The sequence below is a fragment of the Achromobacter sp. Bel genome (assembly GCF_012928505.1).
Taxonomy (GTDB): domain Bacteria; phylum Pseudomonadota; class Gammaproteobacteria; order Burkholderiales; family Burkholderiaceae_B; genus Achromobacter.
In genome coordinates this window covers 1-57,671 of record NZ_JABBJN010000003.1, presented here as the reverse complement: position 1 = coordinate 57,671, position 57,671 = coordinate 1, and the positions used below count along the sequence as shown (strand labels likewise).

Genomic DNA, 57,671 nt, shown 5'->3' with positions numbered 1-57,671 from the left:
CGCCCAGGAAGTTGTCGTCCGGACGGGCCAACGCGATCTTCTCGGTGGTCTCGCCCATGCCGAAGCCGATCTCCAGCACCGTCGGCGCCTGCCGGCCAAAAGCGGCGGCGGGGTCCAGCCGGCGGGGGGCATACGGAATGGACCACTGGCCCATCAGGCGCTCCAGCGCGGCCAACTGGCCCTGGGTGATGTGGCCGCGGCGATGCACGAAGCTGCGGATGTGCGTGGCGCCCGGGCTGTTCGGGGCGTGGGCGGTGCTGGCCAGCGCGGCCTGGGTTTCCGGGGAAACGGGGGCTTGCGCAGCGGCGGGCGCGGCGGAGTCGGCAGTCGTGTCGGGGGTGTTCACGGGGGGCGTCGCGGGCTTGTCCGCGGGGTTGTTCGTATTCATAGCCCCGAATTGTAGTGGCAGGTGTGACGGGGCGGAGTCGGCCGGATGGACTAAATTGGGGACGCATTTATCCCGCCGCCATCGGAAGGATCCGCGACGGGGGGCGAAAATCCCTCTGGAATCCAAAAAAAGGCGCGCTATAATCGTCGGCTCTGCTGCGGCCCCTGCGCCGCGGCACGACACCCGAGCGGGTGTAGTTCAATGGTAGAACGGCAGCTTCCCAAGCTTCATACGAGGGTTCGATTCCCTTCACCCGCTCCACTTCGATTCTTCTGCCCACCGTTAATTGGTGGGCTTTTTGTTGTCCGGCGATCCTGCTCGCGCTGTGATGGCGTTGCGCTTGCCAGACGGCTTCCGTTGCCGCCGCCGACGTACTACCCACGCATGGAACTTATGCCCTCCGACCCCGGCTAGCCCATGCCCGGCTGAGTACAATCCGCTCCCTATGCGCTATTCCGACTTCGATCATCGCCTTGCCGCACTTGGCGCCCAGCCCGTCCATCGCGGCCGGCTCATGCGCGTCTGGCTGAACGGACAGGCGCTCGACACCGGCACGCGGCGGCGCCGCGCAGAGGACTTCTTGCCGCTGGCGCTGCGCAATGCGCTGCCCGCCGTGACGGCGGAACTGGACGGCCTTGCCCGTATCCGCTCGGAACATGCCGGCACCGACGGCTCGCGCTTGCTTGTCGACCTTGCCGATGGGCAGATGGTGGAAAGCGTGCTGCTGCCGCGCGACGGCCTTTGCGTTTCTACGCAGGTGGGCTGCGCGGTGGGCTGCCGTTTCTGCATGACCGGCAAGAGCGGCTTGATCCGCCAGGTCTCCAGCATGGAAATCCTTGCCCAGGTCGTGCTGGCACGGCGTCTGCGCTCGGTGAAGAAAGTGGTCTTCATGGGCATGGGCGAACCGGCGCACAACCTGGAAAACGTGCTCGAAGCGATTGATTTGCTGGGCACCGAAGGCAATATCGGCCATAAGAACCTGGTGCTATCGACCGTCGGCGATCTGCGTGTGTTCGAGGCCCTGCCGCAGCAACGCGTCAAACCCGCGCTGGCGCTGTCGCTGCACACGACCAAGCATGAACTGCGTGAGCACCTGCTGCCGCGCGCGGCGAAGATTTCGCCGGCAGAGCTTGTTGAACTGGGTGAAAAGTACGCCCGCGACACCGGGTACCCGATCCAATACCAGTGGACGTTGCTCAAGGGCGTCAACGACGGCGACGACGAGCTCGACGCCGTGCTGCACCTGCTCAAGGGCAAGTACTGCGTGCTGAACGTCATTCCTTTCAATAGTCTGGAAGGGGACGACTATCAACGCCCCGATCCCGAACGCATCCGCGAGATCGTTCACTACCTTCACCGGCGCGGGTTGTTGACCAAGGTGAGGAACAGCGCCGGGCAGGATGTAGACGGCGGCTGCGGCCAGTTGCGCGCCCGCGCTGTCGGCGCAGAGCAGATCGTCATACTGCGCCGGCAGCGCACGCCAAGGCGGGAAGCCGCCTAGAACGTCCTGGGCCCCGGGGGCGGCGCGCTATCCGCTGCTGAGCTATGCTCGCCCAAGTGTGTGAGGTACGAAGCGGGCTTTCTGTCCGCCGGCATCGGCCGCACACCATCCAAGACAATTCGATGTTACGGAAGGCCAGGTCGCCCAAGATGAATACGCCCGAGAATTCCCCGCCCACCGCAGCGCCCTACGGGCTGAGAACCGCCGAGCCGCAGAAGAAGGTCACCGTCCAGACCTTCGCGGACATGTGCGCCCGCGGCGAGAAGATCGCCATGCTGACCGCCTACGACGCGACGTTTGCGGCGGTGGCGGACGCGGCCGGCGTTGACACGCTGCTGGTGGGCGATTCGCTGGGTATGGTGTGCCAGGGCGGAAATGGCACTGTCGGGGTGTCGCTTGAGGACATGGCCTATCACACCCGATGCGTGGCGCAAGGCGTCCGGCGCACCCAAGGCCGGTCCCTGATCGTGGCGGATCTGCCCTTTGGCAGCTATCAGGTGTCCAAAGAGCAGGCGATCTCCTCGGCCGTCGCGCTGATGAGCGCCGGCGCGCAGATGGTCAAGCTTGAGGGCGGAGGATGGGTCGCGGAAACGGCGCGGTTCCTGGTGGAACGCGGCGTTCCGGTATGCGGCCACCTTGGGCTGACGCCCCAGACGGTGTCGTCGCTGGGAGGGTTTCGCGTGCAGGGCCGTACGGATGAAGCCGCCGCGCGCTTGCGGGAAGATAGCGCGGCGCTTGAAGCCGCCGGCGCCACCATGCTGGTCTTGGAAATGGTGCCAGCGGCGCTTGCGGCCTCGATCACGGCGGATCTGGCCACCTGCGCCACGATTGGCATTGGCGCGGGCCGCGGCACTGCCGGGCAGGTGCTTGTCCTGCACGACATGCTGGGCATCAACCTGGGCCGGATGGCGAAATTCGTCCACAACTTCATGGACGGCAGCGATAGCGTCAAGGACGCGATCGCGCGTTATGTACACGCGGTGAAGAGCGGGTCATTTCCCGATGACGCCAAGCATGCTTGGTAATTTCCCCAGCGTGAAAAGGGGGCTGCGTCGATGTCAATAAACGAGCTCATCCAGATTTGTGCCGACCGACAACTGGATGGTAAGGAGACAGATACATGCTGCAGAGCAGTGGCAGTGAACGTATTAGTTCCAGATAAGCCGGTTTGCACATTTACCGTGGACGCCACGCACAAGCTGTTGCACATGATGAAGGCCGCTGATTCGGCGCACATCTACGTAGACGGAGGGGTCTGCCATTTCAATGCACTCTACTCCGTAACAGACCGGTTTCCTGCTGCCCGCATCTACTTCATTAAGAGCCCCTACCTCGACGAAATCGCGAAGATCGGCGTGTTCCTGGAAGAGCATGGCATTAAGCTGCCTATCGTTCGATCGTCAGAATTTGAAAAAATGATCGATGCTCAAGGCTATCCGGTGAGGTATAAAGCGTGGCTTGAAAGCTGGCAGGCGCGATCCTCAAGGTTCAAAGGCTTGGTAGATGGGCGCGTTAAAAATACGGTAGTCGAAAAGGGTATCTGGCTGTCGACCGATGGATGCCTTATCTGTGGCTCCGATCAAAGCTACCTTTCCACGGCGACCCTCGTTGACGGCTCCGGAGTAATCATTGGCATGCGTCTGTGCGGGGAGCACGTTGATGAAGCCAGCGAACATAAGACTCTGATCAATTTCGTTGCAGAGAAAATGGGAGTGCCCGCGCCATTCCTATCGGATATGAGGTTGATCAGGGATCCTGACTCGCTGCGCGAAATGTCGCACTCCGCGTTAAAGCAGGAACTTCATTGCGAAATTGAGAAAGTGCAGGGTAATACGATAACCGCTATCCGGCCTTCAGGATTTCGTGTAATCCTGCGGCAGGATGCGGTGGACAATTATGCCTATGTCGTTCAGGATCCTAACCGAAAGGAGGTTTCACGTATCGACTCGGCTGACCACCATGATGTTGATTATGGTCCAGCTCACTTGCACCGTGACCTGAGCAAATCAAAAAAGAACCAGGTCGAGCCAAGTTTCACTTATGGGCTTGCAATGATGGACGTCAAGGGGATCCGTGCGTTGCTGGAGCGAGCCGAAGCAAACTGGAAATCCAGTTGAGTGTTGCGTGACCCGAGCAGCGTCTTGCAACTTGCGGAAGAGCCGTTCGATTAAAAGGATATGGCCCACATAGCGTTGCCCTGCCAGCGGCGATTCGTGGTCCGCTCGGGCTTATTCAACCCTCACGCCCCTTCATCGCGTGCGCCATATATTCGGCTTTGGTGACGCGCCCGTCGCTGTCAATATCCATGGCGGCCAGTTGCTCGGGCGTCACTTCCTGGAATAACACACCGTTGCTTAGGAAGCCGTCGGCGTTGACGTCCTGCTTGGCGAACGCGCGCTCCATCAGGGCTCGATAGTCCGCTTGGGCTTGTACATCGGCCGGCTGCGGGGCAGGGGGCGCGCCTTCTGTGGCAGCGTTGCCCGCGTAAGCGGCCAGCATCAGCGTCGGGGCCAGCATGGCGGCCAGATTGAACCGTTTTTTCATGAGTGCTCCTGATCGAGTTTTGCATGGCGGTACAGCGCGGCGCGATCCAGAACCGTCAGTCCGCCGTAGTGCGTCTGCAGAACGCCGGCCCGGGCCAGTGTCACCAACGCGGTGTTGCAGCGCTGCCGCGACACGCCGCACAGGCTGGCGATCTCTTCCTGCGATATCTTCAAGCGGCCGTTGGTGCCGGAATGCGCTTCGGCGTCCAGTTGCGCCGCGACGGCGCGCGCAACCGTGGTGTCGACATCCAGCAGCACATTGCCTGTGTAAGAGGCCATCAGCCAGTTGACCCGATGGGCCAGGTGTGTCATCAGCGCCTTGGTGAACTCGATATTGTTGTTCCACAGGCGTTCGCACGTGTCGCGCGGCAAGATCACGACCCGGCTGGGCCGTAGCGCCACCACTTCATATTCGAAGCGTTCCCGGCGGATCATGGTGGCTTCGCCAAACCAGCTTCCCGTGCTGAAACCGGCCAGCGACAAGGAGCGGCCGTCTGTGCCGCGCGACGACCATTTCACCAAGCCATCCACGACGCCATACCAGCCAAGCGATTTTGATCCTTCGCGGAACAGGTATTCGCCCGTGCGCAGCGACATGATCCGCAGCTCGGCGCGGACCACTTCACGTTCCGGTTGAGGCAAGCCGTTGTACCAGGGGACGACGTCCAGCATTTTGTCGACAGGGCATGGCGCCGGCCGGCGCTTGGCCCCGGGCGATTCGTTGCCGGTACCGGTGGGCGGTCCGCGCATAGTGCTCCCTATTCAGCAGTGGTGACCCCGCACAGGTAAACCCTAGGGCGCATTGTCAACTTGATGACTGTCCGCCCGCAGGGTCCAGTCCCAGAATAGTCGAGGCCCTAAGAGCCGAAAACCATAAGAGGAGACAGGTATGTTGTCAATGCCACGTAGATTGTCCGGTGCCGCAATTGCTTGCGGCGTGGCCGTTACGCTCAGCGCGGGTGTTGCGCATGCGCAGATTTCCGACGACGTCATTCGAATCGGCTTTATCACCGACATGTCCGGCGTGTATTCCGGCCCTGACGGCCCCGGCGGGGCAGAAGCCATCAAGATGGCCATCGAGGAAATGGGCGGCGAGATCAACGGCAAGAAGATCGAATTGCTGACGGCCGACCACCAGAACAAGGCGGACATCGCGTCGGCGAAGGCGCGCGAGTGGTTCGACCAGAAGGGCCTGGACATGCTGATCGGCGGGACCAATTCCAGCACGGCGCTTGCCATGTCGAAGGTGGCGGCCGACAAAAAGAAGCCGATCATCGTGGTGGGCGCGGGCGCGCCGGCGCTGACGAACGAGCAGTGCACGCCCTATACCCTGAACTATGCCTACGATACGGTGGCGCAGGCGCGCGGCACGGGCGCCGCAGTGGTCAAGGCGGGCGGCAAGACCTGGTACTTCCTGACGGCGGACTACGCCTTCGGCAATGCGTTGCAGGCCGACACCACGAAAGTGGTCGAGGCGGGCGGTGGCAAGGTGGTGGGGTCGGTGAAGCATCCACTGGCCTCCAGCGATTTCTCGTCCTTCTTGCTGCAGGCGCAAAGCAGCAAGGCGGAAATCCTGGCCTTGGCGAATGCCGGCGCCGACGCGACCAACGCGATCAAGGCCGCCAACGAATTCGGCATTACGAAGACGATGCGGCTGGCCGGGCTGATCATGTTCATCAACGACATCCATGCCATGGGGCTGGATGCGGCGCAGGGGCTGTACCTGACCGACAGCTGGTACTGGAACACGTCGGACGAGACGCGCGCCTGGAGCCAGAAATTCTTCGAACGGCGCAAGGCCATGCCGTCGTCGCTGCAGGCGGCGGACTATTCGGCGGCGTTGCAGTATTTGCGCGCAGTCAAGGCCACCGGCACCGACGACGCCGACCGTGTGTTGGCGCATATGCGCGAAAACAAGCTGAACGACCTGTACATCAAGGACGGCGTGGTCCGCCCCGACGGCCGGGTGGTGCACGACATGTACCTGTTGCAGGTCAAGACCCCTGCGCAGTCGAAAGCGCCCTGGGACTACTTCAATGTGGTGCAGACCATCGACGGCAACGAAGCCTTCACGACCAAGGCGGAAAGCCGCTGCGCGCTGTGGAAGTAAGGAGAACCCATGTCTAAACGCAAAGTGATCGTGACCATCGCCCCGACGGGAGGCATGGCGCTGAAAAGCCAGAACCCGCATTTGCCCACGCAGCCCGCGGAGATCGCCGAAGACGTCTACCGCTGCTACAACGCCGGGGCCAGTGTGGTGGCCCTGCACGCGCGCCGGCCCGACGACCTGGCCACCTGCAACGCCGATATCTATCGCGACATGAACCGGCGCATCCGCGACCGGTGCGACATCGTCCTGAACAATTCCACGGGCGGAGGCGTGCATGGCGATATGGTCAAGGAAACGTCGCCGGGCACCTGGGAGATCCTGTGGGAAGAGCGGCTCAAGGGCATGGACGCGGGCGCCGAGATGTGCACGCTTGACGCGACCACGCTGAACCTGGCCTTCGGCGACCGCGAATACCTGATGAACACGCCGCTGACAAAGGCGCGCGAGATGGCCGCCGCCTTGCAGGCGCGCGGCATCAAGCCGGAGTGGGAGGTGTTCAGCCCGACGCACATCCTGCAGGACGCGACGACGCTCATCAACGAGGGCCTGGACGAAGCGCCGCATTTCATCAACCTGGTGATGAACGTGCACCGGAACTTTCAAAATGCCATGCCGTTTTCGCCGCGGCATCTGCAGATGATGGTGGACCTGTTGCCGAAGAACAGCATTTTCTGCGTCAGTGGCATCGGGCCGGCGCAGCTGGAAGCCAACATCAGCGCCTTGCTGCTGGGCGGGCATGCCCGCGTGGGCCTGGAAGACAATCTGTACTACCGCCATGGGGAATTGGCCACCAACGTCCAACTGACCGAACGCATCGTGCGCGTGATCCGGGAAATGGACATGGAACCGGCCACGCCTGCCGAGGCGCGAGAAATGCTGGGCCTGCCCCTGCGTAGCGGCATCCGGCCGGCGTTCGCGCTGTGACCGGCCACCAACACTCCACCGACCAAGCAACATGATCGACTCATTGAAAGGCAAGCGTGTCCTCGTCACCGCAGGGGCGCACGGCATCGGCCTGGCCATTGCCCGCAAGTTCCTGCAGTCTGGCGCCGACGTGCATATCTGTGATGTGAACGCACAAGCTTGCGAGGCTGCCCGTGCCGCGCATCCGGCCTTGAGCGCGAGCGTCACGGACGTTTCTGACGAAGCCCAGGTGCTTGCCATGTTCGAAGACCTGTCCGGCCGATGGGGCAAGCTGGATGCGCTGATCAACAATGCGGGCGTGTCCGGCCCGACAAGCCGGCTGGAAGACACCGCGCTGGACGCGTGGCGGAACACGCTGGAAGTGAATCTGACCGGCACCTTCCTTTGCTCTCGCAGCGCCGTGCCTTTGCTGCGGGCGGCGGGGGGCGGGTCCATTGTCAATATCTCGTCCGTGGCGGGACGCCTGGGCTTTTCGTTGCGTACGCCTTACAGCGCCAGCAAGTTCGGCTTGGCCGGCTTGACGCAGACCTGGGCGATGGAACTGGGCCCCGACGGCATCCGGGTGAATTCCGTGTTGCCCGGCGTGGTGGCGGGTGACCGCGTGGAACGTGTGATCGCCGCCCGCGCTACGGCGGGCGGGGTCAGCAACGATGACATGCGCATGCAGCTGGTGGAGAAAGTCTCGCTGCGCCGCATGACCCAGCCGGAAGATGTGGCCAACCAAGTGGCGTTCCTGTGTTCGGACGAGGGCGCGATGATCAGCGGGCAAAGCATCTCCGTGTGCGGCAACGTGGAGCACCTGGGATAAGCCAGGGGTCGGCCGCCGGATAGAATGGCCTGCTTTCATGGCAACAATTCTTCTGGTGAGCAGACCGCATGACCCGGGCATTCGAACTTGAAACGCTGAAAATCCGCATGAACGATGCGGATTTTCAGCGATTGGATCTGCATCAGCGAATTCAGCGGGCGTTGCGCGCCCTGATCCTGGACGGCGCGCTCGACCCGGGCGTGAAGCTGCCCGCGACGCGCGCCATGGCAGCCTCGCTGGGGGTGGCGCGCGACACGGTCGAAAACGCCTACGTCCAGTTGCACCGCGACGGCTACATCGTGCGGCGCGCGGGGTCGGGCAGTTACGTGTCCGATACCGTGGGCGCCGAACTGCGCGGGGCTGCAGGACGCCGCATCAAGCTGGCCGACGACAAGCGAGAGGCGGCGACGCCCGGCGCGGGCCTGAGCCGCCGGGGCAGGATGATCTTCGACAGCGGCGGCGTGACGGATCAGCAGGCGGTCCGGGCGTTTGCCACGGGGCTGCCCGAGACCCGGACGTTTCCAACCGACATCTGGGAACGCTTGCAGCGCCAGGCAATGAAGGAATACCGCGGCCAGGTGTTGCTGCATGGTGACCCGCAAGGCGCCGCGCCGCTACGCAAGGCGATCGCGTCCTATCTGAACCTGGAGCGGGGCGCCAACGTGTCGGCGGACCAGATTCTGGTGCTGAGCAGCACGCGGCAAGCCTTGTTCCTGTGTGCGCAATTGCTGGTGGATGCCGGCAAGCCGATCCTGTTGGAGAACCCGGGCTACTTCGGCGCGAAGAAGGCCTTCGAATCGGCCGAGGCCAGGATCGTGCCCATCGACGTCGACGAGCAGGGCATCCGCACGGACCTGCTGCGCGCGGACCGCAGCGGCGCCAACTGCGTCTACGTGACGCCCTCGCATCAATACCCCACAGGGGCGACATTGTCGCTGGCGCGCCGGCTCGAGCTGACCCGCTGGGCGGCAGAGAACGGCAAGTGGATCATCGAAGACGATTACGACAGCGAGTTCCACTACGAAGGCTTGCCGACGGCCTGCGTGCAGGGCCTGGACAAGTATCAGCGCACGCTGTACATCGGCACTTTCAGCAAGACGCTCTATCCAGGCCTGCGAATGGGGTACATGGCGCTGCCCCCTGAGCTGGTCAGCGCCTTTGCCTACGCGCGCAGCATCCTGGACGGGCATACGCCGCAGATCCTGCAGCTGACCCTGGCCCGGTTCATGGAAGACGGGCATTACAACGCCCATATCCGCGCCATGCGCAAGCTGTACGCATCGCGTCGCGACGCCATGCTGCAAGCGCTGGACAAGCATATGGACGGCATTGCGACGGCGTTGCGGCCGGAAGGCGGGTTGCAGATCCCGTGCCTGCTTGCCCGCGGCTGGTCCGAGGAAAAGACCATCCGGCAGGCGGCAGGCGCCGGCCTGCTGTTGCCGGGGCTAAGTCGCCTGTATGCCGGCACGGACAAGCGGCAAGGTTGGATCCTGGGATATTCGTCGTTGACCGCGCACGAGATCGATACCGCCATGCGGCGCTTGTCGGCCGCGCTCAGGAAGCGGTAGGCGAGGCTACGGCTTGGCCGGGGTGGCCGAGTTGGCCGGGCTGGCGATCAGCGCGCGGCTGCCGCCGTGCATCAGCAGGTGCGCTGTCAGGCCGGCGACAAGCCCCCAGAAGGCGCCGCCCACGCCCAGCAGCGTGACGTTGGCGGCCGTGGCCAGGAAGGTGATCAGCGCGGTTTCCCGGGTGCGGGCGTCGGCCATGGCGTTGGCCAGGCTGCCGCCGATGGCGCCCAACAGGGCAAGCCCGGCCAGCGTGGTGATAAAGGCCTTGGGCAACACCATGAACAATGTGGCCAGGGTCACGCCGAAGGTGCCCACCAGGATGTAGAACGCGCCGCAGGCCAGCCCCGCGATGTAGCGCTTGCGCGCATCCGGGTGCGCGTCCGGTCCCGTGCAGATGGCTGCGGTGATGGCCGCCACGTTGAAGGCGTGGGCGCCGAACGGGGCCATGATCAGCGAACCCAAGCCGGTCACCGTCAGGATGGGATTCGCGCTGGTTTTGAACCCGTCGTTGCGCAGCACCAGCATGCCGGGCATGTATTGGCCCGTCAGGGTGATGATGAATAGAGGCAGTGCGACGCCCAGCAGCGCCTGCACTGAAAAGCGGGGCATTTCGAAGACGGGTGCGGCCAGGCGCAGGTGGATGGCCGAGAAGTCGATCCGATGTTGCGCGATCAACATCGCCACGCCGATCACGAGGATGCCGACCACCGCAAAGCGCGAGGTATAGCGCTTGAGCAGCGCGTACGAGATAACCAGCACGCTGACCAGCAGCGGATCGACGCTGGCCCCGCCGAATGCGTTGACGCCGAACTGCAGCAGGATCCCGGCCAGCAGGCCGGCCGCGATGCCGCCGGGGATCATGCGCACCAGTTTTTCAAACGCGCCGGACAGGCCCAGCAGAATGAAGCCCAACGCCGAGATCACGTAGGCGCCGATCACTTCGCCATAGGGCGTGAACGGCATCACGGTGGCCAGGAAGGCCACGCCCGGCGTCGACCAGGCCGTGATGATGGGTTCCTTGTAGCGAAAGCTGAGCAGGGCCCCGGTGACGCCGACGCCGATGGATACGGCCCACACCCAGGACGCCGTCTGGGCGGGCGTCAGCCGGGCCAGTTCCGCCGCCTGGAACACCAGCACGAAGGTCCCGCCGTAGTTCACCAGTACCGAGATCAGGGCGGCGACGGTGGGCGAAAAGAAGTCGGCGGGTCGAAGGCGAGCCGGCGATGTCGTCATGAATCACTCCAGATTGCGAAAGGGGCCGCAAGGCGCGCGGCCGGAACAAGGCGCAAAGTGTAGGAGTGATGTGGACTGGCATTTCATGCCACATCGGGATGCTTCAACAGACCGCTTTTGGCGCTATGCCTGCACCTTCGCAGGTTGATAGAAGCAATAGCCGCTATTGCGCAGCGTCTTGACCGGCAGCGTCTGTCCGCTGACGTCTTCCACGCGACGCCGCAACCGGCGCATTTGCGTATCCAGGCGGCGCTGGTCGTAGTCCAGGTAATCGAAGCCCAGTGCTTCGATGATTTGCCGGCGGCTGATGTTTTCGCCGGGTTGGCTCATCAGGCAGCGCAACACCAACAGGTCTTGCTGCGACAGCGGCACGGCCGACGCGCCGGGAATGAGCAGCCGGCGAGGCCCCACTTCCAGGGTCCAGTTGGACGCTGCCGGTTGGACCGGGGGCGGCGGGAGCCGCTGCAGGCCCAGGCGGCGCTCCAGGGCGGCCAGCACCGCGGCCAGTTCATCCAGGTCGCAGCCTTTGCCCAGGTAGTGGTCGGCCCCGAGTCCCAGTCCTGAAATCCGGTCTGCGCTGGTCTGGCGCGCGCTGAACACCACGATGCCGACCTGCTGGCCTTCCTGTCGCAGGCGTTGGATCAGGTCCAGGCCACAGCCGTCGGGCAAGCCGATGTCGATCACCGCCAGGCGATGGCGGCCGGCGTCGAAATGCCGGTCGAACTCTTGCAGGCTGGACACGCAGCTGGGCGCGTAGCCAAGCTCTTCCAGAAACTCGCCCAGCTCTTGGCGCAAGACGGGTTCGTCTTCCAGCAGGATGACCTCAGGCATGGGACGCGCCTGCGTGGGAACCGCTGGAGGGGTGGTGTAATCTGCGTGGCTGCACGGGATTGCGACTCGATGAAACGGAAATATTACCCCACGGTGTGGGCGGGATTGATGCTGTTGGCGCTGGCGTTGGCCGCCGCATTGGCGGGCGCCGGGCAGGCGCGCGCAGAGCCGCTGCATCTGAACGCGCAGTCGGGGCTGGCGGACGCCGCGGGGCATCTGCAGCGCCTGGACGACCCCGCCGGTACGTTGACGGTAGACGAAGCGGCCGATGCTCCGGGATGGGCCGATCTGCCCGCCGGCCTGAGCGCGGGTTTCACCCCGTCCACCGTCTGGCTGCACCTACCGGTGCAGGTAGATGATCTGGCGCGCGGGGGCTGGATGCTGCGGCTGAGCAACGCGCTGCTGGACGATGTGCGCCTGTACGTCCACCAGGATGGCGACTGGAGGCCGTTGGGGTACAGCGGCGAAGATGTGCGGCGGCGCGATTGGCCGGTGGACTATCGCACCCCGGTGATTCAATTTGATCCGCCCACGCCGGGGTCCTATGTGATTCTGGCGCGGCTGCAAAGCAAGAATGCCCTGGCGACGCGCCTGGAAGTCTGGCAGCGGTTGGCGTTCGATAACCAGTCGCGGCGCGAAGGCCTGCTGTTCGGGCTGTATTTCGGCTTTTATCTGCTGCTGATCTGCGTGCACGCCGTATTCTGGTGGGCCACGCGGGCACCCATGAGCGGCTTGTTCCTGGCCTACATCGGCAATTGCGTGTTCAACGAAGTGATGTCGCTGGGGCTGGTGCAGCAGTTGACGGGCTTGCCGGTGGGCTGGAGCGACCGGATGCTCGGGGTGGGCATTGCAGTGAGCTTGCCGGTGGCGTTGCGGATCGCCTTTGCCCAGCTGAATCTGGGTGCGCTGTATCCGCGTGCGGTGCGCTGGCTGGAGCGGCTGTTCTGGGGTATCGCTGCCGTGTGCTCGGCGCTGGTGGTGTCGGGACACTACGGGTGGGGCATGCAACCGGTTCAGTTGCTGGCCTTGGCGCTGATCGTGGGGTTTACGACGCTGGCCGCCTATCTGTTGAAAAAGGGCTGGCGTCCGGCGCGCTTTTTCGCACTGGCCTTCGGGGTGTTCTATATCGGCGTGCTGATTGCCTTCTTGCGCAATCTGGGCGTGCTGCCGGTCAACGTGTTCACGGAATACGTCTCTACGCTGGGCACGATGCTGCACATGCTGCTGCTTAGCCTGATCATCGTGGGACGCTATGAACGCCAGCGCCGCGACATGGAGCACCAGCAGGCCAATCTGGCGGCCGACATGGCGCGCCAGCACAGCCATCGGCTGGAGCAGGAAGTGGCGCTGCGCACCGCCGAAATGCAGGGCGAGATCCAGCGTCGGGTCGAACTTGAGGATGAACTGCGCGCCTCGCTGGAACAGGAACGCCGCGTGTTCGCCGAGCAACGCGAATTCGTGGCGATGGTGTCCCATGAATTCCGTACGCCGCTTGCCATCATCACCACGTCGGCGCAGCAACTGGGCCGCAATCTGGCCGCGCCCGTCGAGAAAAGCCTGGCGCGCTGCGGCAATATCCGCGATGCGGCCATGCGCCTCTTGGCGCTGGTCGACGAATACCTGACTCATGACCGCATGCGCGAACCCAGCGCCGAATTGCGCCTGACGCAATGCGACCTGCTGGCGCTGCTGGCGGATCTGGACCGCGAGTTTCCTGCGGGCCGCATCCAGTGCGTCTACGGCGCGGGCGATCACCTCTTGCTGTGCGACGCGGGCATGCTGCGCATCGCGTTGCGCAACTTGCTGGCCAACGCGGACCGGCATTGCGCGCCGGGCAGGGCGGTTCGGGTGACGCTGCGCGAAGAGGGCGACTGCTTGCATATCGACGTGGCCAACTCCGGCGACCGCATTGCGCCCGCCGAGCAGGAGCGCCTGTTCCAGAAGTACTACCGAGGCCCGAACGCCTTGCGTCATCCAGGCGCCGGCCTGGGGCTGTACCTGGTCAGGACGATCGCCGAGCGCCTGGGCGGCTCGGTGTTCCTGAAGAGCGCAGGCGGGGCTGAGCCTGTGTGTTTCTGCCTGAGCCTGCCGCGCCGGCTGAAAGGCGCCACCAATCTTGTCGACACCCGACAATCTGTTGCATAAAAGCATCGATATGTTTCTGTCCTGACCGGCGTCGGAAGGGTTAACTGCGTCTAATTGCCCGCTACGTCGGGCTTTTATGGCCCGTTACAGGCCAAGTCGTCGGCTATTTTTGACTTGCTTAGATTTGCTCAGATTTAAAAACGCAATCATCGGTATATTTCAGCAGCGAAATTTACAAATTGTGACGCTGTCCGATTCAGGAATATCCGATGAAAAAGCCTTCCCTTAACCACATCTTCCGCCTGGTCTGGAATGACGCCCTGGGCGTGTATGTGCCGGTTGCCGAACACGCCAGCGCGCGTCGCAAGCGCAGCAGCGGGTCTGCCGTGGCGTTGTCCGCGGCAATGTTGCTGTCCGGGCCGGCATGGGCCGCGGATCTGCCCACCGGGGGGAACGTCGTGGCGGGGGCGGGGTCGATCAGCCAGAACGGCACGGCGATGACCATCAACCAGCAGACGGGCAAGATGGCCGTGGACTGGCAGAGCTTTTCCATCGGCAAGGGCAACAGCGTCACGTTCAAGCAGCCTGGACGGGATTCGGTCGCGCTGAACCGGGTGCTGGGGCCCGACGTGTCGGTGATCCAGGGCGCGCTGAATGCCAATGGCCAGGTGTTCCTGGTCAACCCGAATGGCGTGGTGTTCACGCCGACGGCGCAGGTGAACGTGGGCGGCATCGTCGCCAGTACGCTCAACATCAGCACCCAGGATTTCCTGGCGGGCAACTACAGGTTTGAAGGCGCCAGCAGCAACGCCATCATCAACCAGGGCAACATCACGGCGGCCCCGGGTGGCAGCATCGCGCTGATCGCGGCCAAGATCACCAACATCGGCAACCTGGCCGCTGACAAGGGCAACGTCCTTCTGGGCGCCGGCAGCCGCGTCAAGCTGGACCTGGGCGGCCCCGTCAAGATCGAAGTGGAACAAGGCGCGATCGATGCGCTGATCGAACAAGGCGGCGCCATCCGCGCCGACGGCGGCATGGTCTACCTGACGGCCAAGGCCGCGGGCGACTTGGCCAGCACTGTCATCAACCACACCGGCATCACGCAAGCCAAGACGCTGGCCACCGGCGAGAACGGCAAGATCGTGCTGCTGGGCGACATGGTCAATGACCGCATTGCCGTGGCCGGCAAGCTTGACGCCAGCGCGCCTGACGGCGGCAAGGGCGGCTTCGTGGAAACGTCGGCGGCGAAGGTGACGGTGGCGGCAGGCGCGGTGATCACCACCAAGGCGGTCAGCGGCCAGCATGGTTCGTGGCTGATCGATCCGACGGACTTCACGGTCAGCGCGGGCACCAATGGTCAGACCGACAGCGGCATCGGCGCCGATACGCTGGCGGCCAACCTGAACAACGGCAACGTTGAGTTGCAGACGGTCGCCTCAGGCGCCCAAGCGGGCAACATCAACGTGAATGCCGGCGTAACGTGGAGCGCGGATACCAAGCTGACGCTTAGCGCTCACGGCAACATTTTGCTCAATGCGCCGATTACTGCGACGGGCACAAATGCGGGCCTGGCGCTGAACCACGGCGGCTATAAGCAGGACGGCAGCGTTGCGGCAGGCACGGACTACCGCGTGAATTCGCCCGTCACGCTAAGCGGGGCGAATTCTACCTTTGCCGTGAACGGAAATGCGTACACGCTCATTCGTAGCGTGGCGCAATTGAGCACGGTCAACGACGTCCTGACGGGCCGCTATGCGCTGGCGCAGGATCTGGATGCGGCAGGCCAGACGTTCTCGCAATCGTTGATCGGGACGAGTTCGGAGTTTCGCGGCGCATTCGACGGTCTTGGGCATACCATTTCCAATCTGAAAGGCATCCAAAGCTATTCGGGCCTATTCGCCTTCGTTGAAGCCACCGGCGATATCCGCAATCTGGGAATTGTGAACACCGATGTGGCAGGCTTCACCTATGCAGGTGGGTTGGTCGGATACAACCGCGGGAAGCTGGATAACGTCTACGTTACCGGCAAGGTGACTGGCGGAGACAATGGCCTAGGCAGCGGCGGACTGGTCGGGGTCAACTTTGGGACCATTTCCAACGCCTATTCCTCGGGAACGCTCGAAGCATCGCAATTTCCTATGCCGACGGGACAGCGGGGCGGCTTGGTGGGCGTTAATTATGGCGCCATCACTAATTCGTACAGCACGATGTTGGTGAAAGAACCCATGTTCCCGGTTATGCAAAGCGGCGCACTGGTGGGCGCCAACTACGGCACGATTACGGGTAGTTTCGCCGCCAGCACGGATGCGGCGGGCACTTTCTACACCGGCGCGTCGATGACCAAGCTGGTCGGCGGATCGCAGGGCGTGATCAGCCCGACGAGCGGCATGAAAACCTATCAACAGCTGACGCAGCTGGCGACGTTCAAGGACGCAGGCTGGGATATTGACGCGGCAGGGGGCACGGGCGCAACCTGGCGCATCTACGAAGGCAAGGGCGGCCCGCTGTTGCGCGGCTTGCTCAAGCAGGTCACGGTCAGCCTGGCCGACAAAGTCTACGACGGCCGTGTAAGTGGGGGCGTCGGCTATGTGGCGTCGCAGCCGGGCGCGCAGCTGGACGGTAGCCTTAACTACACCACCAACTCGAAGAACGCGGGCGTCTACCGTCTGGCCGATGGGACGCTGACCGTCGATGGCGGCCTGTATTCGAATCAGCAAGGCTACGACATCGTCTATGCCGACGGCCTGGCTTTGAACGTTCTGAAAAAGGGCGTATCGGTAGGCTTCACCGCCAGCGACAAGACGTATGACGGCACGCAGCACGCCGACGTCAACGGCATGGTCGGGGCCGACATGATTGCGGGCGACATTCTTGGCGTCGGCGGCACGGGCAGCTTCTCCGACAAGAACGCGGGCGCGGGCAAGACCGTGAACATCGGCGGGGTTGCACTGTCAGGCTTCGACGCCGACAACTATTTCATCACCACGGGTTCCACCGCGACGGCCACTGCCTCGATTACGCCCCGCGAAGTCACGGGGTCGGTGACGTTAAGCGACAAGGTCTACGACGGCAATACCGTCGTCTCGGCCAATGGATCCTTGACAGGCTTGCTCGCGACGGACAGCTACAGCTTTTATCTCCAGTTCGTCGACAAGAACGTGGGAACGAACAAGCAGGTCCGCTTCGTGCTCAGCGGCCTGGATGCCAACAACTACGTTGTGGGTGCCGGCCTGAATCTGTTGACGGCCAGCATCACGCCCAAGGCATTGACCGCCGCCTTGACCGCCAGCAACAAGATCTATGACGGATCGACCAGCGCCGCGGTATCTGGTGGCCTGACCGGCGTCCTCGTCGGCGACCAAGTGTCGCTGGCGAGCAGCGGGAACTTCCTGGACAAGAACGTCGGTATCGGCAAGAGCGTGCTGCTTGCCGGCTCGTTGACGGGTCTGGATGCGCTGAACTACACGCTGGCTTTCAATGCGGTGACCACCGCCACGATCTCGCCCAAGGCCTTGACCGGCGCGATCACCGCCGCGGGTAAGACCTATGACGGCACGCGTGATGCCGTGACGTCGGGCCAACTGACGGGCGTCGTCCAGGGCGACGCCGTCGCGCTGGACAGTTCGGGCCTGTTCGCCGACAAGAATGCGGGCGTGGGCAAATCCGTGGCGGTGAACGGTTTGCTGTCGGGCGCCGATGCGGCCAACTATACGTTGTCGTTCAATGCCGCCACGGTAGCCACCATCACGCCCAAGGCCTTGACCGGTGCGATCACGGCCGCAGGCAAGACCTATGACGGCACGTTGACTGCCAGCACGGACGGGACGCTGGCCGGCAAGCTTGCGGGCGACTCGGTAAGCCTGTCGACAACCGGCGTCTTCGCGGACAAGAACGCGGGCGTGGGCAAGCAGGTGAACGTTACCGGCGTCTTGACGGGCGTCGACGCGCAGAACTACACGGTTGCCTACAACCCCACGGCCTTCGCCGACATCGCAGTCCGTCAGTTGACGGGGGCGCTGGGCGCGCTGGACAAGGTGTATGACGGCACTTCGCTGGCTTCGGTCACGGGCGTGAACAGCCTGAATGTCGTGTCGGGCGACCTGTTGAATGTCAGCGGCAGCTTTGGTGACAAGAACGTGGCCAACGGCAAGGCCGTGACGTACGTGCTTGGCGGGGTGGATGCCGGCAACTACGCACTGGGCGGCGGCGTGTCCCAGGGTACGGCCAGCATTTCCCGCAAGACCATCACTGGCGCGATTTCCGCGTCGGGCAAGGTCTATGACGGCGGCGTGCTCGCTACCACCAGCGGCGGCCTCAGCGGCGTTGTCGTGGGCGATTCGGTGGCCTTGAACAGCTCGGGTTCGTTCTTGGACAAGAACGTCGGCAACGGCAAGACGGTGAACGTCTCCGGATCGCTGAACGGCCTGGACGCAAGCAACTACACGCTGGTGGCCAACTCCACCGCCACGGCCAACATCACGCCCAAGGCGATCACCGGCGCGCTGACGGCCGCCGGCAAGGTGTATGACGGGTCGCGCGATGCCGCCACCACCGGCACGCTGAACGGTGTGGTGCAGGGCGATAACGTCGCCGTCAATGCCACGGGCCTGTTTGGCGACAAGAACGTCGGCAACGGCAAGCTGGTGGCGGTGAACGGTGTCCTGACTGGGGTCGATGCGGGCAATTACCTGCTGAGCACCAACGCCACGACGCTGGCCGACATCACGCCCAAAGCCTTGACGGGTGCCATCACGGCTGCCGGCAAGACGTATGACGGCACGACCGCCGCCGCGACGTCCGGCACGCTGAACGGCGTGGTCGTGGGCGATGCGGTCGCGCTGTCGACCACCGGCGCCTTCGCCGATAAGAATGCTGGCGTGGGCAAGCGCGTTGATGTCAACGGCACGTTGACCGGCGTTGATGCCGGCAACTATACGGTTGCCTCCAACGCGACTACCGCCGCCACCATCACGCCGAAGGCGATCACCGGCGCCATCACGGCCACGGGCAAGACGTATGACGGCACGAATGCCGCCAGCACGTCGGGCAGCCTGGCCGGCCAGATTCTGACCGATGCCGTGGCGCTGTCGACCACGGGCGCATTCACGGACAAGAATGTCGGCAACGGCAAGACCGTGAACGTCGGCGGATCGCTGACGGGCCTGGACGCGGGCAACTACATCCTTGCCGCCAATGCGACTACCACGGCCAACATCACGCCCAAGGCGATCACCGGCGCGCTGACGGCCGCCGGCAAGGTGTATGACGGGTCGCGCGATGCCGCCGCCACCGGCACGCTGAACGGCGTGGTGCAGGGCGACAACGTTGCCGTCAATGCCACGGGCCTGTTTGGCGACAAGAACGTCGGCAACGGCAAGCTGGTGGCGGTGAACGGTGTCCTGACTGGGGTCGATGCGAGCAATTACCTGCTGAGCACCAACGCCACGACGCAGGCCAACATCACGCCCAAAGCCTTGACGGGCGCCATCACGGCTGCCGGCAAGACCTATGACGGCACCACTGCTGCCGACACGTCGGGTTCGCTCAACGGCGTGGTGCAGGGCGACACGGTTGCGCTGTCGACGACCGGCGCCTTCGCCGACAAGAATGCCGCCATCGGCAAGCTGGTCAATGTCAGCGGTTCGTTGACGGGCGCCGACGCCGGCAACTACACGGTCAGCGCCAATGGAACGACGGTCGCCACCATTACGCCGAAGACGATCACCGGCGCCATCACGGCCGCGGGCAAGGTCTACGATGGTTCCGTCTTGGCCAGCACCTCGGGAAGCTTGGCGGGTCAGATCCTGGGCGATGTCGTTGGCCTGTCGACCGCGGGTTCGTTCTCGGACAAGAACGTCGGCAATGGCAAGACGGTGAACGTCGGCGGATCGCTGACGGGCCTGGACGCTGGCAACTACATCCTTGCCGCCAATACGACCACCACGGCCAACATCACGCCCAAGGCGATCACGGGAGCGCTGACCGCCGCCGGCAAGGTGTATGACGGGTCGCGCGATGCCGCCACCACCGGCACGCTGAACGGCGTGGTGCAGGGCGACAACGTCGCCGTCAATGCCACGGGCCTGTTCGGCGACAAGAACGTCGGCAACGGCAAGCTGGTGGCGGTGAACGGTGTCCTGACTGGAGGCGATGCGGGCAACTACCTGCTGAGCACCAACGCCACGACGCTGGCCAACATCACGCCCAAAGCCTTGACGGGCGCCATCACGGCAGCCGGCAAGACCTATGACGGCACCACGGCCGCCGGCACGTCGGGTTCGCTCAACGGCGTGGTCCAGGGCGACACGGTTGCGCTGTCGACGACCGGCGCCTTCGCCGACAAGAATGCCGCCATCGGCAAGCTGGTCAATGTCAGCGGTTCGCTGACGGGCGCGGACGCCGGCAACTACACGGTCAGCGCCAACGGCACGACCACGGCGACGATCGCGGCACGCCAGTTGAACGGCGCGCTGGGTGCGCTGGACAAGGTCTACGACGGCAACACCGTGGCAACGGTCACCGGCGCGGATGCCATTGCCGGCATCATCGCGGGCGATTCGCTGGGGGTCGCGGGCAGCTTCGCCGATAAGAACGCGGGCGAAGGCAAGACGGTCGCCTTTGGCTTGACTGGCGGCGACGCAGGCAACTATGTGTTGAACGCCGCCGATGCGCGTGCCGCCATCGCGCGTCGCGTGCTGGGTGTCGACGGCACCACGGTTGCCGGCAAGGTCTACGACGGGAGCACCGCCGCCCAGGCATCCGCAGGATCGTTGACCAACCTGGTCGAAGGTGAATCGCTGGGCGTGGGAACCACGGCCACGTTCGACACCGCCAACGCCGGCAACCGCAACGCCAACGTGCGTTACGCCTTGGCCGACGGCGACAACGGCTTGGCCAGCAACTATGTGCTGGCCGACACGCAGCACCAGGCTGTCATCGATCGCCGCGCCATCACGGTCGCGGCCGACGACAAGACCAAGCGTGCGGGCGATGTGGACCCGGCGCTGACGTGGCGCGTCACGCAGGGCAACCTGGTCGGCAATGACACGCTGGCCGGCCTGTTGAACCGCGCGGCGGGCGAGACGGCCGGCAACTACGTGATTGGCGCCGGCGGCCTGTCCAACAGCAACTACCTGGTTGCCGCGCAGGACGGCACGCTGGTCATCAGCAATGCCGTGCAGCCCGATAGCCGTCGCGAGGCGGCGCTGTCGGCAGCGCAATGGCTGCAGGCCGCAGTGGGGACCGCCAACACGACGCCACCGACCCTGCCGGGGGAACTGAACTTCGTGCCGGTCGATTCCGGCAACCCAGGCCAGACCGGCAACGCGAAGCCGGTGCCGAACGCGGGGCAGGGCGCGCGCAGCATGCAGGGTCCCGCTCAGGTCCTGGTGATCGACGGCGGTATCCGCCTGCCGGAGGGCGTTGTCCAGGGCGGTATCTGATCCCGGCCCTGATACGGCGAACTCCACGACTTATCCGCTTGCCGGCTGCCCATTGCCCTACGGGGGCGTGGGCAGCCGCTCCGAACACCCGATTCTCACAAGATCATGACGCAAGTTTCATTTTTCGCACGTCCGCACTATCTGATCCTGGCGCTTGCCGCGTGGCTGCCTGCGGCGGCTTCCGCCCAGCAGATCCCCAATGCGGGCCGCATCCTTCAGGAGCAGGCGACCGAGCCGCAGCCGCCAGCGCCGTCGCCCGAGTTGAATCTGAGCAGCCCCGTTCCCGGCACCGTTGCGCCGGGCGGGCCGCAAGCCAGCGTGACCCGTATCGATCTGACGGGCAACCAGGCTTTCTCAAACGGCCAATTGCTGGCGCGGTTGGGCGACTACCAGGGCAAGTCCTACGACCTGGCCGGCATGCAAGAATTGGCCAATCAACTCACCCGCTATTACCGCGATGCCGGCTATCCGTTCGCACGCGTCTACCTGCCGGCGCAGGGCCTGGAAAGCGGCGTGCTGCGCCTGCAAGTCGTCGAAGGTCGTTATGGCGAGGTCAAGACCGAAGGCGATGCCGCCCTGGCCGCGCGAGCCCAGTCCTACCTGAATCCGCTGAAACCCGGCGACATCATCGAAAGCGCTTCGCTGGAGCGCGCGGCGCTGCTGTTGTCAGACCTGCCCGGCGTGACCGTCAGCCCGATCATCCGCCCGGGCCAGCAACTGGGCACGGGTGACCTGGCAGTACAGGTGGAGCGCGGCGATCGCGTGAACGGCAGCGTCGGCCTGGACAATCAGGGCAACCGTTATACGGGCCAGTACCGCGCCAATGCGGCCTTGTCGATCAACAGCCCCTTCATGCTGGGCGACCAGATCACGCTGCGCGCGCAGCGCACCAGCGAAGACCTGAACTACGGCGACGTGGGATACAGCGCGCCGCTGGGCAGTTCGGGCCTGCGCGGCCGCGTGGGCTACGGCTATACCGGCTATGAGCTGGGCAAGGAATTCAGCGACCTGGACGCGCATGGCAGCGCCAAGGTCGCCAGCGTGGGCCTGAGCTATCCGCTGATCCGTTCGCAAAGCCGCAATCTGACCATTGGCATCGATTTCATGCACAAGAAGTTGCGCGACGACTATCGCGCCGCCGAGATCGAGCAGAACAAGTTCAGCAACAGCGTGCCCATCGCCGCGCAATTCGACGTGCGCGACAGCCTGGGCGGCGGCGGGCTGACGTACGGCGCACTGAGCTGGACGCCGGGCACCTTGAAACTGGACGGCAACCTTGCCACTGCCGATAGCCTGAGCGCGAATTCGGCAGGCCATTACAGCAAGCTGAATCTTGACATCGCCCGCCTGCAATCCGTGTCGTCGCGCTGGAGCCTGTTCGGCCGATTCAGCGGCCAGTGGACCAACGACAACCTGGATTCGTCCGAAGACTTCGGCCTGGGCGGCCCGGCCGGCGTGCGCGCCTACCCCGTGGGCGAAGGCTACGGCGACCGCGGCTGGCTGGCCCAGCTGGAAGTCCGCTATGCGGCGGGCGCCGTCACCCCGTTCGCGTTCTACGATGCGGGCCGAGTCGAAATTTCCTCCCACCCCTGGCAGGCCGGCGAGAATTTCCGCCGAATCGCCGGGGCTGGCGTCGGCGCCCGCGTTGCCGTGGGCGGCTGGCGTGGCGAAGCCACGGTGGCCTGGCGCACCGACGGCGGTGCGCCGCAGTCCGATAGCCAGGATCACAAACCCTTGTTCTGGGTAAGCGCGCAGTACTTGTTCTAAGCCAGCGCGCCGGCTTGGGCCCCCGCCTTCTTCCGGAGGCAGGGGCTTTTTTTTGCGCTGCGACATCGCGTAAGGGAATATTCAGCCAACACGGCTCTTGTTACGCATTCGCGGGCTATCGGTGTAATACCCGGTTCTCGGGCTTGGGGGTTTTCCATAAACTACCGGACCGTCCCCGTATCGCCTCCCGATAACGACACCATAACGAGAACGCCATGCGACAGTTTCTTCCCACCCTGGGCGCCGCCCTGCTCTTGTCGCTGGGCACGCACGCCGCGTTGGCCCAGCAAGCGACTGCCGCCGCGCCTGCGGCGGCCACCACCGCCGTGCCCCGGGACCCTTTCTTCTGGCTGGGGGAAATCAACAAAGCCACCGCCGTCATCAACACAGACGAAGGTCTGCTGGACAAATCCATCGCGCCGCGCCTGGCGGCCGGTGTGGCCAAGGTGATCAGCGACGGCAACCAGCCGGGCGCGAAACGGCCGGCCAGCGTGATCACCTTTGAACCCCTGCTGATCAAGGCGGCGGGCGAAGACGTGACATTGCTGCATGCGGGCCGGTCCAGCCAGGACATGCACGCGACCTACCGCAGCGCGATCCTGCGCGACAAGCTGCTGGACTTGGCCGATCAGTTGAACAAGACGTCCACCACGCTCGTCGAGCTGGCCGGCAAGCACGCCGGCACCATCGTGCCGAACTACACCAATGGCGTCGCCGCGCAGCCCAACAGCTACGGGCACTATCTGCTGGGCCAGGCCGCGGGCCTTGCGCGCGACGCGCAACGTATCCGCGAGGCCTACGTCCGCATCGACCGTTCTCCCATGGGCACGACGGTGCTGAACGGCACCAGCTGGCCGCTGGACCGCAAGCGCATGGCGCAATACCTGGGTTTCGAGGCGCTGGTCGACAATGCCTATGACGCTTCGCAGATCTCGTCCATGGACCAGCCGGTGGAAGTGGCGTCGATCGTGACCAGCATTGCGCTTCGCACCGGCAACTTCGTCGAAGACGTCATGACGCAGTATGCGCAGTCGCGGCCGTGGATCCTGCTGGAAGAGGGCGGCGGCAACACCTACGTGTCCAGCGCCATGCCGCAAAAGCGCAACCCCGGCCTGCTGAACGACACCCGCAGCGACGCGTCGACTGCGCTGACGCTGGCGATGGGCCCGGCGATCCAGACGCACAACATCACGCCGGGCATGAGCGACCCGAAGGACGTGAAGCAGAATTCCGCCATGGTCGACAGCGGCATCTCGGCGCTCAAGCGCTGGGACCGCGTGCTCAAAGCCATGGTTATCAGCCCCGAGCGCGCGTTGGAAGAGTTGAACAGCGACTGGACTGCGTCGCAGGAACTGGCTGATGTGCTGATGCGCAAGTACAAGCTGCCGTTCCGTGACGGCCACCACTTCGCCTCCGAGGTGGTGACCTACGCCAAGACCCACAATATCAAGCCGCTGGACTTCCCCTACGAGCAGGCCCGCCGCATCTATGCGGACGCCATGAAGGATTCGAAGTACGGCAACGAGCTGCCGATGAGCGAGGCTGAATTCCGTTCGACGCTGGACCCGGTGGCCATCGTGAAGAATCGCGCCACCAGCGGCGGCCCCCAGCCGGCGGAAATGGACCGCATGCTGAAAGAGGCGCGCGACCAACTGGCGTCGCAGGGCAAGTGGATCAAGGAACGCCGCGAACACATCGACAAGTCGCTGGCTGACTTGGACAAGACGTTCGATACGCTGGCGGCCAGTGCACCGAAAGGGAAGTAAGCGCGCGCGGACGCCGTCAGCCGACAGCGTCCAGCACGCAGCCGCGCAGCCACCGATGGGCGGCGTCGCCGTCCATGCGCGGATGCCACAGCATCGACACGGTGAACGCCGGCATCGTGAAGGGCAGCGGAAAGGTGTGCATGCCTGCGCGCAGGCTGCCGGTGTGCCGTTCGGGAACGGTGGCGATCAGGTCGGACCCGCGCGCCAGGGCGATCGCCGTCGAGAATCCGCCGGCGATCGCGGCGATTGCGCGTTCGCGCCCGTGCGTGGCCAGCGCATCGTCCACCGGCCCTTTGTCCAGGTTGCGGCGAGAGACGAGGATGTGGCGCGCCGACGCATAGCGGGCAAGCGTGACCTTGCCTTGGCTGAGCGGGTGGGCCACGCGCATGACGCCCACGAAGCGGTCCTGGAACAGCGCCCGCGTGCGCAGTTCGGGGCTGGCCGCGTCGCCGACGATGCCGGTTTCCAGATCCACCGTGCCTTCGCGCAGCGGCGCGCTGTCCTTGTCGGTCTTTTGCACGAAGCGTAGCCGTACGCTGGGTGCATCGGCGCTGGCGCGGGCCAGCAGGGCCGGTCCAAAATTTTCGGCAAAGCCGTCGCTGGTGCGCAGCGTGAAGGTGCGGGCCAGCTGCGCCAGGTCAAGCTGCGCAGCCGGGCGCAGCACCGCTTCCACATCTTGCACCAGCACGCGGACGCGGTCGCGCAACGCCAGCGCGCGCGGGGTGGGCACCAGGCCGCGGCCGGCGCGCACCAGCAAGGGGTCGCCGGTCGTTTCGCGCAGCCGGGCCAGCGCCCGGCTCATGGCGGACGGACTTAGGTGCAAGCGGCGGGCGGCGCGCGCGACGCTGCCTTCGGCCAGCAGGACGTCCAGGGTGGTCAAGAGGTTGAGGTCGGGGGGCGCCATGCTGCAAACGTAGCACGGTTGGCGCGGCCTGGCCCGTTTTGATAGCGCGTCTGGTGCAGGTATTCAGTGCAAATGCTGCGCCTTCCGCCAGGTCAGCGCAACGCCTAGGATGGCTGCATGGCGTCACGTCGGCGTCTTGACATCCTTGCAGGCGAGCCATGCGCACCTCCGTTCCGTCAATCTCCCCCTCCCGTCCCTCTGTGGCCCTGTTGGCCTGTCTATCGATGTCGATGCTGCTGCCCGCCTTGGGCACCAGCATCGCCAACGTCGCGCTGCCGGCGTTGGCGCAGGCCTTTGACGCGTCCTTCCAGGCGGTGCAATGGATTGTGCTGGCGTATCTGCTTGCGATCACCACGTTGATCGTCAGCGTGGGCCGGCTAGGCGATCTGGCCGGCCGCCGGCGGCTGATGCTGGCGGGGATTGGTTTGTTCACGGCAGGGTCGGCACTGTGCGGTGCCGCGCCCTGGCTGGGGGGATTGATCGCCGCGCGTAGCGTGCAAGGGCTGGGCGCGGCGATCATGATGGCGTTGACGCTGGCGTTCGCCAGCGAGGCCGCGCCGAAAGAAAAGGCCGGCAGCGTGATGGGCCTGATGGGGACGATGTCGGCCATTGGCACGGCGCTGGGGCCCGCGCTGGGCGGCTTGCTGATCGCCGGGCCGGGCTGGCCGTCGATCTTCCTGATCAATCTGCCGTTGGGCGGGCTGGCGTTCGGGTTGGCGTGGTTTCACCTTCCGCCGGATTCGCCGCCGTCGGCAACGCCACGTGCGCGCTTCGATTCGCTGGGGTCGCTGCTGTTGGCCGCGGGCATTGCCGCGTATGCGCTGGCGATGACCCGGGCGGGAAGCGGCTTTGGCTGGATGAGCGGCGTGTTGCTGACCATCGCCGTGACATTAGGCGCGGCATTTGTGCGGCTGCAGGCCCGTTCGGCATCGCCGCTGATCGGGCTGGCGCTGTTTCGCCGGCCGGTGCTGAGCGCGGCCGTGGCGGCGAACGGCCTGGTCTCCACCGTCATGATGACCACGCTGGTTGTCGGACCGTTCTACCTGGCTGGCGGGTTGGGGTTGGATGCCGCGCAGGTGGGGCTTGCGATGTCTTGCGGCCCGGTTGTGGCCGCGCTGGTGGGCGTGCCGGCGGGCCGGGGCGTGGACCGCTACGGCGCGCAGCGCGTCATGGGGGCCGGGTTGATCGCCATGGCGGCCGGGGCGACCGGTATGGCGCTGGCGCCCGCGGCGTTCGGCGCGATCGGCTACGTGGCGCCGTTGGTGGTGATCACGGCTGGCTACGCCCTGTTCCAGGCCGCGAACAGCAGCGCCGTCATGGCCGAAGCCGGCGCCTCGCAGCGTGGCGCGCTCTCGGGTCTGCTGAACTTGTCGCGTAATCTGGGATTCATAACCGGGGCGTCGCTGATGGGGGCGGTATTCGCCTGGGCGTCGGGAGCGGGCGACTTGCGGGTTGCGCCACCCGCCGCGCTGGCGGCGGGCATGCGCTGGACCTATGGCCTGGCGGCGGTGTTGCTCTTGCTGGCGTTGGCGATCGCTGCGGCAGGGCGGACGCGAAGCGGGCCCGCGACGGCCTGACCGGGTGCCCGCCTTGGGCGGTGACGCCCATCGCCCGCTACTCTGCCTTCAGGCCCGCCTGGACGATCAATGGCTGCCATTTCAGCCGTTCGCTGCGCGAGAACGCGGTCAGTTCCGCTGGCGTGCCGCCGCCGGGTTCATGACCCAGTTCCAACAGGCGCTGGCGCACCTCGGGACGCGCCAGGATCTGCGTGAGTTCGGCGTTCAGCCGCTGTATGACGGCGGGTGGCGTGCCCTTGGGCGCGTACAGACCATTCCACGCGATGACCTGAAATCCGGGCAAGCCCTGCTCGGCGACGGATTTCACGCCCGGCAGCAACGCGGATTCCTTCAACGAGGTCACGGCTAGCGCGCGAAGCTTGCCGCTGGTGATGAACGAGCGGGCGGCGCTGACGGTATCGATGCCGATCTGCACTTGTCCGCCCATCAAGTCGGTGGTGGCGGTGGCCGACCCCTTGTAAGGAATACCGCGCAGGCTGTTGACGCCTTGTTGCTTGAGCAGTTCGAAGACGAGCCGCGCCGTGGTGCTGGGCATGCCGACGTTGATGCTGTCGGTTTTCGCCTTTTTCGGGTCCCGCAGGTCGGCCAGGTTGGCGTACGGAGACCCTGGCGGCGTCAGCAGCACCATGGGGAATGCACTGACCAGCATGACGGGTTCGAAGTCGCGGTCTGGGTCGAAGGCCGTGGAGGAATACATGTATTGGTTCAGCACGTGCGTGCCGTTGGTGCCCATCAACAGCGTGTAGCCGTCGGGCGCCGCGCGCGCGGCTTCCGAGGCGCCGATGTTGCCGCCCGCCCCGGGGCGGTTTTCCACGATGAAGGGCTGCCCAAGGGCCCGGGCCAGATACTCGGCCAGATAGCGGCCGGCCACATCGGTGCCCTGGCCGGCTTGATAGGGGACGATCAGTTTGACGGGTTTGGAGGGATAGGCGTCGGCCGCCGCGGCGGGTTGCGTGAACAGCAGGGATGCCGCTAGCGCGGCCATCAGGCGTATGGTCTTCATGGTGGTCTCCTGGATTTTCTTATTGGGTAGCGGTCGGTGTGGCTACGGCGTCGAAGGAGGCCACCGCGGCAAGACGCCTTGTTCCCGTAGCGCCGCGATATGGGTGTCGTCGAGGCCGGCCTCCCGGAGGACCTCGTCGGTGTGCTGCGCATAGGACGGGGGAAGCCGGCGCACGCGCACGGGCGCGTCGGACAGCCGCGTGGCGGCGCCGATGCCGTGGTAACCGTCGCGGTCGATGCGCATGCCGCGATGCATCGCATGCGCCTGTTCGAAGGCTTCGGGCACGCTGTGGACCGGCCCCGTCGGCACGCCCAGCCGCATCAGGTCGCGGCAGACGGCATCGCGCATTCGGGTGGATAGCGCGGTTTCAATGGCGGTCCGCAGGGCGTCGCGGTGCTCAAGCCGCTGGCGGTTGGTCGCGAAGCGTGCGTCTTCCAACAACGGTGTCAGGCCGGTGTACTCGCAGAACTTGCGGAATTGGCGGTCGTTCACGACGCCCAGGAAGATCTCGCCGTCGCGGCAGGCGAAGCGGTCGTACGGCGCGATGTTGGGGTGCGCGCTGCCCAGCAGCCCCGGCGCGCGTTGCGTGTGCATCCAGTTGGCGGCGTGTGGCACCAGCAGGCTGAGCGCGGTGTCGAACAGCGTGGCTTCCACACGCTGGCCCCGCCCGGTGCGCCCGCGGTGGTACAGCGCCAGCAGAATGCCCGCTTGTGCGGTGTAACCCGTGAGGTGGTCGACGATGGGAATGCCGATGCGGGTGGGGCCGCTGGCCGGGTCGCCGTTCACGCTCATCAGGCCGCACATGGCCTGCAGGATGGCGTCGTAGCCGGGCAGGCCACCCAAGGGGCCCTCTGCGCCGAACCCCGAGATGGCGCAGTAGATCAGTTGCGGAAAGCGCGGCCTGAGGTCCGCCTCGAAGTCCAGACCCCACTTGGCCATTGTGCCCGGGATGAAGTTCTCGACCAGGATGTCGGCATCTTCAAGCAGCCGCAACAGCACGTCCCGGCCCGCGGCCAGGGAGAGGTCCAGCCCGATCGCGCGCTTGCCCCGGTTGACGGCGGTGTAATAGGCCGCGTCGCCCTCCGGGTTCACGGGCGGACCGAGCGTGCGGGTCTCGTCGCCAGCGGGCGGCTCGACTTTGATCACGTCCGCGCCCTGGTCGGCCAGCATCTGCGTACACAGTGGCCCCGCCAGCACCCTGGACAGATCGATGACCCGGACGCCCGCCAGCGCGCCGGCGGCGCGGGCGTGGGGAGCATCCGGGGCATGTGCAGCATGCTCCGATGAACCAGACATCATTGACCTCGACTTGGTCGTGTCCGACGCGTTATCCGCGGGTGGGCAATTCAACCAGGCCAGAACCCAGTACGGACAGCTCGTCGTCCTGGTTGCGGGCTTCTTGCTCGATCTCCACCAGATGGCGGCCGTCTTCGACGTACTTGCGCGTGACGCGGCCCTTGAAGAACAGCATGTCGCCCTCGGGGTTGTGGCGGCGGATCTTGCAGGTGGACTTGCGCAAGAAGCCCGCGTCGCCCATCCAATTGGTCAGGTGGTGCGTCAGCCACGAGTTGCGCTCGGGGCCGTAGTCATACGCGCCCGGCGCACCAACTTCCAGCGCGAATTCTTCTTCCCAGTGCACGCGTTCGGGCACATCGGGGATGCCGAAGCGGTTGGTGATGCCGACGCCGGGATGGGCATCGATCAATTGCCATGCCAGCTTGTTGGCGCGGATATACAGGCCGCCCCAGCCTTGCGCATAGGCGATGAAGCCCGTCACTGTCATCGGGCCCTTGAACATCACGGGTAGTTCCTCGCCTTCCTTCACGTCTTCCCAATAGCGGGGCGTGGCGCCGCGCACCGCTTCCTGCGCGTACAGCTTGTAGGCTTCCTTGATTTCCTCGGGGCTGTAGCGGCGGGGTTCGCGGGCGCGCACTTCCTTGTACTTGCTGCCCTGTTCGCGGGCATGGTCGCGTTCCGTGCGGAAGCACCAACTGTCAGCTTCGGCAACCTTGTCGCCGTCCTGGTTGAAGAAGTCCACGTGATAGATCTGCTGCACCGCGCGGCCCGCGAAGCGGGTTTGATGCTCGATCAGGTTCTTCAGATGCGCTTCGGTCGAGATGACGTCGTTGCGCTTGACGGCCTTGTGCCAGGTCCAATCTGCGCCCGACCACATGGCGTGCACGCCCGGCAAGCCGCCTACGTAACCCGACACGATGCGGCTGGTCGAAAACAGGAAACTTGGCAGCGCGATAATGCCGCCGTGCTGCGTCTTGGCGGCATACTCGGGGTCGCACCACAGGGGGTTGTCGTCACCGATGCCGTGGGCGTAGTGGCGGATGTTGTCGCGCGTGGCCTCGTAGCACCACGGTTCGGCGGTGACGCCGATCTTGACGCCGATCCGCGCGCGGAGTTCGTCCAGGCCGCGTTCGGTGATGGTCGGGAAGCTTCTTTCGGTCTTGGTCTTGGTCAGCATGATGTCTCCTGGGGGGGATGGGTCAGACGTGCGCGGCGGGCGCGGCGTTTACGGTTGAGGCCTGGGTGGCCGCAAGCTCTTGCTCGCGCAGCTTGCGGCGATGGATCTTTCCTGCAGGTGTCTTGGGTAGTTCGGGCACGAACACCACCTGGCGCGGATACTCGTGCTGTGCCAGTTGGCTGCGCACGGTGTTCTGGATCTCTTCGATGAAGGCGTCGTCGCCCGGCCTGGCCGATACCACGAAGGCTTTGACGACCTGGCCGCGCAACGCGTCAGGTACGCCGATGGCGGCGGCCTCGGTCACGTCGCGGTGCTTCAGGATGGCGTCTTCGATCTCGACGGCGCTCATGGTCCAGCCGGCCGAGATGATGACGTCGTCGGCGCGGCCGCCGTGCCAGAAGTACCCGTCTTCGTCCACGCGCCCCAGGTCTTTAGTGGCGACCCAGGCGTCGCGCCGCCAGAGTTTGAGTTCGCCCGTCACGCCGGGCGGGCAGGGCGCGCCGTTGGCGTCCTGCACTTCGACGCGCAGGCCGGGCACGGGCTTGCCCAGCGAACCGGGCTTGACCGTGAAGTCTGAGGCACCGGGATAGTTCACCAGGCAGACCCCGATTTCCGTGGTGCCGTACATGCTGCAGACCGGCCGCCCGAACGTGGCTTGCACGAAGGCGGACGTCTCACTGTCGATGGGTTCTCCGGTGAACGACACCTTTTCCAACTGGTAGCGGTACTGCTTTGCCACGCCCGAGTTGCGCATCATGCGGTAGTGCGTGGCGGCAGCCGAGATGTTGTTGAAACCGTGATCCTGCAGGGCTTGCAGCAAACGTTCGGCATTGAACTTGCCGGCGTAGGCGCCGATCGTGACGCCAAGGGCAAGCGGGGCCAGCGTGCCGTGCCACAGGCCGTGGCCCCAGGCGGGGGATGACGGGCACATGAAGCGGTCGCCCGGGCGCACGCCGGTGCCGTACAGGGCGGCCATCATCAAGGTGACCAGCGCGCGGTGGGTGTGCTTGACCGCGTCCGGCAGCTCGCGAGTGGTGCCCGACGTGTATTGGAAGATGGCCAGGTCGTCAGCCTGCGTTCGGCACTCGTATCGCGGGGGGAAAGCGTCCAGCGCGCCGATGAAATCAGCGTCCGCGATGACGACGCGCATGTCGTCGCACCCGCCGACCAGCGGGGCTTTCTCGGCATTGGTCACCATCAGGCGGGGCTTGCAGTCCTGCACACGCAGCCGGATGCCGTCGGGGCCGAACAGCGTGAAGAGCGGCACCGCGATCGCGCCCAGCTTCATCGCTCCGAACATCGCCACGTAAAAGGCCAACGACGGCTCCAGCATCACGGCGACCCGGTCGCCGGGCTGGACGCCCTGGGCGGCCAGGTAGTGCGCGAAGCGCGACGAGGCATCGGATATCTGCTGGAAGCCATAGGACTCGCCGCCGCCGGCCGCGCGCACCAGGATGACCGCTGGCTCGTCTTTGCCGGCATGGCGGTCGATGCACTCGTGGGCGATGTTCATCTGCCCGCGGTCGCCGTCGAACAACTCCCAAAGCTTATCCGGGGTGCAGAGCGCTTGGGCGTCCGCGTAAGAAGTGGCCTGTGTCAGCGTCGTCATGTCGTCGTGCCTGTGAGGGGTCCGCAATCTGTTGAAGCGATAATGCGCGCCGATTTTAAAATTGTCAATTACGTCCATTGATTGTATATAGACAATTAAATGGTGGAAAATCAGGGCGGCATCGACGGCGCGAAGGCCCGTGCGCAAGGTATGCTTGCCGCAGTAAAAACGGAGAGTCAGATGAGTCAGTCCAGTTCCCAGGAACCTTCCGCGACAGCGGGGCCGCGTGTCCGTCCGGTGCCGGCCGTCACGCGTTCGATCGCCATCCTGCGCTTGCTGGGCCGTGGCGGCGCGCCGATGACCTTGAAGGCGATTTCGCAGGAATTGGAGATGGTGACCAGCACCTGCCTGCACATTCTTCGGGTATTGGTGGAGGAGGGGCTGGTGAAGGTGGATACCGGCACCAAGCGTTACAGCCTGGGCGTGGGCATGCTGACGCTGGCGCGCAGCGTGATCGAAAGCAGTCCTTTCCCGACGTTGGTGCAGCCCGTGTTGGACAAGCTGTCCAGCGCGGCCAATGTCACGGCGATTGGCGTGGAAGTGGCAGGCGGCGACCACATGGTGGTGCTGGCCTTGTCGCGTTCCACGGCGCCTTTCCGCTTGCATGTGGATGTGGGTAGCCGCTTTCCCGCGCTGATCAGCGCGACGGGCCGGTTGGTGGCCGCGTTCTCGGACCTGACGGACAAGGAGCTGGAACGCCGCTTCAAGGCGCTGCGCTGGGATCAGGCGCCCGAATTCGCAGCGTGGAAAGCCGACGTGGATGCGGTCCGCCGGGACGGCTACAGCATGGACCGGAACAACTACATCAATGGCGTTGTCGTGATCGCCGTGCCGGTGCTGAATGGCCAGAACCGCATGACGCATTCGCTGGTCGCCGCAGGGTTGGCCGAACAGCTTGACGATGTCCGCGCCCACGCCTTGGCCAAGGATCTGCAGGCCGAAGCGCAGACGCTGTCGCAACTGCTGTCCGCGCGGAGCTGAATCGATGCGCGCGGCACCCACGATTGAATCGTTGATTGCCGAGGGCTGGCGGCAAAAGTCGCTGCAAGGCTTCGCCGGCCTGATCGGGCCTTTGTGGGCGCGCAAGGAAGGCGACGGGTGGGCCTATGGCCTGTTGGCGGGTGCTGCGCATCTGAACCCCGCCGGCGTGGTGCATGGCGGATTGCTGACGGCATTGCTGGACCACGGTTTAAGCGCCATCGCGTGGGAGGCCATGGCGCGCCGCGCTTGCGTGACGGTGCAATTGGACACGCACTTTCTGATGGCGGCGCGCGCAGGCCAGTTTCTGGAGGTGCGCGGGCGCGTGCTGCGGGCGACCTCCTGCCTGGTGTTCATGGAAGGGGACGTGGGCGTCGCCGGAGCGGCCGTGGCGACGGGCGTCGCCGTGCTGAAAGTGATCGGACCGCCGGCGGACGGCGGGCAATCCTCCCCTTCCACGTAATCGACTCGTCTGTCTGGCGGACTCGAGGTCTGCCTGCGGCTACACCATTGACTGCCCGTTTTGTTTCGCCGTGCGGACGTCTTTCCACAGCGTGACGCACAAGAGTGCGAGGATGGCGGCGGATATCGCCGGCCAGATCAGAAAATAAGCGGTCAACCACATATCGCACTCCTGGTGTTGATAGTCATGGATCAGCGCGCGGCGCTGTCGGCGGCAAGTCGGTCGGACGGCGCGTCTTGCGCCACCGCGTGCTGCTCGCGGTGGAACGAGGTGACGCGGTCCGCCAGCATGTTGAAATCGAACCGTTCGCGGTTGCGCAGGCTCAGGGCCACGCAGACCGTGGCGCTGGCGCCATAGGCCGTCAGCGAGGCCAGCAGCACGATATAGTCGCGCAGGCTGCCGATGAAGACGGGCAGCATGACGGCGACGCCGATCGCGCCCACCGTGATGGCGACGGTGCGGCCCAGAAAGCCGAACGCCATCAGACTTAGCACCACGCCACCGCCGATGGCCGCGCAGATCTCGAAGAAGATGGCGACGACACCCGTGATGGGCAGCAGCTCGAAGCGCGCAATCGAGAACAGCACGACGGCGCTCAGCACCGAGCAGACGAAGGCGCGGTTGTTCACGCGGTCCCAGTAGAAGCTGGCGATGACCGGGAAGACGATGGCGCCCCACAGCGCGCCCACGAACACCAGCATGACCAGGATGTCCAGGCGCAGGCTCGCGAAGACCACGCCGATCATCGTGGCGATGATCATGGTGGCGCGGCCCCACCACAGCATGCGCTGCGGATCCGGGCGTCCATGCGCCAGGTTCTTGGCGTAGACGTCGGTCATGACGATGGCGGACAGCGCCGCCAGGTCGGAGTCGGCGGTGGACGACAGCGAACCCACGACCAGCAGGAAGAAGAGCGCGATGCCGAACGGCGGCAAGTAGGTGGACGCCATCTGCGGAATGATGTTGTTCATGTCGCCGTTGGCCGGTTCCAGCCCGACGAACAGCGCCAGCAGGCCCAGCATGCCCAGCCCGATCACCACCGCGCCGTAGCCGACCGTGGCGGTCAGAAAGGTGGGCTTTATCAGGTCTTCGCGCACTGCGAACAGGCGCTGCGCGATGGTTTGGTTGCCGATGGCGTACGCCAGCACGGCGACGAAGTACGGCGCGCCTTGCTCAAGGATGGCCTTGGTGGAATAGAAGTCGGCCTGCTCGCTGTTCAAGCGCCACATGTTGGCTTGCAGCATGTCCGGCCCGCCGGCGTTGAAGAAGATCAGCGGAATGATGATGACCGCGGCGATGATCATCGCGGCCAATTGCGCGAAGTCGGTCATGACCGACGTGCGGAAGCCCGACCACAGGGTGTAGGACAGCACGCCCAGCCCGGCAATCAGCACGCCCTGGATGAAGGTGAGCGGGCTAAGGATCGAGACCAGCGCGCCGGCAGCCGTGAAATTGACCATCAGGCTGATGCAGCTGCCCACGATGTTCGACACCGCCATGATCATCTGGCTGGAGGTGCCGTGGCGCGCGTGGATGACTTCGGCCAGCGTGTGGGCTTTGGGCGCCAGTTGCCTGAAGCGTTTGCCGAAGGGGTAGATGAAGAGAATCATGAGGGCGCCCCAGAAGCCGTAGTGCAGCGGACCGGACAAGCCGTACTTGTAGCCGGAGGTGGCGCTGGCGTAGAAGGAGGCGGCCCAGATCCAGGTGGCGATCATGCTGGCGGTCGACAGGCCAAAGCCGACCGCGTTGTTCGACACCATGAAGCCGTCGACGTTCTCGTTTTTTTCGCCGATGAATAGCGACATCAGGAACGTTGCGCCGTAGAAGCCGGCCAGCAACAGGATGGCGGTGGTCGCCGATAACTGGAAGAACACTGTCTCTTGCATCTTAGGGGTCCTTACTCCTCGACAGCCTTGTCTCGGCCAGACGGCCGGGGCTGCGTGAGTGCCGTTTCCGCGGGGTGCGATGGGCGGCAAGCCTTCCCATGGCGCAGGCGAAACACCGATGGACCGCGGGCTTTTCGTTTTTGTTTCGAGCGCGCGGTCGCGTGCCTGCCCCGCCGGGCAAGGGGTGGCGCCCGGGTCGGACAAACACAAGACACACCGTATTGGTGCCTTGCTGCGGCATAGGGCCGGGGCGTCGCGGACACGGATGTCGTTGACGCGGAGGCGGCTCAGTGCGATGAGCAATGGTCCTGCTGGGTAAGCAGGTTTTTGTTCCGCAACCGCTGGCTTTCGGCCGGGCGGCTGGGTGGTGGTGTTTCGGCGCTGGCGCCGGGCCGCTGTGCGCGGCCATGTGACGGGTGCCCTCGATGACGGAGCATCGGCGGGGTCCGGTGATGAATTACAACATCTGTTAAGTATAGGGGTAGACGGGGGCAGCGTCTACCCTTGATGCCATAAAAACCGGGGTAAAAATGTAAATTGCGAGCCTTTGCTCGCGGCTCTCCCTTGGCGGAATCCGGCTTAGAATCCTTCTTTCGGCACGTGGATGCGGCCTTCCATCAGCACGCGCGCGCTACGGCTCATGATGGCTTTGGTGACCTTCCATTCGCCGTCCACCCGCTGCGCCTGGGCGCCCACGCGCAGTGTGCCGGAGGGGTGGCCGAAGTTGACGTTGTCGCGCTCGGTGCCGCCCGCGGCCAGGTTCACCAGCGTGCCGGGAACGGCTGCCGCGGTGCCAATGGCGACGGAAGCCGTGCCCATCATCGCGTGGTGCAGCTTGCCCATGGACAGCGCGCGCACCAGCACGTCGATGTCACCCGCGCCGATCTGTTTGCCGCTGGAGGACACATAGGCCTTGGGGCGCGCCACGAAGGCGACCTTGGGCGTGTGCTGGCGGCTGCCGGCGTCTTCGATCTTGGCGATCAGGCCCATGCGCAGGGCGCCGTACGCGCGGATGGTCTCGAAGCGGGCCAGCGCGGCGGCGTCGCCATTGATATCGTCCTGCAGTTCCGTGCCGGTGTAGCCCAGGGCTTCGGCGTCCAGGAAGATGGTCGGGATGCCCGAATTGATCATCGTGGCCTTGAACGTGCCCACGCCGGGGACTTCCAGGTCGTCGATCAGGTTGCCGGTAGGGAACATCGAACCGCCGTCGCCTTCTTCGGCGGGGTCCATGAATTCCAGCCGCAGTTCGGCGGCGGGAAAGGTCACGCCGTCCAGCTCGAAGTCACCGGTTTCCTGCACCGCGCCGCCTGTCATCGGCACGTGGGCGATGATGGTCTTCTTGATATTGGCCTGCCAGATGCGCACGACGGCGATGCCGTCGGCGGGTACGCGGGCCGGGTCGACCAGGCCGTTGGTGATGGCGAACGGGCCGACGGCGGCGGACAGGTTGCCGCAGTTGCCGCTCCAGTCCACGAAGGGCTGGTCGATGGAGACCTGGCCGAACAGGTAGTCCACGTCATGCTCTGGCCGGGTGCTCTTGCCGACGATGACGGTCTTGCTGGTGCTGGATGTGGCGGCGCCCATGCCGTCGATCTGCTTGCCGTAGGGGTCCGGGCTGCCGATCACGCGCATCAGCAGCGCGTCGCGCGCCGCGCCGGGCACGCGCGCGGATTCGGGCAGGTCATCCAGCTTGAAGAACACGCCTTTGCTGGTGCCGCCGCGCATGTAGGTCGCGGCGATCTTGGTTTGGGGTGCATGGGCCATGGGGTCGTCCTGATGTCTCGGTGCAATGTCGTCGGGCGGGGCGGCGGACGCATCGGCGCCCGCCGCCCGATGGGGTCAGCCGGCCTTTTTGGTGGTGGCGGATTCGGCTTCCAGGAAGTCTTGGGCAAAGCGCTGCAGCACGCCGCCGGCTTCGTAGATGGACACTTCTTCCGCCGTGTCCAGCCGGCAGGTGACAGGTACCTGCACGGTCTCGCCGCTGCGGCGGTGGATCACCAGCGTCAGGTCGGCGCGCGGCTTGCGTTCGCCGATGACGTCGTAGCTTTCGGTGCCGTCCAGGGCCAGCGTCTTGCGGTTCACGCCGGGCTTGAATTCCAGTGGCAGCACGCCCATGCCGATCAGGTTGGTGCGGTGGATGCGTTCGAAGCCTTCGGCCACGATGGCTTCCACGCCGGCCAGGCGCACGCCCTTGGCGGCCCAGTCGCGCGACGAGCCCTGGCCGTAGTCGGCGCCGGCCACGATGATCAGCGGCTGCTTGCGGTCCATATAGGTTTCGATGGCTTCCCACATGCGCATGACCTGGCCTTCGGGTTCCACGCGCGCCAGCGAGCCTTGCTTCACGGTGCCGTCGTTGTTCGTCACCATCTCGTTATAGAGCTTGGGGTTGGCGAAGGTGGCGCGTTGCGCGGTGAGGTGGTCGCCGCGGTGGGTCGCGTACGAGTTGAAGTCTTCTTCTGGCAGGCCCATCTTGTCCAGGTATTCGCCGGCTGCGCTGTCCAGCATGATGGCATTGGACGGCGACAGGTGGTCGGTGGTGATGTTGTCGCCCAGCACGGCCAGCGGCAGCATGCCGCGCAGCGTGCGAACGCCTGCCAGCGCGCCTTCCCAGTACGGCGGGCGGCGGATGTAGGTGCTTTGCGGGCGCCACGCGTACAGCGGGCTGACGCCCGCCTTGCGGTCGTCCTGGATGCCGAACATGGGCGCGTAGACCTTGCGGAACTGCTCGGGCTTGACGGATGCCTTGACCACGGCGTCGATTTCTTCGTCGGTGGGCCAGATGTCCTTCAGGCGGATCTCGCGGCCGTCGCCGCCGGTGCCCAGCACATCGCGTTCGATATCGAAGCGGATCGTGCCGGCGATGGCGTAGGCCACGACCAGCGGGGGGGAGGCCAGAAACGCCTGCTTGGCGTAGGGGTGGATGCGGCCGTCGAAGTTGCGGTTGCCCGACAGCACGGCGGTCGCATAGAGGTCGCGGTCGATGATTTCTTGCTGGATCACGGGGTCCAGCGCGCCCGACATGCCGTTGCACGTGGTACAGGCGAACGCGACGACGCCGAAGCCCAGCTTTTCCAGGTCTTCCGTCAGGCCGGCTTCGTCCAGGTACAGCTGCACGGCCTTGGATCCCGGCGCCAGCGAGCTCTTCACCCAGGGCTTGCGCGACAGGCCGGCGCGGTTGGCGTTGCGCGCCAGCAGGCCGGCGGCGATCACGTTGCGCGGGTTGCTGGTGTTGGTGCAGCTGGTGATGGCCGCGATGATGACGGCGCCGTCGGGCATCCGGCCCGGTTCGTTTTCCACCACGCCCGCGATGCCGCGCGCAGCCAGGTCGGATACCGGTAGGCGGCGGTGCGGGTTGGATGGGCCGGCCAGCGTGCGCACCACGGTGGACAGGTCAAAGCGCAGCACGCGTTCGTATTCGGCGGTCTTCAAGCTGTCGGACCACAGGCCGGCGGTCTTGGCGTAGGTTTCCACCAGCGCGATCTGTTCGTCTTCGCGGCCGGTCAGGCGCAGGTAATCGATGGTCTGCTGGTCAATCGAGAACATCGCGGCGGTGGCGCCGTACTCGGGGGCCATGTTCGAAATGGTGGCGCGGTCGCCCAGCGTCAGGCTGGCGGCGCCTTCGCCGTAGAACTCCAGATAGGCGCCCACGACCTTTTCGCGGCGCAGGAATTCGGTCAGCGTCAGCACCACGTCGGTGGCGGTGATGCCCGGTTGGGCGCGGCCGGTGAGTTCGACCCCGATGATGTCGGGCAAGCGCATCCAGGACGCGCGGCCCAGCATCACGTTTTCGGCTTCCAGTCCGCCCACGCCGATGGCGATGACGCCCAGCGCATCCACGTGCGGGGTGTGGCTGTCGGTGCCGACGAGCGTATCGGGGAAGGCCACGCCGTCTTGCGTGTAGATCACCGGGGACATCCGCTCCAGGTTGATCTGGTGCATGATGCCGTTGCCCGGGGGCACGACTTCGATGTTGCGGAAGGCCTGCTTGGTCCAGTCGATGAAGTGGAAGCGGTCTTCGTTGCGGCGGTCTTCCACCGCGCGGTTCTTGGCGAAGGCTTCGGGGTCGTTGCCGTCGAATTCCACGGCCAGGGAGTGGTCGACGATCAGTTGCACCGGCACGACCGGGTTCACCTTGGCCGGGTCGCCGCCCATGTCGGCGATAGCGTCGCGCAGGCCGGCCAGATCGACCAGCGCCGTCTGGCCCAGAATGTCATGACAGACCACGCGTGCCGGAAACCACGGAAAGTCCAGGTCGCGGCGGCGTTCGATCAGTTGCTTGAGCGCGTCGGTCAGCATGGCCGGGTCGCAGCGGCGAACCAGGTTTTCGGCCAGCACGCGGGACGTGTAGGGCAGACCGGCGTAGGCGCCGGGGGCAATGGCTTCGACGGCGGCGCGCGCATCGAAATAGTCCAGGCGGGTGCCGGGCAGGGTCTTTCTGTACGAGTGGTTCATCATGCCTCCGTGCGCCGCAGGTTGCTCTGGGCGATCTGTTGTTCGATGTTGATACGGGATGCGCGGATGTGCCGGCGCATCAGGATTTCGGCCAGCTCGCCGTCGCGGTCGGCGATGGCGTCAAGAATGCGGTGGTGTTCGGCGTAGGCCTGCCGCGGGCGGTTGGGCGTGGTCGAATACTGGATGCGGTACATGCGCGCCAGCTGGTAGAGCTCGTCGCAGAGCATGCGGAACAGCATCTGGTTGCCGCTGCCCTTGACGATGCGGTAGTGGAAGTCGTAATCGCCTTCCTGCTGGTAGTAGCCCAGGCCGGCCTGGAAGGCGGCGTCGCGTTCGTGGGCTTCCAGCACGCCGCGCAGTTCGGCGATTTCGGCGGGCGGCATGCGTTCGGCGGCCAGCCGGCAGGCCATGCCTTCCAGTGATTCCCGGATCTCGTAGAGTTCGGACAGCTCTTGCTGCGACAGCGACACGACGCGGGCGCCGGCGTGCGGCACGCGCACCAGTAGCTTCTGGCCTTCCAGCCGGTGCAGGGCCTCGCGCAGGGGGCCCCGGCTGACGCCGTGCTGGCGCGCCAGTTCGGGCTCGGAAATCTTGCTGCCCGGGGCGATCTCGCCTTTGACGATGGCGGCCTGGATCTTCTTGAAGATGTGATCCGACAACGTTTCGCCATCGCCCGGCGGGGTGCCCGGCAGCGTCAGCACTTTGCTCATGGTGTCAACAATCTGTCCGGATTAAGCAGAAATATTCGGAATAAGGCGTCTTGGAACGCCAGATTGTCAACAATTTACCTTGGGTGACCGCTTGGCGCAAGCGACGGATACCGCTTGCGCCAACGGGGGCTTGGGCGTGGGCTACCGCTTGTGGTGCACCTCCTGCACGCCATAGACCTGTACCGGCAGCCCGACTTGCCGCGCCTTCAATTGCAGGGACAGGTATTGGGAATAGTGCCGAGACTGGTGCAGGTTGCCGCCGTGGAACCATAGCCCTTCCTGCTGCGTGGGCTTCCACATGTTGCGCTGTTCGCCCTCCCAGGGGCCGGGATCCTTGGTGGTGTCCGAGCCCAAACCCCAGCATTTGCCCACTTTGTCGGCGACCTCCGGGCTGATCAGGTCGGCGGCCCAGCCGTTCATCGAGCCGTAACCGGTGGCGTAGACCACCAGATCGGCCGGCAGCGTGACGCCGTTCTTCAACACGACGGCCTCGCGCGCCAGGTGGCTGACGTCGGTGCCGGACTGCAGCTTGATGCTGCCGTCGATGATCAGGTCGCAAGCCCCCACGTCGATGTAATAGCCCGATCCTCGACGCAGGTATTTCATGAAGAGGCCCGAGCCGTCGTCGCCCCAGTCCAGCATGAAGCCCGCCTTCTCCAGCTTGCCGTAGAACTCGGCGTCGCGTTCGCGCATCTGGTCGTAAAGCGGGATCTGGAACTGCGCCATGATCTTGTAGGGCAGGGACGCGAAGGTCAGGTCCGCCTTGCGCGTCGTCATGCCGTTGGCCAGCGCCTGTTCGGAATACAGCCCGCCCAGGCCGATGTCCATCAGCGTGTCCGACCGGACGATGTGGGTGGACGAGCGCTGCACCATCGTGACGTTGGCGCCGCCTTCCCATAGCGCCGCGCAGATGTCGTGGGCCGAATTGTTGGCGCCAATCACCACCACGTTCTTGCCTCGGTACGCGTCAGGCCCCGGGTGTTGCGAAGAATGCTGCTGCTCGCCCTGGAATTCGTCCTGGCCCGGAAAGCGCGGGATGTTCGGTTTGCCCGACATGCCGGTGGCCAGCACCAGTTGCTTGGGCCGCAGTACCACGGGCTTGCCGTCGCGCAGCACGGTGACTTCCCATTCCTTTTTCTGTTCGTCGTAGCGTGCCGACTGGCAGACGCTGGAGGTCCAGTAGTTCAGCTCCATCACCTTCGTGTACATCTCCAGCCAGTCGCCGACCTTGTCCTTGGGCGCGAAGACGGGCCAGTTTTCGGGGAAGGGGATGTAGGGCAGGTGGTCGTACCAGACCGGGTCGTGCAGGCACAGGGACTTGTAGCGCTTTCTCCAGCTGTCGCCGGCGCGCTCGTTCTTTTCAATGATGATCGTGGGCACGTCCAACTGGCGCAGCCGCGCGCCCAGGGCAATGCCGCCTTGCCCGCCGCCGATGATCAGCACGTAGGGCTGGGTCTGGTAGCCCAGTTCGGCTGCTTCTTGTTCGCGCTTTTCCAGCCAGGTCTGGCGATCGCGGTGGTGGCCGTGTTCGGCGCCCTTGGGGCGGCGTGTACCGCTGGGTTCTTCATGCCCCTTCAGTTCGGACATGGTGGTCAGCAGCGTCCAGATCTTGCCGTCTTTCACGCGGATGTGGCCATAGCCGCGTGCCAGGTTCGTGTCGATATGCAGCCAGGCTTGCAGCAGTCCCCCCTCGTCGGACACGGCCTCACGTTCGTCGCGGGTGAATCGTACCGGCTCCACTTGTGACAGCTGTTGCGTCAGCATCTCGCGGATCTGGTCGCGGCCTTCCAGCGTGCGCAGGTTCCAGCTGAAAAGCACCAGGTCGCGCCAATAGCATTCGTCCTGGAACAGGCCGGCAACGGCATCAATCTCCTTGTTGCCCAACGCGGTGTTCAGGCGGGCGAGCACCGCGTCCAGAGCGGCATCGGCGGGGTCTGTCTGCATGTCTTGTCTCCTTGCCCGGGGCGGGCGTCGTGGTCATGGCGGATGGCTCCGTCCATTGACGCCCTGGCCTGTGCCGGCCGGTGAGCGTCAAGACTGCACATGCAAATGCCGTGCCAGCTTGCGACAGGCCGTGGCGACGGGGCGCGCGCCAAACGGCGATGCGCTGGACTGTCGCAACGCGCCACACCTGTTGCAGCACGGTGTGGCGCCAGGCGCCGAGTTTGCGCCTAACGCGTGAGCCCGTAGCGCCGCATCTGGCGGTGGACGGTAGAGCGGTCCACACCCAGCTGGCGCGCTGCTGCCGACACATTGCCGCCGCAGCGGGCCAGCGTCGCGCGCAGCGCGGCTTCTTCCGCGCTGAGCGCCGGGCCGGCCGGGGCAAAGGTGTCCGGCAGATCTTGCGGCGTGATGACGCCGTCTTCGCACAAGGCGGCGGCGACCGCGATGACGTTGGCCAGCTCGCGGATATTGCCCGGCCAGGCATGCGCCTTCAGCGCTAGCAGCGCCGCAGGCGATAGCACCGGTGCACCGGATTCGTCCTGGTGGCGCGCCAGCATGCGGGCGATCAGCCAGTCCAGGTCCTGCCGTTCGCGCAGCGGCGGCACGGTCAGCGTGGCGGCGTTGATGCGGTAATACAGGTCTTCGCGGAACCGGCCCTCGCGCACCAGCGCGCCCAGGTCGCGATGCGACGCGGACACCAGTGTCAGCCGCACGGCACGCGGCGCGTTGGCGCCGATGGGCGTGACCTCGGACTCCGCCAGCACGCGCAGCAAGCGGCTTTGCAGCGTCAACGGCATGTCGCCGATTTCATCCAGGAACAGCGTGCCGCCGTCAGATTCCTCGATCAGGCCCTTGCGGCCCTTGGGGGCAGCGCCGGTGTAGGCGCCCGGCAGATAGCCGAACAGTTCGCTTTCGATCAGGGATTCGGGAATGGCCGCGCAGTTCACCGCGACAAAGCTGCCCGGGCGGCGGCTGTCTTCGTGGATGGCGCGGGCCAGGTATTCCTTGCCCACGCCGGTTTCACCTTGCAGCAGGATGGGCAGGCCTTGGCGCGCGAGTTTGGCGGCGCGTCCTTGCAGCGCTGCCATCTTGGCGTCGCCACCGTCCAGCCCGCGCAGCGCGGACGGCGTGGCGCGCACGGCGACCGTGGCGCCGCGCAGGTGGCGGTTGGGTTCGATGGCGTGCGCGAACAGCGCATTGCCATCGCGGGCGACGATCAGGCGGTCTTGCGGCGCGTGGCCGCGTGTGTAGTGCGGCAGGTCGTCCAGCTGCACCTCAAAGAAGCGGGTCACGGGCTGGCCGATCAGACCGGCCGGGCTGCGCCAATCCAGCCCGGCCGCGCGCGCCAGCAACTTGGCGCCGGAGTGCGTCATCCCCAGAATGCGGCCGGCGCCGTCCAGCGAGATCGCCGCTTCCGGGTCCACGTCCAGAAACTCGGGTGACCGCGCAAAGCGCAGTACCCATTCATTGCGCGTGCGCGCCATCAGGTTGGCCAATTCGATGCGGCGCGTGGTGCTGTTGACCAGGTGCAGCGCCAGATTCTGGCTGGTTTTCAGGCTGGGGGAACTGAGCAGGGAAATATCCAGCACGGCGGCCAATTCGCCATCGGCGTTGTAGATGGGGGCGGCGGTGCAGGATAGCGGTGTGTGCGTGTTGTCGAAGTGGTCGGTCTGGTGGATGGTCAGCGCTTCGCCGGTTTCCAGGCAGGCGCCCACGGCGCAGGTGCCGGCGCGCGGTTCGGACCATTCGGACCCCAGGTACAGGCCCGCTTTGCGCAGCTTGTCGGTCTGTAAGGGGTCACCCAGAAATTCCACGGTGACGCCCTGGCGGTCGGCCAGCAGCAGCACGTAATTCTGGCCCGCGACCTGGCGGAAAAGATGGTCCAGCCCGCTGCGGGCAATGTTGATCAGCGCTTCGGATTGCTGGCGGTGTTCGCGCAGCCGTCCGTCCGGCACGATGTAGGCCTCGCACGCCTGGGCCGGATCCAGCTGGTATTGGTCCAGGCAGCGCAGCCAGCTGCGCACCACATGCGCGTCGCGCTGCGTGGGGCGTCCGCGGCCTACCTGTTCGATCTCGCGGATATGGGCGGAATGCAGGGATTCCTGACTAGGCATGTCGTCTCCATGGTGCGCCCGATCTATGCCGGATCAGCTAGGCAGCATGCACAGAGACGGGCCCGCTTGTAAATGGTGGTTATCCAGCGGTCTCGCTGTCTATCGAACGCAGCGCTTTGGGAATCCGATAACGCTTGCCGTCAAAGCGCAGCGTGTGGCGCGTCTTGCCCTGGCTGACGGTTTTTTCTTCGCAGCCGCCTTGCTGCACCGCGGCACGGCTGGACGAGTGCGAGTCGGTGGCGATCAAGTCGCGGTAGCCCTTGGCTTGCGCCGTGCCTATCGCCAGGCTGATCGCGCGTTCCGTGAATTTTCCCGCGCATTGGGTGTCCCATTGGCCGGACGAGTGGTTGACGATCAGGCCGTCGAGCACCAGGCGCAATGCGTCGTCTTCCACGGTGAAGAGCCGCAAGCTGGTTTCGTCCATGGGGTTGGCGCGCGAGGCGCCTTCGCGTTCGATGCGGATACCAAACGCACGGCGGTCGGCGGTGACGTCATAGCGCGCCGTATCGAACGACAGGCTGGCGATGCGCAGGGCATCGTCCGACATCAGATTAACCAGCGTGCGGCGCTGCCGCACTTGCAGCGTCTGGCGGTCCAGCACCAGCACTTCCAGATCGCCGACGTGGCCGTTTTCGGGGTCTGGCGTGGCTTGCATCAACGGCACCGCCACGAGCAGCATGTCTGGGTTGGCCGGCCAGGCCTTGCACGCTACCGCGAAGGGCGCGCCGACGTCCGCGTCAGACAGCGTCACGATGGCGTGGCCTTGCTTTAAGCGGATGCGGCCTTCGCGGTCGGGCTTGTCCTGGTTTTGATACACGCTGCGCACGATGTCGGCCGCCTCGGGGCAAGGGCCGCTTGCGGCGTGCGCCACGCCACCCGTCAACAGGGCGGACAAGGTCAGGGCGCCGGTCAAGAAGGATAGGGGGCGGGACATCGTAGGCGGGCAGGGACGAAGAAGACCGAATTCTAATCACGCCACCTGCCGGCGTTGCGCCCCTTTCGCTACCGGCCGCTACAGATCGCTACAAGTCCACCCGCACCTTGCCTGCCTTTACCAGTCCGGCCACGTCGCGGATTTCGGACAGCAACGCCTGTTGCAACTGCTGGGGCGTGCCGCCGGTCGGCTGGAAGCCCTGTTCGGCCAGCTTGGCGTGGACGGCGTCGGTTTGCAGTGCGCGGTTGATACCTTGGTTCAGCGCGGCGATCGTCGCCTCCGGTGTGCCGGCAGCGCAATACGTGCCGAAACGAATCTGCGCGTCAAAACCCGCGTAACCGCTTTCGGCGACGGTGGGAATGTCGGGATACTTGGGCAGGCGTTCGGGGCTGGTCACCGCCAGCACACGCAGGCGCCCGCTTTTCAGATAGGGCTCGACCGCAGCCACCGTCGCCACGACGAGCTGGATCTGGCCGCCCAGAAGATCCGTCATCATTGGACCCGTGCCCCGATACGGGACGTGCAGCATGTCGATGCCGCAGGCGGCTTGCAGCAGCTCGGTGGCCAGATGCTGCGGCGTGGCGTTGCCCGGCGATCCGAACGTCAGCCCCTTGGGTTCCCGTTTGGCCTGGGCTACCAGTTCCGCCATCGTCTTGGCCGGCAGGCTGCTATTGATGGCCACCATATAGGGCGAGCGTGCGATCGGGCAGACGGGCGCGAGCTGCTTGAGCACGTCTTCAGGCGGGCGCGCGTAATAGCGCACGGACGGCACCAGCCCCGCGAACAGCAGCACACTGCCGTCCTTGGCGCCGTTGGCGGTGTAGTCCGCACCCAGCATGCCGCTGGCGCCGGGCTTGTTTTCGACCACGACGGACCGGTCCAACGCGCTTTCCAGCGTGGCGGCAATGACGCGCCCCAGCACGTCGGTGCCGCCGCCCGGCGGGAACGGCACGATCACGCGCAGGGGCGCTTCGCGCGCCGCCGCATGGCGCGTCAGCGATAAGGCAGCGGGCGCCGCTGCGGCCATGGCCAGGTGTTTCAGTACGGTTCTGCGATGCATGGGTTTGTCTCCCTCTCCGTCCCCTTTCGGGGCGTTGGCCGATCGTCTCTGTCAGGCGGACGATTCAGCGGTTGTCGGCAGTAAAAAGGCTTGCAGCGCCGCAGCCACCACGGCCGGAGCTTCCACCGGCAGCATATGCCGTTGGCCCTCCACGACGCGCGCACGGCCGTTGGGCAGCGCGCGTGCCAGGCCGCGCGTCATGCGGGCGGTGGACCCGACGTCTTCCCCACCGGTCATGGCCAGCGCCGGGCAAGCGATATCGGGCGCGGCCTGCGCCAGGATCGGGTCGCCCTGCGCGAACAGCCGGTATGCCGCCAGGAAATTCGCGCGGTCGTTGCGCACCAGACGCTGGCCGATGGCCGCCACGCGCTCGGGGCGCGCGGCCTGGAAGCCGGGCGTGAACCAGCGCTGCAGCGAGACCGCGGCGGCGGCTTCCACATCCTGGGTCGCGGCGGCGGCCAGACGGGCCGTCACGGCGCGGACTTCCTCCGGCGTGCGCTGGAATACCGTGCTCAGCAACACCAGCCGGGTCACGCGGTGCGGCCGGGTGGCCGCATAGGCCCCCGCAATCAAGCCGCCCATGGAATAGCCCAGCACGTTGGCGCGCTGCCAACCGGCTTGATCCAGTTCAGCGTCCAACTGCGCGACGAAGTCCTGCACCTGAGCCTCGCCCGAGATGCCGGGAGCCCCGCCATGGCCCAGCAGGTCGTAGCACAGCACATCGAAATCCGGTTCCAGCAACGGAACAAGATCATCCCAAAGCGTGTGGTCCAGCCCGACGCCGTGCAGCAATACCAGCGGTTCGCCCCGGCCGGAACGGCGGCGCGGCTCGCTCATTTCGATTGCGCCTCTTGCGCCAGTTCCTGCAGGTCGGAATAGCGGTTGCCAATGCGGTGATGCGGCCGGCCGGAGGTGGCCGCGCCCAGCGCAATCACGATCTCGTCCGGGGCCGGGGCGTCGTTGATGTTGGTCTGCACGGTCAGGTAGTGCGACCGCAGGCCTTCGTCTTGCTTGTGCATCAGCGGCACCGAAATCACGCAGCCCGGTCCGCCGCGCGTGTTCGTGAAGCTGAGGTAGCTGGTGCCGCCCACGGCGTTGCGGTAGGCGTTGCCGAAGCGCAGCGTGTGGATCAGCGCCGAGGCATGCTCGACTTCGCCAGCGGTGCCGACCACGGCAGCCTTGCCGTAGGCTTCGATCTGGTCGGCCGAACCTGCCTGGCGCAGGATCTCTTGCACCAGCAACTCGCCCAGCGGCGGCGCGGCTTCCAGGATCTGTGGGCGCAGGTCTTCCTGGAAGGGCAGGCCGGCCCACGGATTGCGGATCACGGCGGCCGCCACGATCATGATCAGCGGCCGCTCGGCCGCCTTGCCGCCTTCAATGCAGGTCTTCTCGACGTAACTGACGATTTTTCGCACTTGCAAAGCCATTCCATTGCTCCCATGCATACGTGATGAACGATGGGTGCATTGTTGAAGCGGGCATGGAATTTTGACAATCCAAATTAACGTAAGTTAATTTCGGAAAATCTGAATTTGATTGGCCAGCCGTCATGCCCCAGCCCCTGAAGATCCAACACTTGCGCCAGTTCCTGCTGGCCGCTGATCACGGCAGCTTTCGCCTGGCGGCCGAGGGCACGCACCGTTCGCAGGCGGCGGTGTCGGCGGCCATGCAGGATCTGGAGCGGCAACTGGGCGCGCCGCTGTTCGAAGCCGGCAAGCGCGCGCAGTTGACCCCGCTGGGCCATGCCGTGGCACCCTTGCTGCGCGAATTGCTGGCCACGCACGACCGCGTGCTGAATGCCGCGCGCCAATTGGGGATGGGCCATACCGGCCCGGTGTCGCTGGCGGTGATGCCGTCGCTGGCGGATGAGTGGCTGCCAAAGCTCCTGGAACGCTACGCGCGCAGCCACCCGGATATCCGTATCCGCGCCGTGGACGAATCGTCGCAGGATGTGCACCGGTTGGTGCTCACGGGCGAAGTGCAGGTGGGGGTGGCGGGGCAGGTGCCGCGCACGGCGGAGGTCGCGTTCACGCCCGTTGCGCGCGACGCCTTCGGGCTGGTTTGCCGCAAGGGGCATCCTTTGGCGCGCCGGCGGGGGGGCGTGCCCTGGTCGGCGCTGGACGCGGAACGGCTGATCGGAAACGCCACGTTCGACACCTTGAAGAACCGACAGTTGGGTGGGGGCATCGACGACCCTGCGATGGTGGTCTCCAACCGTGCGTCGCTGCTTGCCAGCGTGGTCAGCGGGCTGGGGGTGACGGTGTTGCCCGTGCTGGCGCGGCCGTCCGTGGGGTCAGGCCTGGCCTTTGTGCCGTTGGCCGAACCGACGGTGGAACGCATCGTCGGCGTGCTGACGCGCAAGGAGGAAACCCTGCTGCCGTCGGTAGCGGCCATGCACGCGCTGGCGCTGCAGTCGCTTGCGCAGTTCACGCGCCGCAAGGGCGCCGTGCTGGTCTAGCCGGGGTCTAGCCGAGGTCTAGCCGCTCCGCGCCTTGCACCTACACGCCGCAGGCCACCATCATGAATTGCCGGAAGGCGTCGGCTGGCTTAGCCAGCGCCGAGCGCGGATGCCACAGCAGCCCCGCTTCCATGGGCGGCACGGCGTCGGTGATCGGCACGGCTTCAATCTTGCGGCCTTCCAGCGACCAGGGGCGGTAGACCATGTCCGACAGCATGGTGACGCCGAACCCATGCGCGACCAGCCCCCGCAGCGCTTCCATGGACCGGGTGCGCAGGGCGATATCGGGCCGCAGGCCGTGGGTGCGCCAGTAGTTCAGGGTGGATCGTTCGCCTTCGTCCACCTCCAGCAGGATGTAGGGGTAGCGGGCGATGTCGGCCAACGACGGCGCGGCGACAGACAGCAACGGATGGCCGGATGCCGTCCACAGCTGCCGCCGCGACCGCACCAGCACCTGATGGCCGAAGCGCTCGCGCTTTTCCACGTTGGACAGCAACGCCACGCCCAGTTCCACGTCGCCATTGGCCACTGCCGCTTCGATCTCCGGGCGGTCCAGGTCCACCAAGTCCAGCACCACCTCGGGGTAGCGCCGGCGAAAGCGCGCCAGCAGGTCGGGCAGGAAGTACCCCAGCACTGTGTACGACGCCGCGATCCGCACCGTGCCGCGTAGCGCATAGCGCTGAAAACCGGGTTCGCGGATGGCGTCGTCCAGCGCGTCCAGGATGTCTTGGGTGCGTCGATGGAAGTTGTGGCCTTCCGGCGTCAGCGTGACGCCGTGCGGGTGGCGGTCGAACAGGCGCACGCCCAATTGCGATTCCAGGGCCAGCACGGCATTGGTGACGGCCGATTGCGAGACATGCTCGTCGGCTGCCGCCATGGAAAACCGGCCCGTGCGGGCGGCCGCCGCGAAATAGCGCAACTGCCGCAAGGTGACGTCGTTAGCCATCTGTTTTTCGAATACCTGCTACCTGAAACTATGAATATACGATAACGAACGGCGTTCCTACACTGCGGAAAATACTCAAATCCGCATCCGGCAGGAGACAAACGCGTGAACGCCCCTCTACCCCCCGGCGTGGCCGATACCCATGGCCTGACGCTCGACGACAAGTACACCCAGGCCACCGGCCGCATCTATCTCAGCGGCACCCAGGCGCTTGTGCGCTTGCCGCTGTTGCAGAAGCTGCGCGACCAGCAGGCGGGCCTGAACACCGCCGGCTACATCTCGGGCTATCGGGGGTCGCCGTTGGGCGGCCTGGACCAGGCGCTGTGGAAGGCCAAGAAGCACCTGAAGTCGCACGACGTGGTGTTTCAGCCCGGCGTGAACGAAGACCTGGCCGCAACCGCCGTCTGGGGCTCGCAGCAACTGAACCTGTTCCCGGGTGCCACGCGCGATGGCGTGTTCGGCATGTGGTATGGCAAGGGGCCGGGCGTGGACCGCTCGGTGGATGTGCTCAAGCATGCCAACTCCGCGGGTTCCTCCGCCCACGGCGGCGTGCTGATGCTGGCGGGCGATGACCACGCCGCGAAATCCTCGTCCGTGGCCCACCAGTCCGAACACGTGCTGATTGCAAGCGGCATTCCGGTGCTGTACCCGTCCAATGTCCAGGAATACCTGGACTACGGGCTGCACGGCTGGGCCATGAGCCGCTACACCGGGTTGTGGGTGGCGATGAAATGTGTGACGGATGTCGTGGAGTCCAGCGCCTCGGTCGACGTGGATCCCGCGCGCGTGCAGATTGTGTTGCCCGAGGACGCGCTGCCCGAAGGCGGGCTGAACATCCGCTGGCCGGATTCGCCGTTGGCGCAAGAGGCGCGGCTGTTGGACCACAAGTGGTATGCCGCGCTGGCCTATATACGGGCGAACAAGCTCAACCGCGTCGTACTGGATTCGCCCCGCGCGAACTTCGGCATCATGACGGCGGGCAAGGCTTATCTGGATGTGCGCCAGGCGCTGAACGACCTTGGGCTGGACGAGGCCGCTTGTGCCGAAGCCGGTATCCGCGTGATGAAGGTGGGCTGTATCTGGCCGCTGGATGCGCACGGCGCGCGCGAATTTGCCACGGGCCTGAAAGAGATCCTGGTCGTCGAGGAAAAGCGCCAGATCCTGGAATACGCGCTGAAGGAAGAACTCTACAACTGGCGCGACGATGTGCGTCCGCGCGTGTATGGCAAGTTCGATGAACGCGAGCATGGCGGCGGCGAATGGTCCACGCCGCGCGGCAGCTGGCTGCTGCCGGCGCGCTACGAACTGTCGCCCGCGCTGATCGCGCGCGCCATCGCCGCGCGGCTGGACAAGGCCGACCTGTCCGATGAACTGCGCGCCCGCATCGCCGCCCGCCTGGCCGTGATCGACGCCAAGGAACGCGAGGCCGCACGCCCCACGCTGGTGGAAGAACGCAAGCCCTGGTTCTGTTCGGGTTGCCCCCACAATACCTCCACCCGCGTGCCGGAAGGATCGCGCGCGGTGGCCGGTATCGGCTGCCATTACATGGCCATGTGGATGAACCGCGATACCGACACCTTCAGCCAGATGGGCGGCGAGGGCGTGGCGTGGCTGGGGCAGAAGGACTTCACCCGCGAACGCCACATCTTTGCCAATCTGGGCGACGGCACCTATTTCCATTCCGGCCTGCTGGCGATCCGCGCGGCGGTCGCGGCGCGCGCATCGATCACCTACAAGATCCTCTACAACGACGCCGTCGCCATGACGGGCGGGCAACCGGTGGACGGCGTGCTGACGGTGCCGCAGATTGCGGCGCAGATGCAGGCCGAAGGGGTCGTGAAAACCGTGGTGGTCACCGACGAACCCGATAAGTACACCGGGGCGGCGGCGCTGCCCGGCGCGATCGACGTGCATCACCGCAAGTCGCTGGACGATGTGCAGCGCGCCCTGCGCGACATCGAAGGCACCACGGTGCTGATCTACGACCAGACCTGCGCGACCGAGAAGCGGCGTCGCCGCAAGCGCGGCGACTACCCCGATCCGCTGCGCCGCGCCTTCATCAACGACGCCGTGTGCGAAGGTTGCGGCGATTGCTCGGTCAAGTCCAACTGCCTGTCGGTTGAACCGCTGGACACGCCGTTGGGCACCAAGCGCCGCATCAATCAGTCGTCATGCAACAAGGACTTTTCCTGCGTGGAAGGATTCTGCCCCAGCTTCGTCACGGCCGAAGGCGCCGTGCTGCGCAAGCCGGCACGGTCGGGCGCGGACGAATCGCCATTACCTGAGGCGCCGTTGCCTGCGCCCGCGTTCATCGCCGGGGGCGCCGCGTATCGCGTCGTGATCGCGGGCGTGGGCGGCACCGGCGTCGTGACGATCGGCGCCTTGCTGGGGGCGGCCGCCCATATTGAAGGCAAGGGCGTCACCGTGCTGGACATGGCGGGCCTGGCGCAAAAGGGCGGCGCGGTGCTCAGCCATGTGCAACTGGCCAACCGGCCGGAAGACCTGCACGCCACCCGCGTGGCGCTGGGCGAGGCCGACCTGGTCATCGGCTGCGACGCGCTGGTGTCGGCGTCGCCCGAGGTGCTGTCGCGGTTGCGGCCGGACCACGGCCGCGCAGTGGTGAACAGCGCGGCGGCCCCGACGGCGGCATTCCTGTCGCAACCGGCCTGGCGCTTTCCCGGCGCGCAGGCGGAAGCGGCGGTCTCCGTAAGCACCGGCGGCAATTGCGACTTTCTGGACGCGGGGCCGCTGGCCGAGGCCTTGCTGGGCGACACGATCTACGCCAATCCGCTGCTTCTTGGCTACGCATGGCAAAAGGGCGGCCTGCCGCTCGGCCGCGACAGCTTGCGCCGCGCCATCGAGATCAATGGCGTCTCCGTGGACAAGAACCTGGCCGCGTTTGAACTGGGCCGGCAGGCCGCGCACCGCGGCGTGGAGGCGCTGCGTCCAAAGAAGGCCAGGCACGTGGTGGCGTTGCCCGAATCGCTGGACGGCTTGATCCAGCGGCTGGCGGCGCACGTCGGCGCGTACCAGGACGCGGCCTACGCGGCGCGTTTCCGCGCGGCGGTGGACGCGGTGCGTGCGCGGGAATCCGCCATGCCCGAAGGGCAGCGATACGAGGTGACGCGCGCCGTGGCAAGCAACTTGGCCAAGTTGATGACCTATAAGGACGAATACGAGGTGGCGCGCCTGTATACCGACCCCGCGTTCAAGGCCAAGCTGCAAGCGCAGTTTGAAGGCGAGCCCGGGCGCGACTACCGCGTGCGCTACTACCTGGCGCCACCGGCCTTCGCGCGCCGCGACGCACAGGGCCGCTTGCAGAAGCGCGCGTTCGGGGCGTGGATGGGCGTGGCGTTCCGCATGCTGGCGCCGATGAAGCGGGTGCGCGGCACGTGGCTGGACCTGTTCGGCAAGACCGCCGAACGCCGCATGGAACGCCAGCTGGCCGCCGACTTCCTGGCGCTGGCGGCCGAGTTTTCGCAAACGCTAAACGCCGATAACCGGGAGGCCGCGTTGGAACTGGCCAATCTGCCGGACACTATCCGCGGGTATGGTCACGTCAAGGAGAAAAGCGTGGATCAGGCGCGGGCACGCCAGGACGGGCTGCTGCAACGCTACCGTCACCCGCAAAAGGATTCGCTGGCAGCGTAGAAGAGCAGGGCGGGGGACGGACGCTGCCTTGCGTCTAGGGGTTCCCCCCAGTTCGGGCGCCGTGAAACCCAGCTTAATGAAAGCTTAATTGGCAGTCCTTCGGCGCTGCGTCAGAGTGCGCAACAGAGTCAACGGCCACCAGACGCCGTCTCGGCCGGCGAGCTTATCCGTCCGGCAGTCAGCCCCGCACAGCAGACCCCTATCGAAAGAAATCCGGGACACACCGGGTTGCTTGCTATCGGCCGCCGCCATCAGGCGTCGGCTCCCCCTGTTGGTCCGAGGAGACAACAATGAGCAAGAGCTGGAAGTCGTTTTTGGGTGCAGTGGGCGCGGTGGCGGTGATGGCAGCGGGTGGCGCGCATGCCGCCGATGCGCCGCCGGACATCAAGCTGATGCAGCTTTCGGTCGGCAAGATCGAGCTGGACAAGGGCTTCATGACCGCGATGGTGGACGTGGGCACCAAGATCAAGATCCCGGTGCCGGCCTATGTAATCCAGCACCCGCGCGGGCTGGTGCTGTTCGATACCGGCATGAACCAGGCCACCGCCGACGGCAACTGCGCCAATTATTGGGGGCAGGGCCTGTGCGGCGCCTTCAATTCAATCCAGGGGCGCGACGACGTCGTGGACCGCCAGTTGAAGGCCGCCGGCTTTGACGTCAGCGACGTGAAGTACGTCGTCTACTCGCACTTCCACCTGGACCACGCCGGCAATATCAAGATGTTCCCCAAGGCCAGGCACGTCGTGCAGAAGGCCGAATTGCGCGCCGCCTGGTGGCCCGAAAAGTTCCAGCGCGCCGCCTATGTGATGAAAGATTTCGACACCACGCGCGACTACGATTTCATCCAGGTGGAAGGCGACTTCGACCTGTTCGGCGACGGCACCATCGTGCTGCTGGACACCAAGGGGCACACGCAAGGCCACCAGTCCCTGCAGGTGAAACTGAAGAATACGGGCACGGTGCTGCTGGCGGCGGATGCCATCTATACGGGCGAGAACGAAGCAGGCGTGATTCCCGGCATCACCTGGAACACCGCGGCATCCATGCAGGCCATCGACCGCCTGAAACAGATCCGCGATGCGCGCCAGGGCCAGCTCTGGTACAGCCACGACGCGGAGCAGCACGCGCAGAACGCCAAGACGAAAGTCTTCGACTGACGGCCCGCGCGATGCAGCCCGCAGTTGCCTTGCACGAGGTCTGCAAGTCGTTCGGGCCCCGCCAGGTCCTGCATTCGCTGAGCCTGTCGGTCAGGCCCGGCGAAATCGTGGGACTGCTGGGACCCAACGGCAGCGGCAAGACCACGACCTTGCGCTTGATGGCGGGATTCCATGCGCCGGACAGCGGCCGCATCACGATCTGCGGGCGCGAGCCGGCGCCGGGGCGCGGTAACGCCGATATCGGCTATCTGCCGGAACGCGCCCCGCTGTACGACACGCTGACGGTGACGCAATACCTGGAGTTCGGTGCCGGGGTCAAGGTGGCAGGCGGGGCGGGAGCACGCCGCCAGGCCATCGAACGCGCGATCGACGGCTTCGACCTGCAAGGCGTGGCGCGCACCGTGATCGGCCGTCTCTCCAAAGGCCAGCGCCAGCGCGTGGGCCTGGCGCAAGCGGTGCTGAACGACCCGCCGGTTCTGCTGCTGGACGAGGCCACCAATGGCCTCGACCCGGTGCAGATCGTCGAGGCGCGCGCCATGATCCGCCGTTGCGCCGAGGGTCGCGCCGTCGTGTTCAGCAGCCATTTGATGCAGGAGGTGGAGGCCCTGTGCACGCGGATCGCCATCCTGCGCCAAGGCAGGCTGGTGGAGGACGCGGCGCTGGGTCAAGCGCAGTCGGCCCTGCAATTGCAACTGGCGTTGCCGGCGGCGCGCCACGCGGCGCTGCATGCGGCGCTGTCGGCTTGTCCGGCGGTGCGCGGCGTGGATGCCGTGGCATTGGACGGAATACTGAGCAAGTGGCGAGTCAGTTGGGACGCGGAGGCGGGCGCAGCGACTTGCGACGCCATCTTGCGCATTGCGCTGGCGCACGCGGAACTGCGTGCCGTGCTGTCCCTGCACGACGCGGTGGAAACCCGACTGCTAGCCGCGCTGGCGCCCAATGATCCCTTGATGCGGAGGCGGGCATGAAAGGCTTTGGCGCTTTATACCGAAAGGAACTGCGCACCGACTTCGGGTCGCCCGTGGCGCTGGTGGTGGTGGCGGTTTTCTGGGCGTTGTCCGGTTACTTGTTCAGCTTCAACCTGTTCTTCGTCAGCACCGGCCAGATGGTCACAGCGTTTCATAACATGACGATCCTGCTGATCCTGGTGATGCCGCTGGTCAGCATGCGGGCGTTTGCGGAAGAGGCGCGGCAGGGAACGTTGGAGCTGCTGCTGACCTTGCCGCTATCGGATGCGGCGCTGGTAGCCGCCAAGTACGCGGCAGGGCTGACCGTGCTGGCGCTGATGCTGGCGGGCACGACGGCCGCCGTATTGCCGCTGGCCTGGTACGGGCAACCGGACTACGGGCCGATCCTGGGCGGCTACATCGGCGTGTTCCTGTACGGGGCGCTGTTCCTGGCGATCGGCATCGCGGTGTCCAGCGCGTGCACCAACCAGATCGTCGCGGCCAGCGCCACGTGGGGCATCCTGGTGCTGCTGTGGTTCATCGATTACCCCGCCGCGCTTGACGCGTTTCCGGCGCTGTCACCGTTCTTTCAGGCCTTGTCGCTGTCGGCGCAGCATGTGGATTTCATTCGCGGCGTGTTGCCCGGGCCGGCAACCTTGACCTTGGCCAGCGTTGCCGTGCTGGCGCTGATGATCGCGGCCGTCAATCTGAAGCGCTGGAGGCTGCGATGATGCCGCGTGCGCAATGGCGCCGCGCGGGCAAACGCCTGTCGCTGTGGCTGCCGGTGTTGGCCGTGGCCGCGCTGCTGCTGGCGCTGAACCTGTGGGCGTCCCGTAACCTGGGGCGCGTGGATCTGACCGCGCAGCGGCTGTATAGCCTGGCGCCCGAAAGCATCGAGGTGGCCCGGCAGATCAAGCAGCCCGTGACGGTGACGTGGTTCTACGACCTGCGCAACAAAAGCATGGTCGACGCGCTGGAACTGCTGCGCCAGTACGAGCATGCCAATCCGCTGATCCGGGTGCGCGGGGTGGACCCGGCGCTACGGCCGGCCGAGGCGCGCGAAGCGGGCATCCAGTTCGCGGGCAGCGCCGTGCTGGCCGCCGACCGCCGCAAGTTGACGATCAACGGCGGCACGGAGACCGACTTCACCAACGCGTTGATCCGCATCAGCCAGCGAGGCGCGCAAACGGTCTGCTTCACGCAGGGGCACCGCGAAGCCATGCTGGACAGCCTGACGTCGCTGGATGACCTGGAAGACCACGGCGACGATGAAAACCTGGTGGCCCGCGTCGAAGTCCACGAACAGCACGGCATGGCGATGGCCCGCAACGCCCTGCAAACGTTGGGGTTTGCCACGCGCGGCGTGAACGCCGGCAGCCTGGCGCAAACGCTGCCCGCCTGCGCGGTCGTCGTGGCGGCCGGGCCGCGCACGCCGT

42 protein-coding genes and 1 tRNA gene (1 of these 43 running past the window's edge) are annotated in these 57,671 nt (G+C 65.6%); 21 read left to right on the top strand and 22 right to left on the bottom strand.

The genetic code is table 11. The features are described from left to right. On the bottom strand, positions 1–388 hold the beginning of the coding sequence (trmB, locus tag HG262_RS02845; RefSeq protein ID WP_006222387.1) for a tRNA (guanosine(46)-N7)-methyltransferase TrmB. Its footprint begins 437 nt before the window's first position; only the first 388 of its 825 coding nucleotides appear in the window; it begins with the start codon at positions 386–388; the stop codon falls past the left edge of the window. Between the two features lie 187 nt (positions 389–575). On the opposite strand from trmB, the gene HG262_RS02840 reads away from it, so the two are divergent. From HG262_RS02840 to HG262_RS31175, 4 genes are all read left to right on the top strand, one after another. After that, positions 576–649: transfer RNA gene (locus HG262_RS02840), tRNA-Gly, on the top strand. 184 nt (positions 650–833) lie between these two features. Then, a complete protein-coding gene (locus HG262_RS02835; RefSeq protein ID WP_169269602.1) occupies positions 834–1,889 on the top strand; it encodes an RNA methyltransferase in 1,056 nt (351 codons plus the stop codon). A 149-nt stretch (positions 1,890–2,038) separates the two neighbouring features. Continuing rightward, positions 2,039–2,914: a 3-methyl-2-oxobutanoate hydroxymethyltransferase gene (gene panB, locus HG262_RS02830; RefSeq protein ID WP_169269601.1), complete on the top strand. Its 876-nt coding sequence runs from the start codon at positions 2,039–2,041 to the stop codon at positions 2,912–2,914. A 114-nt stretch (positions 2,915–3,028) separates the two neighbouring features. Then, on the top strand, positions 3,029–4,006 hold the full coding sequence (locus HG262_RS31175; RefSeq protein WP_169269600.1) for a DUF6516 family protein: 978 nt from the start codon (positions 3,029–3,031) through the stop codon (positions 4,004–4,006). Positions 4,007–4,121: 115 nt separating this feature from the next. Here the strand turns inward: HG262_RS31175 and HG262_RS02820 are convergent, their stop codons facing one another. Next, entirely contained in the window at positions 4,122–4,433 is a 312-nt protein-coding gene (locus tag HG262_RS02820; protein WP_169269599.1) for a hypothetical protein, read from the bottom strand. Next, positions 4,430–5,104, bottom strand: coding sequence for a Crp/Fnr family transcriptional regulator (locus tag HG262_RS02815; protein WP_169269598.1), 675 nt, complete (start codon positions 5,102–5,104; stop codon positions 4,430–4,432). The genes HG262_RS02820 and HG262_RS02815 overlap by 4 nt, the downstream gene beginning before the upstream one ends. A 226-nt stretch (positions 5,105–5,330) precedes the next feature. Between HG262_RS02815 and HG262_RS02810 the strand changes: the two genes are divergently transcribed. From HG262_RS02810 to HG262_RS02795, 4 genes are all read left to right on the top strand, one after another. Further along, on the top strand, positions 5,331–6,542 hold the full coding sequence (locus HG262_RS02810) for an ABC transporter substrate-binding protein (RefSeq protein ID WP_169269597.1): 1,212 nt from the start codon (positions 5,331–5,333) through the stop codon (positions 6,540–6,542). Positions 6,543–6,551: 9 nt separating this feature from the next. Further along, positions 6,552–7,466, top strand: a complete 915-nt coding sequence (locus HG262_RS02805; RefSeq protein ID WP_169269596.1) for a 3-keto-5-aminohexanoate cleavage protein — start codon at positions 6,552–6,554, stop codon at positions 7,464–7,466. Between the two features lie 31 nt (positions 7,467–7,497). Further along, positions 7,498–8,274, top strand: coding sequence for an SDR family oxidoreductase (locus tag HG262_RS02800; RefSeq protein WP_169269595.1), 777 nt, complete (start codon positions 7,498–7,500; stop codon positions 8,272–8,274). Positions 8,275–8,342: 68 nt separating this feature from the next. Next, the gene (locus HG262_RS02795; RefSeq protein WP_169269594.1) at positions 8,343–9,842 is read left to right on the top strand and encodes a PLP-dependent aminotransferase family protein; all 1,500 of its coding nucleotides are present in this window, start codon (positions 8,343–8,345) and stop codon (positions 9,840–9,842) included. Between the two features lie 6 nt (positions 9,843–9,848). On the opposite strand, the gene HG262_RS02790 is transcribed toward HG262_RS02795, so the two are convergent. Then, on the bottom strand, positions 9,849–11,075 hold the full coding sequence (locus HG262_RS02790) for a benzoate/H(+) symporter BenE family transporter (RefSeq protein ID WP_169269593.1): 1,227 nt from the start codon (positions 11,073–11,075) through the stop codon (positions 9,849–9,851). 123 nt (positions 11,076–11,198) lie between these two features. After that, positions 11,199–11,906, bottom strand: coding sequence for a response regulator transcription factor (locus HG262_RS02785; protein WP_169269592.1), 708 nt, complete (start codon positions 11,904–11,906; stop codon positions 11,199–11,201). Positions 11,907–11,975: 69 nt separating this feature from the next. On the opposite strand from HG262_RS02785, the gene HG262_RS02780 reads away from it, so the two are divergent. From HG262_RS02780 to HG262_RS02765, 4 genes are all read left to right on the top strand, one after another. Next, entirely contained in the window at positions 11,976–14,051 is a 2,076-nt protein-coding gene (locus tag HG262_RS02780; RefSeq protein ID WP_169269591.1) for a sensor histidine kinase, read from the top strand. A 209-nt stretch (positions 14,052–14,260) separates the two neighbouring features. Next, positions 14,261–21,436, top strand: a complete 7,176-nt coding sequence (locus HG262_RS02775; RefSeq protein ID WP_169269590.1) for a YDG domain-containing protein — start codon at positions 14,261–14,263, stop codon at positions 21,434–21,436. A 105-nt stretch (positions 21,437–21,541) separates the two neighbouring features. Beyond that, the gene (locus HG262_RS02770; RefSeq protein WP_169269589.1) at positions 21,542–23,203 is read left to right on the top strand and encodes a ShlB/FhaC/HecB family hemolysin secretion/activation protein; all 1,662 of its coding nucleotides are present in this window, start codon (positions 21,542–21,544) and stop codon (positions 23,201–23,203) included. A gap of 215 nt (positions 23,204–23,418) precedes the next feature. Beyond that, positions 23,419–24,969 carry an argininosuccinate lyase gene (locus HG262_RS02765; protein WP_169269588.1) on the top strand — a complete coding sequence of 517 codons (1,551 nt, stop codon included), beginning with the start codon at positions 23,419–23,421 and terminating at the stop codon, positions 24,967–24,969. A 16-nt stretch (positions 24,970–24,985) separates the two neighbouring features. Here HG262_RS02765 and HG262_RS02760 read toward each other — a convergent pair whose 3' ends face one another. After that, positions 24,986–25,873: a LysR family transcriptional regulator gene (locus HG262_RS02760; protein WP_169269587.1), complete on the bottom strand. Its 888-nt coding sequence runs from the start codon at positions 25,871–25,873 to the stop codon at positions 24,986–24,988. Between the two features lie 158 nt (positions 25,874–26,031). On the opposite strand from HG262_RS02760, the gene HG262_RS02755 reads away from it, so the two are divergent. Beyond that, the gene (locus tag HG262_RS02755; protein WP_248293209.1) at positions 26,032–27,450 is read left to right on the top strand and encodes an MFS transporter; all 1,419 of its coding nucleotides are present in this window, start codon (positions 26,032–26,034) and stop codon (positions 27,448–27,450) included. A gap of 37 nt (positions 27,451–27,487) precedes the next feature. Here HG262_RS02755 and HG262_RS02750 read toward each other — a convergent pair whose 3' ends face one another. From HG262_RS02750 to HG262_RS02735, 4 genes are read right to left on the bottom strand one after another with little or no spacing between them, the layout of a single operon-like run. After that, the gene (locus HG262_RS02750) at positions 27,488–28,453 is read right to left on the bottom strand and encodes a tripartite tricarboxylate transporter substrate binding protein (RefSeq protein WP_169269586.1); all 966 of its coding nucleotides are present in this window, start codon (positions 28,451–28,453) and stop codon (positions 27,488–27,490) included. A 42-nt stretch (positions 28,454–28,495) separates the two neighbouring features. Continuing rightward, positions 28,496–29,752, bottom strand: coding sequence for a CoA transferase (locus HG262_RS02745; RefSeq protein WP_169269585.1), 1,257 nt, complete (start codon positions 29,750–29,752; stop codon positions 28,496–28,498). A gap of 28 nt (positions 29,753–29,780) precedes the next feature. Next, complete coding sequence (locus HG262_RS02740; RefSeq protein WP_169269584.1) at positions 29,781–30,926, bottom strand: MaoC family dehydratase N-terminal domain-containing protein; 1,146 nt, start codon at positions 30,924–30,926, stop codon at positions 29,781–29,783. Positions 30,927–30,948: 22 nt separating this feature from the next. Continuing rightward, positions 30,949–32,535 (bottom strand): acyl-CoA synthetase, encoded by a 1,587-nt coding sequence (locus tag HG262_RS02735; RefSeq protein WP_169269583.1) that lies wholly within the window; start codon positions 32,533–32,535, stop codon positions 30,949–30,951. Positions 32,536–32,715: 180 nt separating this feature from the next. Between HG262_RS02735 and HG262_RS02730 the strand changes: the two genes are divergently transcribed. Then, complete coding sequence (locus HG262_RS02730) at positions 32,716–33,516, top strand: IclR family transcriptional regulator (protein WP_211186936.1); 801 nt, start codon at positions 32,716–32,718, stop codon at positions 33,514–33,516. 4 nt (positions 33,517–33,520) lie between these two features. Further along, positions 33,521–33,976, top strand: a complete 456-nt coding sequence (locus HG262_RS02725) for a PaaI family thioesterase (protein ID WP_169269582.1) — start codon at positions 33,521–33,523, stop codon at positions 33,974–33,976. Positions 33,977–34,015: 39 nt separating this feature from the next. On the opposite strand, the gene HG262_RS30825 is transcribed toward HG262_RS02725, so the two are convergent. The 11 genes from HG262_RS30825 to HG262_RS02675 form a co-directional block, all read right to left on the bottom strand. Further along, the gene (locus HG262_RS30825) at positions 34,016–34,138 is read right to left on the bottom strand and encodes a putative transporter small subunit (protein WP_211186935.1); all 123 of its coding nucleotides are present in this window, start codon (positions 34,136–34,138) and stop codon (positions 34,016–34,018) included. 29 nt (positions 34,139–34,167) lie between these two features. After that, complete coding sequence (locus HG262_RS02720) at positions 34,168–35,862, bottom strand: sodium:solute symporter family protein (RefSeq protein ID WP_169269581.1); 1,695 nt, start codon at positions 35,860–35,862, stop codon at positions 34,168–34,170. A gap of 579 nt (positions 35,863–36,441) precedes the next feature. Further along, positions 36,442–37,626 (bottom strand): 2-methylaconitate cis-trans isomerase PrpF, encoded by a 1,185-nt coding sequence (gene prpF / locus HG262_RS02715; protein ID WP_169269580.1) that lies wholly within the window; start codon positions 37,624–37,626, stop codon positions 36,442–36,444. Between the two features lie 75 nt (positions 37,627–37,701). Continuing rightward, a complete protein-coding gene (gene acnD, locus HG262_RS02710) occupies positions 37,702–40,314 on the bottom strand; it encodes a Fe/S-dependent 2-methylisocitrate dehydratase AcnD (protein ID WP_169269579.1) in 2,613 nt (870 codons plus the stop codon). Then, on the bottom strand, positions 40,314–41,024 hold the full coding sequence (locus tag HG262_RS02705) for a GntR family transcriptional regulator (protein WP_169269578.1): 711 nt from the start codon (positions 41,022–41,024) through the stop codon (positions 40,314–40,316). The genes acnD and HG262_RS02705 overlap by 1 nt, the downstream gene beginning before the upstream one ends. Positions 41,025–41,165: 141 nt before the next feature. Next, positions 41,166–42,968: an NAD(P)/FAD-dependent oxidoreductase gene (locus HG262_RS02700; protein WP_169269577.1), complete on the bottom strand. Its 1,803-nt coding sequence runs from the start codon at positions 42,966–42,968 to the stop codon at positions 41,166–41,168. Positions 42,969–43,195: 227 nt separating this feature from the next. Next, entirely contained in the window at positions 43,196–45,082 is a 1,887-nt protein-coding gene (locus HG262_RS02695; RefSeq protein ID WP_169269576.1) for a sigma-54-dependent Fis family transcriptional regulator, read from the bottom strand. Between the two features lie 79 nt (positions 45,083–45,161). Next, positions 45,162–46,016, bottom strand: coding sequence for a hypothetical protein (locus tag HG262_RS02690; protein WP_169269575.1), 855 nt, complete (start codon positions 46,014–46,016; stop codon positions 45,162–45,164). Between the two features lie 88 nt (positions 46,017–46,104). Then, positions 46,105–47,076 carry a tripartite tricarboxylate transporter substrate-binding protein gene (locus HG262_RS02685; protein ID WP_169269574.1) on the bottom strand — a complete coding sequence of 324 codons (972 nt, stop codon included), beginning with the start codon at positions 47,074–47,076 and terminating at the stop codon, positions 46,105–46,107. 51 nt (positions 47,077–47,127) lie between these two features. Beyond that, the gene (locus HG262_RS02680; protein WP_169269573.1) at positions 47,128–47,913 is read right to left on the bottom strand and encodes an alpha/beta fold hydrolase; all 786 of its coding nucleotides are present in this window, start codon (positions 47,911–47,913) and stop codon (positions 47,128–47,130) included. After that, on the bottom strand, positions 47,910–48,503 hold the full coding sequence (locus tag HG262_RS02675; RefSeq protein WP_169269572.1) for an amino acid synthesis family protein: 594 nt from the start codon (positions 48,501–48,503) through the stop codon (positions 47,910–47,912). The genes HG262_RS02680 and HG262_RS02675 overlap by 4 nt, the downstream gene beginning before the upstream one ends. A 122-nt stretch (positions 48,504–48,625) precedes the next feature. On the opposite strand from HG262_RS02675, the gene HG262_RS02670 reads away from it, so the two are divergent. Then, complete coding sequence (locus HG262_RS02670; RefSeq protein ID WP_169269571.1) at positions 48,626–49,534, top strand: LysR substrate-binding domain-containing protein; 909 nt, start codon at positions 48,626–48,628, stop codon at positions 49,532–49,534. A gap of 40 nt (positions 49,535–49,574) precedes the next feature. Here HG262_RS02670 and HG262_RS02665 read toward each other — a convergent pair whose 3' ends face one another. Continuing rightward, positions 49,575–50,480: a LysR substrate-binding domain-containing protein gene (locus tag HG262_RS02665; protein ID WP_169269570.1), complete on the bottom strand. Its 906-nt coding sequence runs from the start codon at positions 50,478–50,480 to the stop codon at positions 49,575–49,577. 105 nt (positions 50,481–50,585) lie between these two features. Between HG262_RS02665 and HG262_RS02660 the strand changes: the two genes are divergently transcribed. From HG262_RS02660 to HG262_RS02640, 5 genes are all read left to right on the top strand, one after another. Then, a complete protein-coding gene (locus tag HG262_RS02660) occupies positions 50,586–54,131 on the top strand; it encodes an indolepyruvate ferredoxin oxidoreductase family protein (protein ID WP_169269569.1) in 3,546 nt (1,181 codons plus the stop codon). Positions 54,132–54,421: 290 nt separating this feature from the next. Continuing rightward, entirely contained in the window at positions 54,422–55,288 is an 867-nt protein-coding gene (locus HG262_RS02655; RefSeq protein WP_169269568.1) for an N-acyl homoserine lactonase family protein, read from the top strand. A gap of 11 nt (positions 55,289–55,299) precedes the next feature. Continuing rightward, positions 55,300–56,256, top strand: coding sequence for an ABC transporter ATP-binding protein (locus HG262_RS02650; protein WP_169269567.1), 957 nt, complete (start codon positions 55,300–55,302; stop codon positions 56,254–56,256). Next, complete coding sequence (locus tag HG262_RS02645) at positions 56,253–56,966, top strand: ABC transporter permease subunit (RefSeq protein WP_169269566.1); 714 nt, start codon at positions 56,253–56,255, stop codon at positions 56,964–56,966. Before HG262_RS02650 ends, HG262_RS02645 begins: the two co-directional genes overlap by 4 nt. Beyond that, positions 56,963–57,671 (top strand): Gldg family protein (locus HG262_RS02640; protein ID WP_211186934.1); only part of this gene is annotated, 709 nt, incomplete at its 3' end. The genes HG262_RS02645 and HG262_RS02640, both read left to right, overlap by 4 nt.

Bases quoted from the DNA above. Each gene is read 5' to 3' on its own strand.
- HG262_RS02835 (WP_169269602.1), top strand. From the start codon at position 834: ATGCGCTATTCCGACTTCGATCATCGCCTTGCCGCACTTGGCGCCCAG.
- panB (WP_169269601.1), top strand. From the start codon at position 2,039: ATGAATACGCCCGAGAATTCCCCGCCCACCGCAGCGCCCTACGGGCTG.
- HG262_RS02820 (WP_169269599.1), bottom strand. From the start codon at position 4,433: ATGAAAAAACGGTTCAATCTGGCCGCCATGCTGGCCCCGACGCTGATG.
- HG262_RS02815 (WP_169269598.1), bottom strand. From the start codon at position 5,104: ATGCTGGACGTCGTCCCCTGGTACAACGGCTTGCCTCAACCGGAACGT.
- HG262_RS02810 (WP_169269597.1), top strand. From the start codon at position 5,331: ATGCCACGTAGATTGTCCGGTGCCGCAATTGCTTGCGGCGTGGCCGTT.
- HG262_RS02805 (WP_169269596.1), top strand. From the start codon at position 6,552: ATGTCTAAACGCAAAGTGATCGTGACCATCGCCCCGACGGGAGGCATG.
- HG262_RS02800 (WP_169269595.1), top strand. From the start codon at position 7,498: ATGATCGACTCATTGAAAGGCAAGCGTGTCCTCGTCACCGCAGGGGCG.
- HG262_RS02795 (WP_169269594.1), top strand. From the start codon at position 8,343: ATGACCCGGGCATTCGAACTTGAAACGCTGAAAATCCGCATGAACGAT.
- HG262_RS02790 (WP_169269593.1), bottom strand. From the start codon at position 11,075: ATGACGACATCGCCGGCTCGCCTTCGACCCGCCGACTTCTTTTCGCCC.
- HG262_RS02785 (WP_169269592.1), bottom strand. From the start codon at position 11,906: ATGCCTGAGGTCATCCTGCTGGAAGACGAACCCGTCTTGCGCCAAGAG.
- HG262_RS02780 (WP_169269591.1), top strand. From the start codon at position 11,976: ATGAAACGGAAATATTACCCCACGGTGTGGGCGGGATTGATGCTGTTG.
- HG262_RS02775 (WP_169269590.1), top strand. From the start codon at position 14,261: ATGAAAAAGCCTTCCCTTAACCACATCTTCCGCCTGGTCTGGAATGAC.
- HG262_RS02770 (WP_169269589.1), top strand. From the start codon at position 21,542: ATGACGCAAGTTTCATTTTTCGCACGTCCGCACTATCTGATCCTGGCG.
- HG262_RS02765 (WP_169269588.1), top strand. From the start codon at position 23,419: ATGCGACAGTTTCTTCCCACCCTGGGCGCCGCCCTGCTCTTGTCGCTG.
- HG262_RS02760 (WP_169269587.1), bottom strand. From the start codon at position 25,873: ATGGCGCCCCCCGACCTCAACCTCTTGACCACCCTGGACGTCCTGCTG.
- HG262_RS02755 (WP_248293209.1), top strand. From the start codon at position 26,032: ATGCGCACCTCCGTTCCGTCAATCTCCCCCTCCCGTCCCTCTGTGGCC.
- HG262_RS02750 (WP_169269586.1), bottom strand. From the start codon at position 28,453: ATGAAGACCATACGCCTGATGGCCGCGCTAGCGGCATCCCTGCTGTTC.
- HG262_RS02745 (WP_169269585.1), bottom strand. From the start codon at position 29,752: ATGATGTCTGGTTCATCGGAGCATGCTGCACATGCCCCGGATGCTCCC.
- HG262_RS02740 (WP_169269584.1), bottom strand. From the start codon at position 30,926: ATGCTGACCAAGACCAAGACCGAAAGAAGCTTCCCGACCATCACCGAA.
- HG262_RS02735 (WP_169269583.1), bottom strand. From the start codon at position 32,535: ATGACGACGCTGACACAGGCCACTTCTTACGCGGACGCCCAAGCGCTC.
- HG262_RS02730 (WP_211186936.1), top strand. From the start codon at position 32,716: ATGAGTCAGTCCAGTTCCCAGGAACCTTCCGCGACAGCGGGGCCGCGT.
- HG262_RS02725 (WP_169269582.1), top strand. From the start codon at position 33,521: ATGCGCGCGGCACCCACGATTGAATCGTTGATTGCCGAGGGCTGGCGG.
- HG262_RS30825 (WP_211186935.1), bottom strand. From the start codon at position 34,138: ATGTGGTTGACCGCTTATTTTCTGATCTGGCCGGCGATATCCGCCGCC.
- HG262_RS02720 (WP_169269581.1), bottom strand. From the start codon at position 35,862: ATGCAAGAGACAGTGTTCTTCCAGTTATCGGCGACCACCGCCATCCTG.
- prpF (WP_169269580.1), bottom strand. From the start codon at position 37,626: ATGGCCCATGCACCCCAAACCAAGATCGCCGCGACCTACATGCGCGGC.
- acnD (WP_169269579.1), bottom strand. From the start codon at position 40,314: ATGAACCACTCGTACAGAAAGACCCTGCCCGGCACCCGCCTGGACTAT.
- HG262_RS02705 (WP_169269578.1), bottom strand. From the start codon at position 41,024: ATGAGCAAAGTGCTGACGCTGCCGGGCACCCCGCCGGGCGATGGCGAA.
- HG262_RS02700 (WP_169269577.1), bottom strand. From the start codon at position 42,968: ATGCAGACAGACCCCGCCGATGCCGCTCTGGACGCGGTGCTCGCCCGC.
- HG262_RS02695 (WP_169269576.1), bottom strand. From the start codon at position 45,082: ATGCCTAGTCAGGAATCCCTGCATTCCGCCCATATCCGCGAGATCGAA.
- HG262_RS02690 (WP_169269575.1), bottom strand. From the start codon at position 46,016: ATGTCCCGCCCCCTATCCTTCTTGACCGGCGCCCTGACCTTGTCCGCC.
- HG262_RS02685 (WP_169269574.1), bottom strand. From the start codon at position 47,076: ATGCATCGCAGAACCGTACTGAAACACCTGGCCATGGCCGCAGCGGCG.
- HG262_RS02680 (WP_169269573.1), bottom strand. From the start codon at position 47,913: ATGAGCGAGCCGCGCCGCCGTTCCGGCCGGGGCGAACCGCTGGTATTG.
- HG262_RS02675 (WP_169269572.1), bottom strand. From the start codon at position 48,503: ATGGCTTTGCAAGTGCGAAAAATCGTCAGTTACGTCGAGAAGACCTGC.
- HG262_RS02670 (WP_169269571.1), top strand. From the start codon at position 48,626: ATGCCCCAGCCCCTGAAGATCCAACACTTGCGCCAGTTCCTGCTGGCC.
- HG262_RS02665 (WP_169269570.1), bottom strand. From the start codon at position 50,480: ATGGCTAACGACGTCACCTTGCGGCAGTTGCGCTATTTCGCGGCGGCC.
- HG262_RS02655 (WP_169269568.1), top strand. From the start codon at position 54,422: ATGAGCAAGAGCTGGAAGTCGTTTTTGGGTGCAGTGGGCGCGGTGGCG.
- HG262_RS02650 (WP_169269567.1), top strand. From the start codon at position 55,300: ATGCAGCCCGCAGTTGCCTTGCACGAGGTCTGCAAGTCGTTCGGGCCC.
- HG262_RS02645 (WP_169269566.1), top strand. From the start codon at position 56,253: ATGAAAGGCTTTGGCGCTTTATACCGAAAGGAACTGCGCACCGACTTC.